Source organism: Rothia sp. CCM 9418 (assembly GCF_048512825.1).
Taxonomy (GTDB): Bacteria; Actinomycetota; Actinomycetes; order Actinomycetales; family Micrococcaceae; genus Rothia.
In genome coordinates, this window is the sequence record NZ_JBLXXX010000001.1 from 518810 (window position 1) to 570371 (window position 51562).

At 44.8% G+C, this 51562-nt stretch carries 52 protein-coding genes, 3 tRNA genes and 2 rRNA genes (1 of these 57 only partly in view); 27 read left to right on the forward strand and 30 right to left on the reverse strand.

Features of this window, described 5'->3' with window-relative positions:
• The 3 genes from ACN083_RS02455 to ACN083_RS02465 all read right to left on the reverse strand — a co-directional run.
• Positions 1 to 376 carry the start of a serine hydrolase gene (locus tag ACN083_RS02455; RefSeq protein ID WP_419101240.1) on the reverse strand. Its footprint begins 527 nt before the window's first position, so the window shows 376 of its 903 coding nt (coding positions 1–376); it begins with the start codon at positions 374 to 376; the stop codon falls past the left edge of the window.
• A gap of 103 nt (positions 377 to 479) precedes the next feature.
• Entirely contained in the window at positions 480 to 1718 is a 1239-nt protein-coding gene (gene bioB, locus ACN083_RS02460; protein WP_419101241.1) for a biotin synthase BioB, read from the reverse strand.
• 115 nt (positions 1719 to 1833) lie between these two features.
• Positions 1834 to 2580 carry a hypothetical protein gene (locus tag ACN083_RS02465; protein ID WP_419101242.1) on the reverse strand — a complete coding sequence of 249 codons (747 nt, stop codon included), beginning with the start codon at positions 2578 to 2580 and terminating at the stop codon, positions 1834 to 1836.
• Between the two features lie 63 nt (positions 2581 to 2643).
• On the opposite strand from ACN083_RS02465, the gene ACN083_RS02470 reads away from it, so the two are divergent.
• Both ACN083_RS02470 and ACN083_RS02475 read left to right on the forward strand, forming a co-directional pair.
• On the forward strand, positions 2644 to 3174 hold the full coding sequence (locus tag ACN083_RS02470) for a TetR/AcrR family transcriptional regulator (protein ID WP_419101243.1): 531 nt from the start codon (positions 2644 to 2646) through the stop codon (positions 3172 to 3174).
• A gap of 178 nt (positions 3175 to 3352) precedes the next feature.
• Positions 3353 to 4726 (forward strand): galactokinase, encoded by a 1374-nt coding sequence (locus ACN083_RS02475; RefSeq protein ID WP_419101244.1) that lies wholly within the window; start codon positions 3353 to 3355, stop codon positions 4724 to 4726.
• Between the two features lie 83 nt (positions 4727 to 4809).
• Here ACN083_RS02475 and ACN083_RS02480 read toward each other — a convergent pair whose 3' ends face one another.
• Complete coding sequence (locus ACN083_RS02480; RefSeq protein WP_419101245.1) at positions 4810 to 6831, reverse strand: amino acid transporter; 2022 nt, start codon at positions 6829 to 6831, stop codon at positions 4810 to 4812.
• A gap of 401 nt (positions 6832 to 7232) precedes the next feature.
• Between ACN083_RS02480 and ACN083_RS02485 the strand changes: the two genes are divergently transcribed.
• The 3 genes from ACN083_RS02485 (at position 7233) to ACN083_RS02495 (ending at position 8251) form a co-directional block, all read left to right on the forward strand.
• Positions 7233 to 7406, forward strand: a complete 174-nt coding sequence (locus ACN083_RS02485) for a ribosome recycling factor (protein ID WP_419101246.1) — start codon at positions 7233 to 7235, stop codon at positions 7404 to 7406.
• 209 nt (positions 7407 to 7615) lie between these two features.
• Positions 7616 to 7810, forward strand: a complete 195-nt coding sequence (locus ACN083_RS02490) for a CsbD family protein (RefSeq protein WP_419101247.1) — start codon at positions 7616 to 7618, stop codon at positions 7808 to 7810.
• A 135-nt stretch (positions 7811 to 7945) separates the two neighbouring features.
• Positions 7946 to 8251 (forward strand): glutaredoxin domain-containing protein, encoded by a 306-nt coding sequence (locus ACN083_RS02495; RefSeq protein ID WP_419101248.1) that lies wholly within the window; start codon positions 7946 to 7948, stop codon positions 8249 to 8251.
• Positions 8252 to 8508: 257 nt separating this feature from the next.
• Here the strand turns inward: ACN083_RS02495 and ACN083_RS02500 are convergent, their stop codons facing one another.
• Together ACN083_RS02500 and ACN083_RS02505 are read right to left on the reverse strand one after the other, a co-directional pair.
• Complete coding sequence (locus ACN083_RS02500) at positions 8509 to 9096, reverse strand: rhomboid family intramembrane serine protease (RefSeq protein ID WP_419101249.1); 588 nt, start codon at positions 9094 to 9096, stop codon at positions 8509 to 8511.
• 295 nt (positions 9097 to 9391) lie between these two features.
• Positions 9392 to 9919 carry a peptidylprolyl isomerase gene (locus ACN083_RS02505; RefSeq protein ID WP_419101250.1) on the reverse strand — a complete coding sequence of 176 codons (528 nt, stop codon included), beginning with the start codon at positions 9917 to 9919 and terminating at the stop codon, positions 9392 to 9394.
• Positions 9920 to 10147: 228 nt separating this feature from the next.
• Here ACN083_RS02505 and ACN083_RS02510 point away from each other — a divergent pair, with 228 nt between their 5' ends.
• Entirely contained in the window at positions 10148 to 10609 is a 462-nt protein-coding gene (locus tag ACN083_RS02510; protein ID WP_419101251.1) for a hypothetical protein, read from the forward strand.
• Positions 10610 to 10870: 261 nt separating this feature from the next.
• Here the strand turns inward: ACN083_RS02510 and rrf (ACN083_RS02515) are convergent.
• The 18 genes from rrf (ACN083_RS02515) to dnaA form a co-directional block, all read right to left on the reverse strand.
• Positions 10871 to 10987 (reverse strand): 5S ribosomal RNA (gene rrf, locus ACN083_RS02515).
• A gap of 3 nt (positions 10988 to 10990) precedes the next feature.
• Positions 10991 to 11063, reverse strand: a tRNA-Ala gene (locus ACN083_RS02520).
• Positions 11064 to 11278: 215 nt separating this feature from the next.
• On the reverse strand, positions 11279 to 11722 hold the full coding sequence (locus tag ACN083_RS02525) for a DUF3349 domain-containing protein (protein WP_419101252.1): 444 nt from the start codon (positions 11720 to 11722) through the stop codon (positions 11279 to 11281).
• Positions 11723 to 11761: 39 nt separating this feature from the next.
• Positions 11762 to 12058: a hypothetical protein gene (locus ACN083_RS02530; protein WP_419101253.1), complete on the reverse strand. Its 297-nt coding sequence runs from the start codon at positions 12056 to 12058 to the stop codon at positions 11762 to 11764.
• Entirely contained in the window at positions 12058 to 13290 is a 1233-nt protein-coding gene (locus ACN083_RS02535; protein WP_419101254.1) for an inorganic phosphate transporter, read from the reverse strand. The genes ACN083_RS02530 and ACN083_RS02535 overlap by 1 nt, the downstream gene beginning before the upstream one ends.
• Before the next feature lie 400 nt (positions 13291 to 13690).
• Positions 13691 to 13807, reverse strand: a 5S ribosomal RNA gene (gene rrf / locus ACN083_RS02540).
• A gap of 3 nt (positions 13808 to 13810) precedes the next feature.
• Positions 13811 to 13883 (reverse strand) — tRNA-Ala (locus tag ACN083_RS02545).
• A 23-nt stretch (positions 13884 to 13906) separates the two neighbouring features.
• The gene (locus ACN083_RS02550; RefSeq protein WP_419101255.1) at positions 13907 to 14023 is read right to left on the reverse strand and encodes a DLW-39 family protein; all 117 of its coding nucleotides are present in this window, start codon (positions 14021 to 14023) and stop codon (positions 13907 to 13909) included.
• A 21-nt stretch (positions 14024 to 14044) separates the two neighbouring features.
• A tRNA-Ile gene (locus tag ACN083_RS02555) sits at positions 14045 to 14118 on the reverse strand.
• A gap of 112 nt (positions 14119 to 14230) precedes the next feature.
• Complete coding sequence (locus tag ACN083_RS02560) at positions 14231 to 14731, reverse strand: DUF3566 domain-containing protein (protein WP_419101256.1); 501 nt, start codon at positions 14729 to 14731, stop codon at positions 14231 to 14233.
• A gap of 2 nt (positions 14732 to 14733) precedes the next feature.
• Entirely contained in the window at positions 14734 to 17379 is a 2646-nt protein-coding gene (gene gyrA / locus ACN083_RS02565) for a DNA gyrase subunit A (protein WP_419101257.1), read from the reverse strand.
• A 78-nt stretch (positions 17380 to 17457) separates the two neighbouring features.
• Positions 17458 to 19485, reverse strand: coding sequence for a DNA topoisomerase (ATP-hydrolyzing) subunit B (gene gyrB, locus ACN083_RS02570; protein WP_419101258.1), 2028 nt, complete (start codon positions 19483 to 19485; stop codon positions 17458 to 17460).
• Positions 19486 to 19789: 304 nt separating this feature from the next.
• Positions 19790 to 20377 carry a DUF721 domain-containing protein gene (locus ACN083_RS02575; RefSeq protein WP_419101259.1) on the reverse strand — a complete coding sequence of 196 codons (588 nt, stop codon included), beginning with the start codon at positions 20375 to 20377 and terminating at the stop codon, positions 19790 to 19792.
• Between the two features lie 32 nt (positions 20378 to 20409).
• Positions 20410 to 21579 (reverse strand): DNA replication/repair protein RecF, encoded by a 1170-nt coding sequence (recF, locus tag ACN083_RS02580; RefSeq protein WP_419101260.1) that lies wholly within the window; start codon positions 21577 to 21579, stop codon positions 20410 to 20412.
• 45 nt (positions 21580 to 21624) lie between these two features.
• Positions 21625 to 22749 (reverse strand): DNA polymerase III subunit beta, encoded by a 1125-nt coding sequence (gene dnaN / locus ACN083_RS02585; protein ID WP_419101261.1) that lies wholly within the window; start codon positions 22747 to 22749, stop codon positions 21625 to 21627.
• A 211-nt stretch (positions 22750 to 22960) separates the two neighbouring features.
• Complete coding sequence (locus tag ACN083_RS02590; RefSeq protein ID WP_419101262.1) at positions 22961 to 23605, reverse strand: hypothetical protein; 645 nt, start codon at positions 23603 to 23605, stop codon at positions 22961 to 22963.
• Between the two features lie 173 nt (positions 23606 to 23778).
• Positions 23779 to 24375, reverse strand: coding sequence for a hypothetical protein (locus ACN083_RS02595; protein ID WP_419101263.1), 597 nt, complete (start codon positions 24373 to 24375; stop codon positions 23779 to 23781).
• Positions 24376 to 24920: 545 nt separating this feature from the next.
• Positions 24921 to 26486, reverse strand: a complete 1566-nt coding sequence (gene dnaA / locus ACN083_RS02600) for a chromosomal replication initiator protein DnaA (protein WP_419101304.1) — start codon at positions 26484 to 26486, stop codon at positions 24921 to 24923.
• A gap of 521 nt (positions 26487 to 27007) precedes the next feature.
• On the opposite strand from dnaA, the gene rpmH reads away from it, so the two are divergent.
• The 9 genes from rpmH to ACN083_RS02645 all read left to right on the forward strand — a co-directional run bounded on the left by rpmH (position 27008) and on the right by ACN083_RS02645 (position 34850).
• Positions 27008 to 27145 carry a 50S ribosomal protein L34 gene (gene rpmH / locus ACN083_RS02605; protein ID WP_419101264.1) on the forward strand — a complete coding sequence of 46 codons (138 nt, stop codon included), beginning with the start codon at positions 27008 to 27010 and terminating at the stop codon, positions 27143 to 27145.
• 64 nt (positions 27146 to 27209) lie between these two features.
• Positions 27210 to 27620, forward strand: coding sequence for a ribonuclease P protein component (gene rnpA, locus ACN083_RS02610; protein WP_419101265.1), 411 nt, complete (start codon positions 27210 to 27212; stop codon positions 27618 to 27620).
• 6 nt (positions 27621 to 27626) lie between these two features.
• Entirely contained in the window at positions 27627 to 28010 is a 384-nt protein-coding gene (gene yidD / locus ACN083_RS02615) for a membrane protein insertion efficiency factor YidD (protein ID WP_419101266.1), read from the forward strand.
• A gap of 52 nt (positions 28011 to 28062) precedes the next feature.
• A complete protein-coding gene (gene yidC / locus ACN083_RS02620) occupies positions 28063 to 29040 on the forward strand; it encodes a membrane protein insertase YidC (RefSeq protein ID WP_419101267.1) in 978 nt (325 codons plus the stop codon).
• A gap of 4 nt (positions 29041 to 29044) precedes the next feature.
• Positions 29045 to 29587: a protein jag gene (locus ACN083_RS02625; RefSeq protein ID WP_419101268.1), complete on the forward strand. Its 543-nt coding sequence runs from the start codon at positions 29045 to 29047 to the stop codon at positions 29585 to 29587.
• On the forward strand, positions 29588 to 30232 hold the full coding sequence (gene rsmG / locus ACN083_RS02630; RefSeq protein ID WP_419101269.1) for a 16S rRNA (guanine(527)-N(7))-methyltransferase RsmG: 645 nt from the start codon (positions 29588 to 29590) through the stop codon (positions 30230 to 30232).
• 452 nt (positions 30233 to 30684) lie between these two features.
• The gene (locus tag ACN083_RS02635; protein ID WP_419101305.1) at positions 30685 to 31548 is read left to right on the forward strand and encodes a ParA family protein; all 864 of its coding nucleotides are present in this window, start codon (positions 30685 to 30687) and stop codon (positions 31546 to 31548) included.
• Positions 31549 to 31736: 188 nt separating this feature from the next.
• On the forward strand, positions 31737 to 32849 hold the full coding sequence (locus ACN083_RS02640; RefSeq protein WP_419101270.1) for a ParB/RepB/Spo0J family partition protein: 1113 nt from the start codon (positions 31737 to 31739) through the stop codon (positions 32847 to 32849).
• Between the two features lie 342 nt (positions 32850 to 33191).
• Complete coding sequence (locus ACN083_RS02645) at positions 33192 to 34850, forward strand: alpha-keto acid decarboxylase family protein (protein WP_419101271.1); 1659 nt, start codon at positions 33192 to 33194, stop codon at positions 34848 to 34850.
• 65 nt (positions 34851 to 34915) lie between these two features.
• Here the strand turns inward: ACN083_RS02645 and trxA are convergent, their stop codons facing one another.
• The 5 genes from trxA to ACN083_RS02670 all read right to left on the reverse strand — a co-directional run bounded on the left by trxA (position 34916) and on the right by ACN083_RS02670 (position 40003).
• Positions 34916 to 35254, reverse strand: a complete 339-nt coding sequence (gene trxA / locus ACN083_RS02650) for a thioredoxin (protein ID WP_419101272.1) — start codon at positions 35252 to 35254, stop codon at positions 34916 to 34918.
• Between the two features lie 27 nt (positions 35255 to 35281).
• Positions 35282 to 36310 carry a thioredoxin-disulfide reductase gene (gene trxB, locus ACN083_RS02655; RefSeq protein WP_419101273.1) on the reverse strand — a complete coding sequence of 343 codons (1029 nt, stop codon included), beginning with the start codon at positions 36308 to 36310 and terminating at the stop codon, positions 35282 to 35284.
• Positions 36311 to 36460: 150 nt separating this feature from the next.
• Positions 36461 to 37705: a serine/threonine protein kinase gene (locus ACN083_RS02660; RefSeq protein ID WP_419101274.1), complete on the reverse strand. Its 1245-nt coding sequence runs from the start codon at positions 37703 to 37705 to the stop codon at positions 36461 to 36463.
• A gap of 97 nt (positions 37706 to 37802) precedes the next feature.
• Positions 37803 to 39464, reverse strand: coding sequence for a murein biosynthesis integral membrane protein MurJ (murJ, locus tag ACN083_RS02665; protein ID WP_419101275.1), 1662 nt, complete (start codon positions 39462 to 39464; stop codon positions 37803 to 37805).
• Between the two features lie 32 nt (positions 39465 to 39496).
• Entirely contained in the window at positions 39497 to 40003 is a 507-nt protein-coding gene (locus tag ACN083_RS02670) for an NUDIX hydrolase (protein ID WP_419101276.1), read from the reverse strand.
• Between the two features lie 91 nt (positions 40004 to 40094).
• Here ACN083_RS02670 and ACN083_RS02675 point away from each other — a divergent pair, with 91 nt between their 5' ends.
• The 12 genes from ACN083_RS02675 to dnaB all read left to right on the forward strand — a co-directional run bounded on the left by ACN083_RS02675 (position 40095) and on the right by dnaB (position 50166).
• A complete protein-coding gene (locus tag ACN083_RS02675; protein ID WP_419101277.1) occupies positions 40095 to 41519 on the forward strand; it encodes a CCA tRNA nucleotidyltransferase in 1425 nt (474 codons plus the stop codon).
• Between the two features lie 221 nt (positions 41520 to 41740).
• Positions 41741 to 42787 carry an ABC transporter ATP-binding protein gene (locus tag ACN083_RS02680; RefSeq protein WP_419101278.1) on the forward strand — a complete coding sequence of 349 codons (1047 nt, stop codon included), beginning with the start codon at positions 41741 to 41743 and terminating at the stop codon, positions 42785 to 42787.
• Positions 42787 to 43602 carry an ABC transporter permease gene (locus ACN083_RS02685; RefSeq protein ID WP_419101279.1) on the forward strand — a complete coding sequence of 272 codons (816 nt, stop codon included), beginning with the start codon at positions 42787 to 42789 and terminating at the stop codon, positions 43600 to 43602. The genes ACN083_RS02680 and ACN083_RS02685 overlap by 1 nt, the downstream gene beginning before the upstream one ends.
• A gap of 13 nt (positions 43603 to 43615) precedes the next feature.
• Positions 43616 to 45016, forward strand: coding sequence for a histidine kinase (locus ACN083_RS02690; protein WP_419101280.1), 1401 nt, complete (start codon positions 43616 to 43618; stop codon positions 45014 to 45016).
• Positions 44997 to 45692 (forward strand): response regulator, encoded by a 696-nt coding sequence (locus ACN083_RS02695; RefSeq protein WP_419101281.1) that lies wholly within the window; start codon positions 44997 to 44999, stop codon positions 45690 to 45692. The genes ACN083_RS02690 and ACN083_RS02695 overlap by 20 nt, the downstream gene beginning before the upstream one ends.
• Positions 45693 to 45823: 131 nt before the next feature.
• Entirely contained in the window at positions 45824 to 46129 is a 306-nt protein-coding gene (locus ACN083_RS02700) for a TM2 domain-containing protein (protein ID WP_419101306.1), read from the forward strand.
• A 223-nt stretch (positions 46130 to 46352) separates the two neighbouring features.
• Positions 46353 to 46658 carry a 30S ribosomal protein S6 gene (gene rpsF, locus ACN083_RS02705; protein WP_419101282.1) on the forward strand — a complete coding sequence of 102 codons (306 nt, stop codon included), beginning with the start codon at positions 46353 to 46355 and terminating at the stop codon, positions 46656 to 46658.
• A gap of 109 nt (positions 46659 to 46767) precedes the next feature.
• Positions 46768 to 47400 carry a single-stranded DNA-binding protein gene (locus ACN083_RS02710; protein WP_419101283.1) on the forward strand — a complete coding sequence of 211 codons (633 nt, stop codon included), beginning with the start codon at positions 46768 to 46770 and terminating at the stop codon, positions 47398 to 47400.
• Positions 47401 to 47482: 82 nt separating this feature from the next.
• Positions 47483 to 47719 carry a 30S ribosomal protein S18 gene (rpsR, locus tag ACN083_RS02715; RefSeq protein ID WP_004005948.1) on the forward strand — a complete coding sequence of 79 codons (237 nt, stop codon included), beginning with the start codon at positions 47483 to 47485 and terminating at the stop codon, positions 47717 to 47719.
• 21 nt (positions 47720 to 47740) lie between these two features.
• Positions 47741 to 48190 (forward strand): 50S ribosomal protein L9, encoded by a 450-nt coding sequence (gene rplI, locus ACN083_RS02720; protein ID WP_419101284.1) that lies wholly within the window; start codon positions 47741 to 47743, stop codon positions 48188 to 48190.
• A gap of 112 nt (positions 48191 to 48302) precedes the next feature.
• Positions 48303 to 48632, forward strand: a complete 330-nt coding sequence (locus tag ACN083_RS02725; RefSeq protein ID WP_419101285.1) for a hypothetical protein — start codon at positions 48303 to 48305, stop codon at positions 48630 to 48632.
• A gap of 172 nt (positions 48633 to 48804) precedes the next feature.
• Positions 48805 to 50166: a replicative DNA helicase gene (gene dnaB, locus ACN083_RS02730; protein ID WP_419101286.1), complete on the forward strand. Its 1362-nt coding sequence runs from the start codon at positions 48805 to 48807 to the stop codon at positions 50164 to 50166.
• On the opposite strand, the gene ACN083_RS02735 is transcribed toward dnaB, so the two are convergent.
• Positions 50163 to 51413: an MFS transporter gene (locus tag ACN083_RS02735; protein WP_419101287.1), complete on the reverse strand. Its 1251-nt coding sequence runs from the start codon at positions 51411 to 51413 to the stop codon at positions 50163 to 50165. The two genes, dnaB and ACN083_RS02735, sit on opposite strands and share 4 nt — an antisense overlap.
• Positions 51414 to 51562: the final 149 nt, after the last annotated feature.

Genomic DNA, 51562 nt, shown 5'->3' on the forward strand with positions numbered 1-51562 from the left:
GACGCCCCAAAGATTTTCCATGCTCATACGCAATACGCATTCGAGCCAAGGCAATAGGAACCTTCACCGTGCTCGCTTCATAACCACGATATGACGGGTTATAGTAAAAAGTTTCTTGCGTATCATAACGGTGCAGAGCCAGAGAAAAATTACGAGGGGAAGAAAACTCTGGTAGCCCACGTAGAGAATCAGCTAATTGACGGTAAGCACCAGAAACTTTAAGCGGATTATTCTGTCGATCAAACAATTCCACGGCAACATGATTCTCATCTTTTTCTTGTTCAGACGAAGAACCACAAGCGTTAAGAGTTAGACCTAGACCACCTAGACTACATAATGTCAGTGCTGAACGTCGAGAAATAATAGCTCTATTCACCCTCTCATGATGTGCTGGTGCATCGTATAAGACGTTATGCCCCAGTCTATGTGAGAAAAGAGCAAAAATACTCTATTTTTCTCACCGTATCATCAGAAAACCATCAGGCATTAGGTGCAATATCCGTACCAACACCACGTTTTCTTGTAATTACAGGAGAAAACTCAACATGGTGTCCAGAATCTTGAACAGTTTCAGCTGAAGCATGCGAGCTTCCACAAGCTCCAGCAGAAGAACAACCACCGCAGGCACTTGCAGAACCACTAGTTCCGCAGGGGGTCGCAGCCGGCATATTCTCTTGAGGTAGAGCATTATGAGCACGTAGATATTCTTCGTGTTCTGCCACAAGATCTCGATCTTCAGCACCAAGAACGACAAACCCCCCATCCCGAATCATTTTTAAGTCATCTAAAGCAGACTGACCCACAGAGGTCAAATAATCACCGAGGAATAAGGAATTAACGACGTGTAATGCTGTAGCTTGAAGCGAGCGCAGGTGCATCTCGCGACCTCCAGCCATACGAAGTTCTTTTTCAGGGTTGACCATGCGAACTGTTGCAAGGATACGCAAACATCTCATGGGCGTGAGTTCCCACGTGCCAGCTAAGGGAGTTCCGTCAAAAGGCATCAGGAAGTTTACGGGGATAGAGTCCCCTTCAAGGTCTTTAAGGGCAAAAATTGCGTCGACAAGTTGTTCGTCGCTTTCTCCCATTCCCACAATGAGACCCGAACAGGCAGATAGTCCAGCCTCCTGAGCTGAGTGCACTGTGTTGACGCGGTCTTCATAAGTGTGGGTTGTACAAATATCTTTATAGTGGTCTTCACTAGTGTTGAGATTGTGGTTGTAAGCGTCAACACCAGCTTGTTGTAGACGTTCTGCTTGTCCTTCTTTGAGAATTCCAAGACAGGCGCATACTTCCACCTCGGGATGTTCCTCTTTCAGGCTTTCTACCATTCCGGCAACTCGTTCAACGTCTCGGTTGGTTGGCCCTTTACCGGAAGCAACCATGCATACACGAGATGCCCCTCCAGCAATACCGTGCCCTGCCTGTTTGACGGCTTCGTCGGGTTTGATCCAGGTGTATTTGAGAATGTCAGCTTCTGAACCTAGTCGCTGAGAGCAATAGGTGCAGTCTTCTGGGCACAGACCAGATTTGAGGTTGACGAGGTAATTGATTTTGACTGTATTAGAAAAATAGTGGCGACGTAATTGACCGGCAGCTTCTACCAGGGTGAAGGTAGAAAAGTCTTCTGCGGTGAGCATGGCTAAGGCTTCTTCGCGGGTAGCAGGTTGCCCACCGTTGAGAATGCGTTGAGAAATCTCTAGAAAGTTGGTCGTCATAAACTCATCTAACTGTTTTTTTGAACGGTGTTCAATTCAAAACGCGCCAATACCCCTGAAGTTCTCCAGAAAATCTCAGGAAGAGTGCATTTAAAGATGCCTGTATCACAGGTTATTAGCCACAACCGCCTGAACCGCACCCACAGTTACCACCGCAACCGCCACTGGTACCGCCGTCCTCCCCCAAAAGAACCTCAGCGTAGGAGCGAGCGTCAGAATCTCCTTGAGACTCAAAGAACGCGATGTGTTCTTCAATGATGTCTCGCCCTTGAATATTAGAGATTTCTAAACGCGCATTACGAATAGAAACGAGGTCTTCAAAAACGCTCAAGGAAGCATTTTCTTGGTCATATTCCATCGCAAGAGTATCTAGCACATGCAAACCTAAAGATTGTAAAGACTGCAGTCGCTGAACTCTCTGTTGTCTCAAGAAAAGACTATGCGAACCGATTAATAGACGAAGAGCAACAAGAACGCCAACAGCTCGCATCGGACTAAGTGTCTGAGCCGCATCGGATACCTTGTGAACTGGTAAAAAGTCGAGAACCAGCTGGCCAGATCGTCCGTGAGTAAGCGACTCTAATTCATCAGCAGCGTTCATAAGCTTCAGCGCTAATGTTTGGTCATCCTCTGCATCTGCGACGGTTACAACCACTTGCGGAATATCAGAAAGAGGTGCTGCACCGAGTAAATTAGCGATCGTTATTTCACGACCAAAAAACTCCGTACGTTGCTGTGCAGCTAATTCGACAAGAGCAAACTTTGCACCTGGGCCAGAGCTCAAAATATCAACAACATCATTAATAGTCAGAGGCTCTTTACGAGAAACACGTGCTTTGAGTTCAGAGAAGTTCAGTGTCATATTTCCATTCAACCCCATTGTTTATCTATTTTTTTGTTCTCTGAACCGTTTTACAATAATGTGGTGGCTCTATCACGTGAAAAAATTTTGGACACTGCATTCTCCGTTCTCAACCAATACGGTTTAGCGGATCTTTCTATGCGTAGATTAGCCACTGAGTTAAACGTCGCACCAGGTTCTTTGTACTATCACATTCGAAATAAACAAGAGCTTCTTGCGTCTTTGGCATCAAGAATGCTCTCTAATATCCGCTGCGTTGGAGACAGTGTAGATACTGCGCTTTCTCATAGCGCTCAAGAACTTTACACACATATTATTTCTATACCCGAAGGTGCTGAAGTCATCCGTTTAGCCTTAGCTCTCCACCCCGAAGACTTGCCTTTTCTCTGCCATCTAGCAGACCTCTTCACACAGCTCAGAGAAGACATATCAGGCATGATTGCCGCAAAATCTTTAGTACATCTTTGTCTCAGCCTCATTGAAGAAGAACAAACAACAGCTGTCCTTGAAGCACGAAAGGCGATGCTGACGCCCCCTTCTTCTTATCAAACAAGTATTCAAGCACTCATTCGCGGGTGGTTAGCAACAGAATAATCACTCCTCTGAAAAGTAGATCATCCCAAAATATATTCTTCTCCATCAAATTCAGAGCATGAGCACAACATAATCAGAGGGAATACACCGTGAGAAAATATCGTTATATTCTCGAATATGCCACCTCACCACATATGAGGTGTAGAGGTTACAACTACAGGAAAGAAGACATATCATTATGAGCAATTTTGCTCAACCACGATGGAAAGATCTTCCTCATCATCAAGAACAAGTACTGCATGTGAAAAATGCGTTCAAAGAAAAATATGGAGTCTATCCTGATGGTGTCTGGTCTGCCCCTGGACGACTTAACCTACTAGGGGAATATATTGATTTCTTGGGTGGCTCATGCTTACCGATGCCTCTTCCCTACCGCACCTATATTGCAGGAAAGCTCAGAACCGACGGCGTGCTTCGTGCAGAATCTCTACAGATGCCCGCTGACGAAAGAACTGTTGTCATTCGAGATATTCAACCAGGCAACCTCAAAGGGTGGTTCACATATGTTGCAGGTGTTGCCTGGTCCATGAATCAGGAAGGGGGCAAAGATATTGTTTTACCTAAAAATTTTGGTGCAGATTTGCTCATTGACTCTCATGTTCCTGTTGGCGGCGGACTCTCATCTTCTGCAGCTTTAGAATGCTCAACAATTTTAGCTCTCCTCGACCTTTCGTGCCCTCTACGTGAAGATTGTGACGAGAGCGAACCGCTGCCTTCTGATCGCGGACCAGGCAATGACGCTTTGCGTTCCCGCCTAGCTCAAGTATGCATCCGCGCAGAAAATGATGTAGCGGGAGCTCGTACGGGAGGTTTAGATCAGACAACCTCATTACGGTCGAAGCCTCATAGGGCTCTAGCTATTGATTTTCGAGATTTCTCCATTGAACCTCTAGAAGCAGATGTTGAGTCAGCAGGGTTAGGTTTCCTCGTCATCAACACCAATACTCCACACGAACTCTCCGGCGGAGAATTCGCAGTCCGTCGAGCAGCAGCAGAAGCCTGCGCACAGGCTCTAGGTTTGGACTATCTTCGCAATGCTCTCCCTGAGGATTTGTCCTGTTCTCAATTAGATGAGCATCAGGCGAAGCTTTGGCGTTTATCTATGGTTGATACAACGACGGTTCGTGCTCTTGACGCTTTTGAGGGAACTGAGCAACCGCCACAATTTCCTCGTGGTTGGGTTAGACATACTTTTCACGACATGTGCCTTGTAGAACGAGCAACATTCCTTCTTCGGAATATGTCAGATGAAACCCCTCATGCATGGAGTGAACTAGGGCATCTTTTCACAGAATCTTTTATTTCCATGAGGGATGAGCTGAGGGTTTCACGACCAGAGATTGACCTTGCAGTAAACGTCTGTCTTGAAAATGGAGCATTAGGCGCTCGCATGGTTGGAGGAGGTTTTGGTGGTGCGGTCATGGCGCTTATTGATCGACAGAAGATTCCTGATGCCGCAAGGAGTGTGGCGCAAGCTTATACTCGCTGTGGTTACGCCTCCCCTGAGTTTTTACCGATGGTTGCAGGATTCCCCGCAGATAAAGATATCTAGAAATTATTGAGATATAGCTATCCCCTAGTAAATATGCCTCAAATGGAATATTTACTAGGGGATAGCTATATCAAGGACACCAACTACGACACATGAACAACAGGTCGTCTCATAATCTGTTTTTCAGCTCGCCGTAATACCTCATGCGTTGTTGAGGCAACTTGACCTTGTCCAAAGAAAATAAACGCCAAGTAGTTCTTCATCGGAGAACCCGCAGCCCAGTCAAGATACACATGCGGAACATTACCGGTCATATCACGGATTTCTAATGTCAAAGCAGCAATGTTATTAGGGATAGAAGCTCCAGAAGCGCAGAGGATACGCTGGTCGCCTACTTCAACACCATGCACCGTTAACTCAGATTTAAACTGGCTAGGATCCATCACTGCAATTTCCATAAAGAGCACATTCTTATCTCTACCGATATGATGCCCCCATTCTTCACGTTCTCGCTTTTCAAGATAATCAGCAAGGTTGAAGTTATCAGGACGGTGAGCAATAAGGTGTATGGGCTCATCTGTTTTTTCGAGAATAAATTCAAGAGCCTTTTTATCAAATTTAACGTGGTCAATACGAAGCTCGTATGAGCGCATCGCACGAGAAATAAGTGACACAACGACTATTGCCACAATGAAAGTGCTAGCAATACGAATACCTTCTGGGCGTTCAATAATGTTAGCAACGGTTGTGTAGACAAAGATGAGAGTGATCAACGAATAGAAAATAACGGAATAAGGTTCTCGATGACGGCGAGCGCTCAGAGTTACCGCAATAGCGGCACTTGTCATGAGCACCAAAACGCCAGTAGCATAAGCTCCACCTTGGGCGTTAACATCTGCCTTATAGATGATGGTGATGATGAATGCTGTAATCGTGAAGACAATAACTAAAGGACGTGAAGCGCGCGCCCATTCTGGGGCCATACCGTATCGAGGCAAATAGCGTGGCACGAGGTTTAATAAACCACTCATTGCTGAAGCCCCTGCAAACCAGAGAATGAGGATGGTGGCAATATCGTAGATTGTTCCAAATCCTTCCCCGTACATTTCATGGGCTAAGTAGGCTAAAGCTCGACCGTTGGCGTGACCGCCTTCTTGAAATTCTGCCTGCGGAATAAGCAATGTTGTGACAAAGCTTGAGGTAATCAATAACGTGCTCATTGTTAACGCTGCAGTGGTGAGTAGCTTGCGAGTCGCAATAACACGGTGTTTAGTTTGTTCGGCAGTATTTTTTCCTTCAGCCTTAATTTGGGGCATAACGACGACCCCTGTTTCAAAACCACTCATACCCAGCGCTATTTTAGGGAAGACAAGAGCGATAAGGGCAAAAGCTAACCATGGGTTTGAATGGTTTCTTAGTAATGCTTCCGACCAGTTATTGAGGTATTCGGGGTGTTCAAAGATACGAATCATTGAACCGGCAATGACTACCACGTTTACAGAGAGAAAGAAGATAACGAGTCCGACTGCGATACCGATAGCTTCTTTGAAGCCGCGGAGGAATACTGCACCGAGTAGGCCGAGGAAGAAAAGGGTAATCAGGATATGTTGTCCGTTGAGAAAAGATGGGACGTAAGGATTAGCTTCGACGTGTTCAGCAGCATCGGCTGCTGATAGTGTCATCGTAATCATGAAGTCTGTAGTCGTAAATCCGAGAAGGATGAGGACAACAATTTTTGCATTCCATCGTGAAAGGAGTCTTTCTAGCATGACGATAGATCCGGCGCCATTTGAAGATTCTGCAGCTACACGGCGGTAGATAGGCAGTGCACCAAAGAGCGTGACAAAGACAAGAAGTATTGTCACGAGAGGGCTTAATAGTCCTGCTGCAAGTGCTGCAATAGCTGGTTGGTATCCCAAGGTCGAAAAGTAGTCAACGCCGGAGAGGCACATGACTTTCCACCAAGAATGGCCTTCATGTTGTGGACGTTTTCTACCGTGTGGGCCTTGGAGGTTGCCTTTGAGTTCTTGCCCATTATCTAAGAGCCATGTACGAGATATATGGCGAACTTTTTGTGTGATAGTTGATGTCGCCTCTGGTTCAGGATCGCTATTGTGTGTTCGTTGAGCGATACTGCGCTGTTTATTTTTGAGCGTAGACCCCATCAGGGGGACCTTTCTAGGAACGCACTATTGTGCGTAATCATGAATAAGACTCTGGCGAGTATACTCCTGTTTTTCGATGCAATGTACTCAGTACCATTATTTTTTAGTTCATGCTGGTCAGAAACGTCATTTTTAGTTATTTTGATACTTGTTTTTACCTATAATGGTGGTTCTTCGGCATGCCAATGTTCTTTTGAGGTTTTGAGCTGGTGGTTCAGCTTGCGGTATCACCTAGATTTAGAGATATGCTGTTGAATCCTTAATCTGTTGATATAGAAAATTTTGATGAAAAGCTTTTATTTATGATTCTGCACCAACTATTCTAGTTATGAGCATTATTCTGATGCTTCGAGTAGATACTCCAAGAGTTCTTCTCGTCTTTGATATGAAAGGATAGTTCCGTGGGTTTCGATCTTGATGGAATGAAAGACAAAATCACCGAAGGCGTCGAAAGCGTCAAAGATGTTGTCAACGAAAAAATTGGTAAAGACGTTGTCAACGAAGATATTGTCAACCAAGCAAAAGAGAAAATCAGCGAAGGCATTGAAGCTGTAACCGAAAAATTTGGCAAGTAAGTTTTTCGCCGGACGCTCCATCTTTTCGATGGGGCGTTTGATTTTTAAGACTATTTTCACGATAGAATGCAGCAGAATTAGTCTTTTTTAGTTTCCCCGAAAAAAAATTTTATTTTCTGCGTGACATTTTTGTGGGTTGTTTCGTCTTACTAGTGAGAGGTTGCAAGTTTGCTTCCTCGAAAGACCTCATATCTATGAAGGAGGCTCTTATGAGCATCGGAGATAAAATTCAGAACGGCGTTGAAGACGCTACCGGTAAGGCAAAAGAAGCTGCTGGCAAAGTAACTGACGATTCTCAGCTAGAAGCAGAGGGTAAAGTTGATCAGCTCAAGTCCACTGTTAAAGACGGTGTAGAGAAGGTCAAGGACGCTGCTGGCGACATTATTGATTCCTTCAAGAAGTAATTTATTCTTTTAGAAGCTGTGGGCGGTACCGATTTTTCGGTATCGTCCACAGTTTTTTGTGTCATCATACTTCCAGTAGCAGGGAGTTTTTCTGTGTTACCTCGTATCAGTATTTTTAGAAGAAAGAAGTTTGCCATGCCAAACCGTCAGCAATCAACGTTTGTTCAGGCCCAGCAGGCTCTTGAGCAGGGTTCTGTTGTTATTTTTTGGAGGCCGGGGTGCCCTTTTTGTGAGCGCCTTGACGCTGGTTTAGGTGACGATGGCGATAGCGCCGTATGGGTCAATATTTGGGAAGATTCTGAGGCTGAAGAATTTGTTAAATCGGTCAATCAGGGAAATGCCGTTGTTCCAACAGTTTCGACAGCTCAAGAGTCTTTTGTTGCTTCGGCATCTGATGCTTCTGAGGTTGTACGTGCTCTCATCAAGAAGGCATCTGTTTAGGAGTCTTCATATTGTGTGATTTTTTGTAATTCCAAAAAATCCACAGATATCAAACCCAGAGTTATCCACAACAGTGGATAACTCTGGGGAAAATAGTTACACCCCTGTAATTACGCGAAAGTAGCTTCTTGGATCCATCACGTTTTCCACAGAATAACATTCTAGGAATTACACACCTGTAGTTATTAACAATGTGGACAAAGTATGTGGATAACTACTCAGTGTGTCTCTTTCACTGGAGTAGATACCCCTTCTTCTCAAATACTTGATTGCCCCTGTTGGGATAATTTTTGCAATACCCATGTCATTGCAGCACCTGTTAGCATTCCTCCAAGATGAGCTTCCCAAGAAATACCGGGAAAGAAGAAACTATAGGCCATGTTGATAACAATCAGGATCAGAATAGGGGAAGAATTTTCGCCCCGAAGACGAGTCATCACCCAAAATGCGCCGAAGAGACCAAAAACTCCCCCAGAAGCACCGATAGTCGTTACAGACGGATCAGAACTCAACATACTAGCTATAGACACCGCAATAGATCCGCCAATAATAGAACATAGGTAAAGAGCTATAAATTTTATTTTTCCCAAGCGAATTTCTAGTTCGCGGCCAAAAAGCCATAGAGAAAACATATTGAGCGCCAGATGAGAGATATTCCCTTGGCTATGCAAAAAACCACTTGTGAGAAAACGCCACCATTGATGTGTTTCAAGAACATAGTTCCAGTTAAAAGCAAAAGCATTAAACACAAAATACCCGGGGATTAATAGCTGAGCGCCATAAACCAGTGTTGTTAGCACTATTAACAGGTAGGTAATCACAGGAGAATCTTGTTGTGTTAACATTCTCCTCATCTTGCGAGAAGCTGTCCCATCAGGATGACAAGAACGACATAAGATACCGACTTCTACGGGAATCTGACAATCACCACATGTAGGTTTTTGGCATTGTTTGCACCGTGCATATGCCATCTTGTCAGAGTGTTGAGAGCAGGTCGGAAATGAAGGAGTCGATGATTCTCCGTGTAGAGGTGGTTGATAGTTCATCTGGCGTACTTTTCTCTGAGTTATGCTGTGGTGATGCAATAAGAGCCCGACCGGGGTATGTACCGGACGGGCTCTTACCTAATATTAATCAGGTTTAGAGTTCTTCAATATCGATAGAAGAAATAACAACGTCTTCGACGGGACGATCCATATTTCCGGTTTTAACGCCTTCAATAGCGTCTACAACCTTCTGAGATGCTTCGTCTGCGACTTCACCAAAAATGGTGTGACGGCCGTTGAGCCAAGGGGTCTCTACAGTCGTGATGAAGAACTGTGAACCATTGGTGCCGGGGCCAGCATTTGCCATAGCGAGAAGATATGGCTTATTGAAGGAAAGTTCAGGATGAATCTCATCTTTGAACTGGTAGCCAGGACCGCCAATTCCTTGACCGAGGGGGTCTCCACCTTGAATCATGAAATCACGAATAATACGGTGGAAGATGACGTCTTTGTAGAGGGGACCTTCTTGTGGTTCACCGGTGTGAGGGTGTGTCCACTGTTGGGTGCCATCGGAAAGACCAATGAAGTTTTTGACAGTGATAGGTGCATGGTTGCCGAAGAGATTGACGACAATATCACCGTGGTTGGTATGAATAGTTGCTTTAGCAGTTGCGTTAGTCATAGTCTCTATTTTCGCATGTTCTGTCATAGTCCGCTAGCCTCTAGGACACTTATGCACTTAGCGAAAGTCTTTGAGATATGTTGATAGAACTTTAGCGAGAAGTGAAACATGGGGGTTTTTGCGAGCTAAACCTCTGTTTTAAGAAAATAGTACGTAAGCTAGGTATTAATCATAATTTTCCGTAGGGCACTTGGTTCTATGGTGTAACGATAAAGAAAGGCAGACCTCATGGTGTGTGCACGCAAAGTATCGAAAGCTCAGAAACTTGCAGAAAAGACTTTTGCTAAGGCTCAGAAAGCAACGGGCAAAAAGGCTGAGAAGCTCACTCAGCTTGCTGAAGCTCAGGCAGCTAAGGCTAGCGAAATCGCTCAGAAGTATGCAGAAAAGACTCGTGCAAAGAGTGGCGAGGTTGCTGCTGTTGCCGCAGATAAGCTAAGTTCTTTCGATATTCCAGAACAAGCAGAAAACCTTGTTGAGAAAGCAACTGGAAATAAAAAAGCTCTCAAGAATGCTCAGAAGCAAGCTGTTAAGGCTGCGAAGGCTTATGCCAAAGAGCAGAAAAAAGCTACTAAGGGCGGAAATAAGTCTTTGGTATTCCTTGGCTTGGTAGTTGCTGGTGCAGTTGCCGGTTATGCTGCATATAAAGCATCTCAGCCAGTAGAGGATCCTTGGAAGACCCCTCAAAGCTAGTTATTGGTCAATCTTGGATATAAGAATTTTTCTATAAAGTTTCTTCTCAGTACCCTTGATGAACGGGCGTAGTAACTGTTCGTCAAGGGTACTTTTATGAGGATTTTGGGGAATCTGAAGAGCTGTTTAGAGGAGAATAGTGTTACTTCGACATTGTAGAGCGGTATCGGGTTTTATGGCATTATGAGTGGATAATGGGTCGATATAAAAAATGACTCCAAACCTCTATAAGGCTTGGAGTCATTCTCAACCATAAAAATAGCTCGGCGACGACCTACTCTCCCACACCGTCCCCAGTGCAGTACCATCGGCGCAAAGAGTCTTAGCTTCCGGGTTCGGGATGGATCCGGGCGTTTCCCTCTTGCTATAATCACCGAAACGTGGAGGCGAGGGGACTCGAACCCCTAACCCCCTGCTTGCAAAGCAGGTGCGCTACCAATTGCGCCACGCCCCCGTGGTGTTACAGATAAAATCCTACAACACTTACCGAAATCTAAGCAAATCAAGAAGTTATGACTTACAGCACTTTATATCTTAAATAAAGTGAGGAGCACCCCGCTACAAGGTGCTCCTCACGTGCATTTCGCTACGGACTACTGATGCGATTGCACCTCTCTTATTTCTAAGAAAGATTAGATACGACATCCGTGCCTCAACGAATGCCGACAGTTATTGTTCCCCAGTGATTCCATCCAATCGAACACGAGAAGCGGCTAACTCAGCAATACGCTTTTCTTCTTCACTAGGGTTGGTGTATTCGACGTACCCATCAGTGTCAGTCTCTTCAACAGAGTCCTCGGCACTGAAATGATTCTCTGAAATGTGCAGACCATGAGCGCCGAGGATTCGAGCCACACGGTCAATCTCTTCAGGAGTAGGAACGTCATCGGTTACTTTTCTGATGTACTCGTTAATACGTTGGTCAGAAACATAATCTTCACCGCGAGCAGCACGAGAGAGCATTAACTTACGAATTACTTCTTCAAGTTGCGCGTCAGTCAATCGACGACGCAACACAGCCATCACTGCTGCTCGATCCTGTACCGGGACGTCTTCGGGGTAACCGACACTCAACCAGTCAATAACACGAGAGACGATATTTCTCTGAGGCATCCCGCTACTCCTTTGCTAGGGATTCAAAAGCGAGACATCCTATCCCGCCACACCAAATAGGTTAAACCCTGTGGAATGATAAATAAAATCTTTAGCAATCCATAAGATTCCCATAATAATAACAAGGACAATCACTGCAAAGATACTATAAGCGATGACTTTACGGAACGAAGATGGTGGTTCAACCTCAATCAAACGACCGTCTGCGGTATATTCAGTGGTTCCGGCAAGCATCCTCAGCCCGATGGCGTAGAAAGCTGGAATACCAGCACCAAACACTAAACCGGTCAGAATGACGGGAACAACTCGTTGAGCAATCTCAAAAAGACTTATCATTAGGCACCCACCTTATGGGCTGTATTTTTGGAGACACCAGAGTTTAGTGTCTGAACTGATTCTTTAGACTGTTTATCGGCGCCTGATTCGCCCCATTCAGCGTTGACGTTTGAAGCGTCCACAGGAGCTTTCTTGGAATGTAGGTACATCCACGCACAGAAACCAATGAGAATAAGGAATACCGCGAGTTCACCCAAGAATCCACTGCCTGTGACAGCGTTGAGGTAGTGACCAATCATCCAAGTAATAGCACCGATACTTCCAGCCGCAGGCAAGGTAATAATCCAAGCGATAACCATACGCCCGGCAACACCCCAGCGTACTTCAGCGCCACGTCGCCCAAGACCGGTACCAAGAATAGAGCCTGTTGCTACGTGCGTTGTAGATAGCGCCATGCCGAAGTGAGAAGATGTCAAAATAATTGCGGCAGATGATCCTTCAGCTGCCATACCTTGAGGTGTATCAATTTCCACGAGGCCTTTACCCAAGGTTCGAATGATGCGCCAACCGCCCCAGTAAGTACCAAGAGCAATAGCGAGAGCACAGGTAAATTTAACCCAGAACGGAATATCTGCATCAGGCGTAATTTCTCCAGATGCAACAAGCGCTAGGAAGATAACACCCATAGTTTTTTGGGCATCGTTTGTACCGTGTGCTAGAGAAACCAAGGATGCGGTACCAACTTGTCCCCAACGGAATCCCTCATATTTCTTTTTATCAGAGACTGGTCGGGAAATTTTATAAATAAGCCAAGTTCCTACCGTTGCAACCATACCTGCCACGAATGGTGCCATCACAGCGGGAATGACGATTTTTGCGGCAACTCCGCTCCATTGAACACCAGAGAATCCGAAAGCTGCGATCGCTGATCCAATCAACCCTCCAAATAGAGCGTGAGAGGAGCTAGAAGGTAATCCTAGAAGCCATGTGAGAACATTCCATAAGATACCGCCAACAAGCCCGGTAAAGACAATCAGAAGCAGTCCTGAGTTATCACCAGCAACAGCATCAAGATTAACAATGCCTTTACCTACAGTTCGAGCAACTTCGACGGAGAGGAATGCACCGATGAGGTTAAGGACAGCAGAAAGAGTTACAGCAGTTTTAGGTTTGAGAGCACCGGTGGCAATAGAAGTTGCCATAGCGTTTCCGGTGTCGTGAAATCCATTCGTGAAGTCAAAGGCTAAAGCCGTAAGAACCACGATAGCTAAGATAATAAGTTCAGTAGTCACTCTTTGATTATGAACATAGTTATTCGAGATAGAAAGCTAGGTGAACACGGTAAAAACACTCACCAAAAAACAACATTAACCAACATGAACAGACACTAAAACCACTTTAATATTTACGGAGAAAATAATAGAAGGTTAAAAACCCTTAAACTCTCCCTAAATAACAGGTTTTCATTCAAGTAAATACAGGGTTGTTTCATAACAAACATATGTTGTTTTATGTTGTTTTTAAAAGCGTTCACCTAAGATATCAACGAGTTAAACCCTATCTTTAGGTAGTGTTTACCAACTGTTCACCTTAAAAACAGTAGGACGCTCATCACAAATATCCTCTATTCCGAGCATAAAAAATGACTCCAAACCTCTATAAGGCTTGGAGTCATTCTCAACCATAAAAATAGCTCGGCGACGACCTACTCTCCCACACCGTCCCCAGTGCAGTACCATCGGCGCAAAGAGTCTTAGCTTCCGGGTTCGGGATGGATCCGGGCGTTTCCCTCTTGCTATAATCACCGAAACGTGGAGGCGAGGGGACTCGAACCCCTAACCCCCTGCTTGCAAAGCAGGTGCGCTACCAATTGCGCCACGCCCCCTCGGCTACAACCTCTATGAGATTTTACAAAGAATCCGTAGATTCTTTCCAAGATGCTTTGACATCCTGATTTTCCTGAACCTTCTTTGTCAAAAATATTCCAAGAACCGCAGTTGAAACAACTAGAAGTACCTTTTTCATTTTTGCCTTTCGGTAAGGAAGTGGGCGTACCAGGAATTGAACCTGGGACCTCTTCGTTATCAGCGAAGCGCTCTAACCGTCTGAGCTATACGCCCTTACCTGTCCCTTAGGACGAAATAAAACTTTACACGACCTTCACGACTTTTCCAAATCGATATAGGGTATTTTAGGTCACATTAAGATTATCCTAAGGAAACAGAGAGATTTCTAATCATCAGTCAAGGTCAACCCAACACCTCCGACAAGCTTTGCAGCAATGTTATATAGCATTGCAGCAATAACACCAAGCAGTGTAAAGAGAATAACGTTCACCACAGAAATCATCGTGGTGTACAACGCAACCTGCCCCAACGATAAGAAATTAGAAATATCAATATGGTTACCTGTTGTGCCAAGCATCGTCAGAAGATCATTAATGCCATCAAACAGCCCCGTAGCCTGCATCGCAAGCCACAAAACCACTGAAGACACAACAAAGACAATACCCACAGCAACAGAAAGCAAGAAAACCAGCTTAGCCACAGACCAAGTATCGACTTTAGCAACAACAAGACGAGCGCGACGAACTTTAGAACGAGGTGCAGGACGCACCAAAGGCTTATTACGGTGAGCAGCAGAACGTGTACTGTTGCTGCGTGCCCCCGCACGCTGTTTATTCGCAGTAGCTCGTGCACCTTGTTTACGGGTGCTAGTACCGGTAGTGCTCACTCTTAGTTACCTCCGTGTGCATTCTCTTCAGAACTCTGAGCTACTACTTGCTCAGACTCAAGCTGATGATTCTCTAACGGTACTGTATTATCGACCGCTTCGGTGCTTTCGCCATCATTTTCTTCTTCAAGCTGTCGGTCTTGATTACGAGCAACACCAACAATATGGTCATTTTTACCAGGTTTAGCAAAAATAACACCCATGGTGTCGCGTCCTTTAGCAGGAACTTCAGCAACAGAAGTACGAACAACTTTACCTGATTGCATAACGACTAAGACTTCGTCATCTTCTTCAACAATCAATCCACCCACAAGGTCACCACGATCTTCAGCCAATTTAGCAACCTTGATACCAAGACCACCACGACCTTGAATACGATACTCTCCAACCTTCGTGCGTTTTGCATAACCGCCTTCAGTCACGACAAAAACATACGAATCATCAGAAACAACGTTCATACTCAACAGCTCATCACCATCACGGAATTTCATACCCGTAACACCAGAGGTTGCACGACCCATCGGACGCAATGCCTCATCAGTTGCGGTGAAACGCAGTGACTGACCCTTACGAGAGATCAACATCAAATCGTCTTCTGCGGAAGCAAGACCAGCAGAAACAAGTTCATCGCCATCACGTAGGTTAATAGCGATAACACCAGCAGTACGATTAGTGTCATAGTCACTTAGTTTGGTTTTCTTCACCAAACCACCTTTAGTAGCGAGCACTAGATATGGGGCATCTTCATAAGATTTCAGCTCCATCACTTTGGCGATAGTCTCTCCAGGTTGGAACGCCAAGAGATTAGCGACATGCTGGCCTTTAGCATCACGACCGGCTTCCATCAGCTCATAAGCCTTTGTGCGGTAAACACGACCTAGGTTCGTGAAGAAAAGAATCCAGTTATGCGTTGTGGTCACAAAGAACTGTTCGACAACATCATCGCCACGTAATGCAGCACCCTTAATACCTTTACCGCCACGGTGTTGGCTTCGATATTGGTCAGAACGAGTGCGCTTGACATAACCACCACGAGTAATAGTTACAACCATTTCCTCTTCAGGAATCAAGTCCTCCATCGACATGTCGCCGTCATATCCCATCAGAATCTTGGTGCGACGATCATCGCCATAGCGATTGACAATATCAGCAAGCTCTTCAGAAATAATCTCACGCTGAAGAGTATCAGAAGCAATAATCTCGTTATATTCTGCAATCAAACGCATCAATTCATCATGACGAGTTTGAATCTTCTGACGTTCCAAAGCTGCCAGACGACGCAATTGCATGTTAAGAATTGCTTGAGCCTGAGCTTCATCAATATCAAGTAACGTCATTAACCCGCTACGAGCATCATCTGCTGTTGCAGAACGACGAATCAGAGCAATTACCTCGTCTAGAGCATCAAGAGCTTTAAGCAGTCCGCGGAGAATATGCGCTTCTTCTTCAGCTTGACGCAAACGATAACGAGTTCGTCGAACGATAACCTCAATCTGGTGGTTTACCCAATGACGAATAAACGCGTCCAAAGAAAGTGTACGAGGCACACCATCAACGACAGCAAGCATGTTAGCAGAGAAGTTTTCTTGTAACTGAGTGTGCTTATAAAGGTTATTTAGAACAACCTTAGGCACAGCATCACGCTTAAGAACGACAACTAGACGCTGTCCGGTACGACCAGAAGTTTCATCCCGTAAATCAGCAATACCGGTAATCTTATGCTCTTTGACGAGGTCAGCAATTTTAATAGCAAGATTATCGGGGTTTGTTTGATAGGGGAGTTCGGTAATAACCAGGCAGGTGCGACCGTGAATCTCTTCGACGTTGACTACCGCGCGCATCGTAATAGATCCGCGTCCTGTACGGTAAGCATCTTCGATGCCCTTATGCCCAAGAATGGTAGCGCCAGTAGGAAAGTCTGGGCCTTTAATGCGCTCTAATAGAGCATCAAGAAGCTCTTCGTTCGTTGCATCAGGATTTTTAAGGAACCATTCCACGCCTTCTGCTACTTCACGTAAGTTATGAGGGGGAATGTTGGTTGCCATACCCACCGCAATACCTGAGGAGCCATTGACTAATAGGTTAGGAATACGAGATGGAAGAACAGTCGGTTCTTGGTTCTTACCATCGTAGTTATCTTGATAGTCCACGGTATCTTCGTGGATATCACGAACCATTTCTAATGCGATAGGCGCCATTTTTGTCTCAGTGTAACGAGACGCCGCAGCTCCATCGTTACCGGGAGAGCCAAAGTTTCCCTGCCCTAGCGCGAGGGGATAACGCATGGTCCAATGCTGGATGAGACGTACCAAGGTGTCATAGATAGCGCTATCACCGTGGGGATGGTACTGACCCATCACATCGCCAACCACGCGAGCGCATTTATTAAAAGCTCGTTCAGGTCGATATCCGCCATCGTACATTGCATAGATGACGCGACGGTGTACAGGTTTTAGCCCATCACGCACGTCCGGTAAAGCACGTCCAATAATGACGGCCATCGCGTAATCCAGGTATGAACGTTCCATTTCTGAGCGGAGGTCTACTTTATTCACTCGTCCGTGAACGGTAGTTGCTGCCGCTAAGGAACTTCCTACAACTTCGCCTTCAATAGGTTCTGTGGAATCATTCTGAGTTTCATCGCTCATGTGAAGTTTTCCGTTTCTTTTCGTCCTTGATTTATATTCCTTGAGCGTTATATAACGCTTGTGCTATACACATATTCCCTAGACATCAAGGAATCGAATATCTTTTGCGTTCTGTTGAATAAAGTCACGTCGAGCCTCAACATCTTCACCCATCAGAACAGAGAAAACCTGATCAGCTGCAGCAGCATCTTCTACAGTCACCTGCAAGAGAGTGCGCTTTTGAGGATCCATCGTTGTTTCCCAAAGCTCGGTATAATCCATCTCCCCAAGACCTTTATAACGCTGAATACCATTATCTTTAGGAAGACGCTGATTATTAGCGAGACCTCGAGCAACAACCTCATCACGCTCAGCATCAGAATAAACATAATCGTGCGGAGCGTTAGACCATTTAATGCGATACAGCGGAGGTTGAGCCAAATACACATACCCAGCTTCAATCAAAGGTCTCATAAAGCGGAAGAGCAAAGTCAACAACAACGTCGTAATATGCTGACCATCAACATCTGCGTCCGCCATCAAAACAACCTTATGATAGCGGGCTTTTTCGATGTTAAATTCTTCTCCGATGCCGGACCCAAAAGCGGTAATCATCGACTGAATCTCAGCATTGCCCAAAGCGCGGTCAAGACGAGCACGTTCTACGTTGAGAATCTTTCCACGTAAAGGAAGAATCGCCTGAGTATTTGGGTCACGTCCCTGAACCGCAGAACCACCTGCAGAGTCACCCTCCACCAAATAAATTTCAGAAATCGATGGATCCTTCGACGAACAGTCTTTAAGCTTTCCAGGCATCGAACCCGTCTCCAACAAGCCTTTACGGCGAGTTGTCTCGCGAGCGCGACGAGCAGCTAAACGAGCATTAGACGCAGTAATCGCACGGCGCACAATGTCTTTAGCGATCTGAGGATTACGCTCGAACCAGTCACCTAAATGATCTGACATCTCACGCTGAACAAAGGACTTCGCCTCAGAGTTGCCCAGCTTCGTCTTCGTCTGACCTTCAAATTGAGGCTCAGAAATTTTTACAGAGACAACAGCCGTTAGGCCTTCACGAACGTCTTCACCGGTGAGGTTATCGTCTTTATCTCTCAACAATTTATTATCGCGAGCATAACGGTTCACCAAAGACGTCAGTGCTGCACGGAAGCCTTCTTCGTGAGTGCCTCCTTCATGCGTATTAATGGTATTAGCATACGTATGGACAGACTCTTTATAGTCGGTAGTCCATTGCATCGCCACTTCCAAGCTCATAATACGCTCGGTATCTTCTGCTTCAAAAGCGATGATTTCGTCGTTAATAGTCTCTAGTTTTTTAGAGCTGTTAAGGAACTTAACATAATCTAAAAGACCATTTTCATAGAGGTAGGTGACGCTCTTATATCCGTGCGCATTTGCACCAACTCGATTGAGTTGTTCACCTTTTTTCTTATCATCCCCAGCAATTTCGTCTTGGGGGAGAACCTCTCGTTGATCCGTCAAAGAAATGGTGAGACCCTTATTCAAGAACGCCATTTGCTGAAAACGCGCCCTCAACGTTTCAAAATCAAAAACAGTTGTTTCAAAAATTTCGGGATCTGGCCAGAACGTCTGAGTAGTTCCAGTTTGTTCTGTTGCTTCGCCACGAGTCAGCGGGTTCTTCGTAACACCACCATTTTCAAAGGAGATGTTCCACGCATACCCTTGACGTCGCACCTGCGTTTCCACGCGAGTAGATAGCGCATTCACAACAGAAATACCCACACCGTGCAGACCACCAGAAACAGCGTAACCGCCACCGCCAAATTTACCGCCAGCGTGCAAAATCGTCATCACGACTTCTACAGTAGGTTTATGTTCGGTGGGATGCTCATCAACCGGAATGCCACGTCCGTTATCGCTAACACGCACCGCTCCGTCTTCGAGGATTGTCACCTCAATATGATCGGCATAGCCAGCCAAAGCTTCGTCAACAGAGTTATCGACAACTTCATAGACAAGATGATGCAGACCGCGTTCATTAGTTGAACCGATATACATACCAGGACGTTTACGAACAGCTTCTAGCCCCTCGAGAACCGTAATATCGGCTGCACCATATTCATGAGGTGTTTCTTCAGTTGCCACAGGTATAAGGCTCCTTGAGTAAGATTTAGCGCATCTTTGTCAAACCTTCACAACCTTATTTATTGCTATACATTAAGGCTGCACGAATTACTCATTCAATGAGTGACATAGAGTTAAAAATGCGCAGTACATTTATGCTCAATTCTACCGGAAAATAGGGAAATATCGCCCTCTTTATTGCCTTTTGTAAGGGTTATTCTTAGCGGCTACCCGCTAGAACGCCTAAAATCGGCGTTTCAAGCGCATCAGGGTATTGCACAATAGGTTCCCCGTGGTTATAAGTTTCTCTTCTTAGATAAGAAAACTACCCATAGGTATCTCGTGGTCCACGTCCACCAGGAGCAACCAATTTACCGTGTTTCCACTGTCGTGTATGGGGGCCCAAAATAATAATATCTGTCACGATACCAGCACCAAGCTCCCGCTCAAACATCTTCAACACTTCACTTTTCATCAACTTCAGATTAGTAGCCCAGGAGGTCGAAGAACATCGAATCGTAACTTTAGTATCTTGATATTTTTCGGGCGTTGTATGTTCAGCAACATGCTCACCCATCAATTCTTTCCACCGAGCAAGCACAGAAGAAACAGCAACAGGATCTTTCCAGCCTCGACTACGGATTAATTTATCGATAGCATAACTCAGCGGTTGCGGGTCACGATAATCTTCACCAGCCCCTGTATATCCACCCATTTGAGCAATATTTTGCCGTTGGTAATACGGTTGAGGTTTTTTCTTCCCCGGTTGCTGACTCATTGAGGCACTAAAATCTTTGAGAATTTTTCGAGCAGCATACCCCTCAAGAGGTGCCTCTCCTCGCTCAGAAGCAGCATAACGCATTCTTTGCAACATAATTGCTGGAGCTTCAGCGTATCGCTCGTCAAAATTCATGAGAAGACAATTCTTTCACTACCGTATGCCATCTAAGATTCTGCACCAAATGCCACCTGCCCCGGGCTCACCCTCACCATGGTAATATCGTCCCCCAGTTCCTGAGGGATATCTTCTTCGATAGCACATGTGACTAACACTTGTTCAGCGTCAGAGACAATTGAACCGAGGCGTTTTCGCCGTGCAGTATCTAATTCAGCAAAAACATCGTCAAGGATAAGAATCGGACAAGATCCCACACCTTGATGTTCTTTTCTATGAACATACCAAGAACCTAATTTGAGAGCTAGCGCTAAGGACCAGCTCTCCCCATGAGATGCAAAACCTTTAGCCGGTATATCACCAATTTTCCATATCATCTCATCACGGTGAGCGCCCACTAAACTTACTCCACGCTCAATTTCTTCTTGCTGTTTGTCTTCTATCGCGCGCATCCATTCCTGAGCAATATCAGCAACGCTCAGCTGCGCTGCGTGGGGGAGCGTAGCATCTGTAATATCAGGAAAAATAGTCGATTCGTAGGTGACACCAATCGCTTTAGAACCGTCAGTGAGCCGCTGATACGCATATTGAATTTCTGGCATTAGCCGAGCCAAAACATTCCATCGAGAATGAACAAGTAACGCTCCAGCTTGAGCGATTTGCTCATTCCAAATGGTCAAAGTATGGCGATGCTCTTCAGTGATTCGCCCACCTCTCATCGTTTTTAGAAGAGAGTTTCGTTGTCTGAGAATCCGTTCATAGTCACTTCGATAAGAAGCAACAACAGGGCGCAAAGAAACAGCCATATCGTCAACAAAACGTCTTCGACATTGAGGCTCTCCTTTAACTAGTTGTAAATCTTCGGGAGAGAAAAACACTGTCGTAGTAATTCCCAACGCTTCGCGAGCACGCACGGGAGCTGCCCTATTAATGCGAACACGATTACTATGCCCTGGCGCAATTTCAAATTCAGTGATGGTCTGCCATTTTCCACGCACAACACGAGTACGTATATACGCTCGTTGAGCACCCACCTGAACTAATGGGCCATCATGAGACACGCGATGTGAAGAAAGCTCGGCAGTGTAGTTAATGGCTTCAACAATGTTGGTTTTACCGACACCATTAGCACCCAAAAACACGGTGACGCCAGTAGACAACGGCAAATTCAACAGCGAGTAAGTGCGGTAGTTCATCAACGAAATATGGTCGATGTACACACAAACCTTCCGTTCTTCACAAGTTCTTAGTTTTAAAAGACTTTGTTAGTTAGGTAGACGAACAGGCATGAGCAAATATCGGTAGTCACTTTCATCTTTGCCCATCAGTTCTTTCTGCCCTGAGATAGAGGCAGGTTTCGCAGGGTCAGTGAAAGAGAATCGAACAAATTCTGTCCCGAAACTATTTAGACCTTCCGATAAGTAGGATGGGTTGAACGCAACAGTAATGTTATCTTCACCTTCAAGATGAGCGCTCAGCGTTTCCGTTGCTTGCGCGTCTTCGCCTGTTCCAGCATCTAAGCTCACTTGACCTTCAGCGAAGACAAGACGCACAGGAGTATTACGTTCTGCAACAAGCGAGACACGACGTACCGCTTCGAGCAAATCAGAAGTTCTGACAATCGCATGAATAGGTGTGGAGTCAGGGAAGAGAGAGCGAATCTTGGGGTATTCTCCATCGACAAGCAAGCTTGTCGTGCGACGTCCGCCTGATTCAAAACCGATCAGTTCATGGGAATCGGAAAGCGCTATGTTGAGATCACCTGCTCCACCTAGAGTTTTAGCTACCTCTGACATTGTTTTCGCTTTGACCAATACTGAAGTTTTAATATTTTTTGAGGCTGGTTCCCATGTCAGTTCACGCATTGCTAGACGATAACGGTCAGTTGCAAATAACGTCATCTTTTTCCCCTCAATTTCTACCAAAATAGCAGTGAGTAGGGGGATGGTGTCGTCTTTAGAAGCTGCAACAACAACTTGTGAAACAGATTTTGCGAACGAATTTCCGTCGATAGTTCCAGAAATAGTGGGAAGCGCAGGAAGCTCGGGATAGTCAGCTACTGGCATAGTGCTGAGGTTAAAACTTGCGGTACGGCATTGAATATGCATTTTTGACTCGTGAACGCTAACGTTCACGGCTGAGTTCGGTAAAGCACGGCAAATTTCCGCAAGTAGCCTTCCTGAAACCAGAGCTGTACCTTCTTCTTCAATAACGGCACTGACTTTTAGTTTTGCGGAGGTCTCGTAATCAAAACTAGCGATAGAGACTTCTCCGTCAGCTGCAGTAATTAGCAGTCCTGAAAGGACAGGCACAGGTGGACGAGGTGAAAGTGATCGAGCGGTCCAGCCGACTGCTTCTGTGAGGACATCACGTTCGATAGTAAATTTCACCAGTACCCCTTGTACGTTGAATCAAAGATAAAGTTTCTGAGCTCGTCGAAGATGTGAGCACATTTTGTGTTCAGTCTACCGGATATTTTCAAGTGTTCCGTTGTAAAGACCAGAAGATGGGGGGTGTTTTTAGTTGTTATCACCCTTAAAGACACCACTAGCGTATATACCATTTAGGGTATATACGCTAGTGGTAATCTTTTTTGACTCTTTAGCAGCCTAATTTCTTAAACTCGATAGTCGCTTTAGCGGTGTATGTATTGCCTGTGCCAGTGGAGCTATTGCGTCCAAGAACGGCTTCCTCTCCACCCTTTGGATCTGCAGAGAACGTAAAGACTGCTCCTGCACCCTTCGGAATAGGCCCAGCGAAGATAATAGACAGGTAAGTTCCACGATCTTCGATGAGAGCAGGTGGGAAACTCTCCGAATAAAGTTCTGGGCGGTGAGCATCAAGACGCAAGAAAAGTTCGAGTCCGCCTTGGCTAATAGCTGAGGGGTTTGACCATGAGGGGTCAACAGGAATTGTAATCATTGCACCGTTAGCAGCACCTTCAGGAAGACCGATATGTAGACGCCACATCAGCTTTTTACTATTGGCGTCGTACCAGTGTTGCATTTCTGCTTCACCGTATTCTTGAGACTTGTCTTTTTCGCTAAGACCTTTGCCGTAAAGAACTTTTTTGATGTAATTGTTGTTTGAATAGTCTGGGTCCGTTGCAACAATTTGAGATTCAACTTCCCAGACTCGCATATCGCATGAAGCAGCATAGACCGGAACGACAGATGTTGCGAGGACAACGGGCGCAGCCCAAGCGGCACCTTTAACAAGATGACGGCGGTTCACTGTGTGAGACATTATTCCCCTAATAAGAAAAAATTTTTAAATTAAAACTTCACTTTGTAGTGTACCGACAAGATACCCAAAAGACGTTTTATTAACTAACCACTCTATTGGCGGGGTATGTCAGCTGTTTAGCTGACATACCCCGCCAGATTCGTACTACGACGTATCTAAAAAGTATCGAGATTTTAAGAGCACTGTAGAGGTTTGAAAGTTATATAAGCTTCAGCCGTATATGGAGTACCGGCCAATACAGCGTCTTCTCCACCAACAGGAAGTGTTGTAAAGATAAAACCTCCAGCAGCTCCTACTGGGATTTCTTGAGAGAAAGAAATTGTTATGTGGTCAGATCCTATAGCTATCTCAACTGGAGGGAGTTCGTGAGTAAAAAGCTCAGGATGGGCTGATCCAAACGCTTTAAATTTAGCAAGAGGATAAGGAGACGGACGCGAAGGGGAAGTCCAAGAGCTATCGAAGGGGATAGTAACAAGCGTTCCAGCTTCTGCTCCTTCTGGAAAGCCTAAAGGAATACGCCACCATAATTTTCCTCTGAAATACCAATGTTGCATGGAACTTTCACCCGGAGGAGTTGTTTGGTCGGTAACAACATTGTCAAAGTTAACGTTTGAAGGATCCGATTCTGTTTGAATCAGACGTGACTTGATATACCACACGCTTTCAGAACAAGGGGAGGAAGCGTAGCTGGGTACTAGTGACGAACTAAGAACTACAGGTACAGACCAAGCAGTTCCACTAACAAGATGACGACGAGATATCGAATTCATGGTTCCTCTATATAAGAAGGGGAGAACTCATGAAAATATGTACATTTCAGTGTTGTTCTCAATGGTTCATTGCGAGAATATTTCTTAAAAATACTGTTATTCAAAAGAAGATCATCTGATAGTCAAACTACATCCTTTTAATTTTCAAAACAACACAACATCTCAGAAAACACCAATTTTCTGTAATTACATCAAGAACTAGGACACCAATAGCAGGCAAGAAAAGTTGTAATTACAGAGGTCTAGATGTTCGAGAGAGACACAGAAAATGTTATTTGGAGGTTTTTCTCTTTAAGGTAGTAGTGTTAATAACGGATGTGGATTATGTGGATAACTATCAAATACCGCGAGAATCCAAGGTTTTAGATGTTGATAAAATGTGTTTTAATAAAGCTCATTAAGTGAACCCAGTGTGAATGAATAATTATGCTGTATAAGCAATCCACTTAAAACGTATAACTATGCACTTAACGTCCACATTTTAAGACCTTAAGTCACACAAGTTATCCACAGTCCAGATTTTTTGTTATTTAAGCTTGTCAGAACTACTTCTGAGCCCTTTGAGCTTGTTTTATCTTGTTGGTTAACTCATTTACTTGATTGAAAATCTGATGTCGTTCTGCCATCAAACTCCTAATTTTTCGGTCAGCATGAATGACCGTAGTATGGTCACGGCCACCCAATTCTTGACCAATTTTAGGAAGAGACATATCTGTCAGCTCCCGCAACAGATACATCGCAATCTGGCGCGCTGTCACAAGAGTACGTGTTCGAGACTTTGACTGTAATTCTTCAATCGACACATCAAAATAGCTCGCAGTCGCCACAAGAATTTGAGAAGCGGTAATCTCTTGAGCACCGTCGCTGGTAATAAAATCTTTGAGGACACGTTCTGCCACTGACAAATCAATAGGTTGCTTATTTAACGATGCAAACGCTGCCACACGAATAAGAGAACCTTCTAGCTCACGAATATTAGTCGCGATGTTCGAGGCAATATACTCCATCACATCATCAGGCACCTCGATAGATTCATTCTGAGCTTTCTTCCTCAAAATGGCAATGCGAGTTTCTAATTCCGGTGGTTGCACGTCAGTAATAAGCCCCCACTCAAAACGAGAACGCATACGTTCTACGAAGCCAGTGAGCATTTTAGGAGGCAAATCAGAAGTGATGACTACTTGCTTCTGATGATTATGCAAAGTGTTAAAAGTATGGAAGAACTCCTCTTGAGTGTGTTCCTTACCAGCTAAAAACTGAATGTCATCAATCAGCAACATATCAACATTGCGATAAATCTGCTTAAATGAAGAGCCTTCATCATCTCGAATGGAATTAATAAATTCGTTCGTAAACTCTTCGGAATTGACATAACGTACTCGAAGTTCTGGATAAAGTCGTTTCGCATAATGTCCGATTGCGTGGAGCAAATGAGTTTTCCCTAACCCCGAATCGCCATAGATAAAGAGGGGATTGTATGCAGATGCTGGAGTTTCTGAAACAGCAAAAGCTGCCGCATGAGCAAAACGATTAGACTGTCCAATTACAAAAGTGTCGAAAGTGTATTTATCATTGAGGCGGGCAGAGCTTTCCCACACAGACGATGCTGTTGACGTCTCGGTGTTTTGCTTTGGCTTGGGTATCTCAACATCTTGAACAAGAGAAACTGATTCTTCCTGAACAGAATGACTACTTTGTGTAAAGGATGGGCTTGCCAGACGCCCCTCCGTCTCTATCTGTTGAACTGTCGGAACAGACTCAACAACCTGAATCTCATCATTATTTTGGGGTATGTTAGCGGTTTTAGCCGGTGACGAGATCTCTTGTTGAGGATTCTTTGGCTGAACGAAAGCAGCAGAGGAGACTTCCTCAAGACTGGTATCAATGACGATAGCTTCGGTAGTTCCTTCTCCGAAAGCGTTTTCTAATGCAACCTTGAATTCGTGATTGATTTTTTGTTGAATGACTTCTCTTGCATACTCGCTAGGAACCGCAATAAGTAATACTGAACCCATATGTGCTTGAGGCAACGCTTGTGAAATGAATCCCATCCACCGCGGACTGACTTTAGTTCGAAGCATCTCCTTGAGATGAGCCCAACGAAGCATCATGGTGTCATGTGATTGCTCGCTCAAGGTGGAACTCCTTTTATATTGGGTAATGTTGAGATTAAATTTTAGCGCTTAAAAACCAAAATCCACAGTTTTCCACAGGTGTTATACACAGAGTGGAAAACTTGTTATTTACACAGTGTATTTCATGTGGGCACTTCGAGACAGTTTATCGAAGAAGTCGTGAATTACAAGAAAAGTAACTGTTGATGAGTTATGAGTGGTTATTCTGTGGAAAACATGAAATTTAGTGCCTCAAAAGGAATAAATCCACAGGTGTTGATAATAGATTATGCACATGCTGTGATTAAAAACTTAGCTGTGCCTTGCTTGACCACAGGCAATTAACCTCATAGAGTTTTTTAGTCATATGTGTACGCTCCGTACGCTCTGTTTAGGCAGGGCAATAGTGTGAAAAAACGCTTAGGATGTGTGCTCATCATCAGAAATAAGCGTCAACCTGTTTCTAAACAAATTGGTGAAGGGTTGCGCGCCCCTACCAAACGCTTTGGAGTAACAAAATGAGCAAGCGGACTTTTCAGCCGAATAACCGCCGTCGTGCCAAGAAGCACGGTTTCCGTCTTCGCATGCGCACCCGTGCAGGTCGTGCCATCTTGGCAAACCGTCGCAGCAAGGGTCGCACCGCTCTTTCGGCATAAATTAAACTCCTTCCCTCCTCGACCTCTGGGGGAATCCTAGGAGTCGAAACCGAAAGGAGAACATGTGCTGGCTCAACAGCACCGGATGCGGACAAAAGTCCAATTCACAGAAACTACACGTTCCGGTGTCCGTTCTGGGCGCCGGAACTTAGTTCTATATGCAACTTCCTATGGGCAATCTCCTACCATTATCGGATTTATTGTCTCTAAAACTGTTGGGAACGCTGTTACCCGAAACCTCGTCAAAAGAAGATTACGCGCACTCACAGCACCCACACTCAAAGAACTTCCGCAGGGATACCAACTAGTTATTCGCGCTCTTCCGGCATCCTCTCATGCCACATGGGAGCAACTAGCACAAGATTATGAAAGTGCTCTAACTAGCATCCTTGCTAAAATAGCATCACAACAATGTCTGCAAGCAGTAGCACAAAGCCCTGAAACTGCCTCATTATCCCGCCGAGAGGAATGCTGAAAATCTATGACGAAGCACTCTTCTTGTACGTTGGAATCAGACCTTTTAGAACAAGCGCCACACGAATTTGTTCGTCCACAATCCATACAGCATGCTCTCTGGACATTGCCACAGAATTTTCTTATCGCGGTATTGAAAGTCTATCGAGCAGTCATTTCACCACTTTATGGAAATGTTTGTAAATACTATCCAAGCTGTTCGGCTTACGCCCTAGAATCATGCCTTCAACACGGGGCAACTAAGGGGCTGTCGCTTACTGTCCGCAGGCTTCTGCGTTGTCATCCTTGGGCGACTGGTGGACTTGATGAAGTGCCGGCAGGAAAACAAAAATTTCCTGCCGGAAAAGAACCTAAAATTATTCTCTTGAACCACCCTCAAGACTATCTATAAACCATCATGCAACAGACCAAACTAATAGGCTCAACGAGCCAAGGAGAACTCGATGTTTGACGCCATTCTCTGGCCCTTTAAATGGATTGTTTCCTTTATCCTCTGGGTATTCCATTCACTCTTTACTACACTCGGATTAGACCCTACCTCGGGTCTGACATGGGTACTTGCTATTGTCGGGCTGACGCTGGTGATGCGTACTCTGACTATTCCTCTGTTCCTTAAACAGATTAAATCTATGCGAGGAATGCAAGAACTTCAGCCAGAACTCACAAAACTGAAGAAAAAATATCAAGGTAAAACAGACCAGCTTTCACGTCAAGCTATGGCGCAAGAACAGATGGCTCTGTATAAAGAACGTGGAGCTAACCCACTTTCTTCTTGCTTCCCTATTCTGGCTCAAATGCCAATTTTCTTTGGACTGTTCGAAGTACTTAGAGGAATTCCCCACGCAGCAGAAAAACATGAAGGCATTTTGATGCTTTCTAGTGATCTGGTCAAACAGTTCAACGATTCCTATATTTTTGGACAAGTCCCGCTCTTCTCAACGATGTTGAACCCGGGGAACGGAAACCACGCAAGCACGATTATTGTCGCTGGCGCTCTCGTCGTCTTGATGTCTGTATCCATGTTTGTATCCCAGAAACAGTTGGGTGCTAAAAACATGTCTGACGCAGCTAAAGAGTCACCCATGTACCGCCAACAGCAGATGATGATTTATATCTTCCCCGTCATCTTCTTGATTTCTGGTATTAACTTCCCTATCGGTGTTCTTGTGTATTGGACTGTCTCAAATATCTGGTCTGTAGGGCAGCAATGGTGGGTTATTCGTAATAACCCAACGCCCGGTTCTCAGGCAGAACGAGAACTCAACGCTCGTCGCGCAGAAAAAGGTCTGCCACCGGTCGGTAAGACTAAAGAACAATACGAAGAAGAATTGCAAAAAGCACGTGAACGTGCAGCTCAAGGGCAACGCCAACAGCCTGTCAGCAAAAAACGTCAGCGTCAACAACAGAAAAAGAAGAATTAGTTTGATGGAGCATCTTGTGGAAGAAACACCTATGTCTGAAGAACACGAAAACTGCGAGGAAAAAGATCAGCTCAAATACCTCGAAGATGAAGGCGACATTGCCGCAGACTATCTTGAGGAACTCCTTGATATCGCTGATATTGATGGAGATATCGACATTGAGATTCGTAATAACCGCACATATCTTTCTGTTATTAATGAAGATGGTGAGAACGAACAGCTTAAAGCTCTTATCGGTAAACGAGGAAATACTCTTGCTGCTTTGCAAGAACTAGTGCGCTTATCGGTACTTGCTGCTACGGGAAATCATTCCCGTTTGGTTCTTGATATCGGTGAATATCGCGCAAAACGTATTAAACGAGCTACTTCTATGGCACTAGAAGCTATTGCGCAGGTCAAAGAAACTGGAGAAGACTACCACTTGGAGCCTTTGAGTGCTTACGAACGCAAACTTGTTCATGATCTTGTCGCTGAAAATGGTCTTTATTCAGAGTCTGAAGGAGAAGGGGCAGGGCGTCACATCGTTATCTCTGTTCCGGAGGCATAAATGACTCAGGATATTCTTCCGGAGCTAACCGGCGTTGAAAGAATCGCTGCAGAAAAGATTTTTGGTCAGAGGCTTTCGCTCACTCAACGCTATGTTGAGCATCTTGCCACTAGCGGTATTGAGAGAGGTCTTATCGGGCCTCGAGAAGTTCCTCGTTTGTGGGGGCGTCACGTGTTGAACTGTGCTGTGGTACAGGAATATATCAAGAAAGACGCTTCAATCGCTGACGTGGGCTCCGGTGCCGGCCTTCCAGGGCTTTGTTTGGCTATTGCTCGTCCAGACCTCGATATTACGCTGATAGAGCCTCTGGAGCGTCGTGTGATATGGCTTGATGAAGTTGTTGAAGATTTGGGACTGGGGAACGTGACAATTTTGCGTTCTCGTGCCGAGCAAGCTATCGGCATGGTAGACGTTGAATATGTGACGGCTCGTGCTGTATCGGCGTTGGTGGGACTTGTTGATATTACTCTTCCCATTCTTCGTGGTACTGGTGAGTTGCTTGCGATTAAAGGACGTTCTGCTGGAGAAGAAATTGCTAAGGCGCAAAAGAAGCTCAATAAATATGGTGCTCGTACTGTAGAGGTGCTTAGTGCTGGTGAAGAGCTTCTTGATGAACCGACGACTATTGTGAGAGTTTCTCTTTAGAAGCTTTTATCTGTAAATCGATTCTACTTTTTGGTGGTATCAATACTGCAAGGTATTGATACCACCATTTTTTATATTTGTTAAGTTTGTTGTGCCTGGTATGTGATGGGGTGAATCTTGCCTGTGCGATTTTTAATATTTGGGAGTTTATCTTTAAGAACAACCTTTTAAGGTTTTTATTTGTAAATATTGTCGATATGTCACTGATAAACAGGTAATCTAAGTAGCACCCTCATGTCGTAGTGCCGAATTTTCTATATTGCTCTTGAGGGGAGAAAGTTAGGATTGACTGGAACCTCATGAACCAAAAAATAGCAATTAATGTTCCTGATTTTGGAATGCCGCCGGATCCACCAGAAAGCGCAGGCACTCCTCGGCTGGATCGCGGTTATGTTTCACGTGAAACGCGTCAGAAAATAGAGAAACAGGTGCGGAGCAAAGGGCTCGATAGCATGGTTTCTGCAGAGGTTTTAAGTGAGAAAAAGAAACTTAAGGAACTGGAACAAATCGTTTTGAATCGACCAGAAAAAACCCGCGTATTTGCTATCTCGAATCAAAAAGGCGGCGTCGGGAAAACAAGCACCGCGGTCAACTTAGCGGCCGCTCTTGCCACTAAAGGAATGAACGTTCTTGTCATTGATAGCGACCCTCAAGGCAACGCGTCAACAGCTTTAGGTATTCAACACGGAAGCGATGTGCGTAGCGTCTACGACGTACTCATTGACGAAGTTCCTTTATCTGATGTTATTGAACCGTGTCCAGACGTCGAAAAGCTTTGGTGTGCGCCTGCAAATATTGATCTTGCTGGAGCTGAGATTGAACTTGTCTCAATGGTTGCTCGTGAAAACCGACTGCGAGGAGCAATTCAAGAATATGAGCAATGGCGTCAAGATAAAGGGCTAGAACGCCTTGATTATATTTTTATTGACTGCCCACCAAGCCTTGGTCTGCTGACCGTTAATGCTTTTGTTGCGGCTCAAGAAGTTCTTATCCCTATTCAATGTGAATACTACGCGTTGGAAGGGTTGAGTCAACTACTCAAAAACATCCAGATGATTCAGAAACATCTTAATGCTGATCTTGTGTTGAGTACTATTCTTTTGACAATGTATGACGGAAGAACAAATCTAGCTTCTCAGGTAGCTGATGAAGTAAGAGCTCACTTCCCGAATGAAGTTCTTGATGCTGTTATTCCCCGTTCTGTTCGTATCTCAGAAGCGCCAAGCTATCAGCAGACTGTAATTAGTTATGATGTCTTATCGACTGGTTCTAGAGCTTATATAGAAGCTGCTATAGAAATAGCAAAAAGAAAATAATTATTATAAATCTAAATAGGTTGTTTTATGTGAAGAAAAGGAAGCAACTGCTTTTTATTCATGAAGAACAACTTTTTAAAAGAGCGTACAATTTAAGAGTTTCACGTGAAACATCGCATCTTTCTCCCTATGTTTCTTGTGAAACAGTTAGACTTAGACGGTCTACTGAATAAGAGGAGAATCTTACTATGGCAGAAAAGAAGCGTGGGCTAGGTCGAGGCATTGGCGCTCTCATTCCTACTGAAAACTACACAGAGAAGAACGTTCACATATCTCAAACTGCAGATCGCTTATCTCAAAATGCTCCTCAACACAATGGTGACTCAAAGAATGTTTCACGTGGAACATCTCAAACCCAGCAGAAGGATTCGAAGAAAAAACGTGCAGACATGGGAGCAGCTCTTCGTGGTTCAACTTCTAATAGGCGACCTGTCGATTTCTTCTTTGGCGGAGAAAGTCAGTCTGACAGTGGGCTAATCCCTGTTCCCGGCGCTCAATTTACCATTCTTAATGTTCACGATATTCACCCCAATAGAAAACAGCCTCGTACTGAATTCAATGAGCAAGATATGGAAGAACTTGTTCATTCTGTTAAAGAAATAGGTGTTTTACAACCTATTGTGGTAAGAAAAAGCCGTGAAAATGGTCAGGAAAAATACGAATTAGTCATGGGGGAGCGTCGTTGGCGCGCAACGCAACGAGCTGGTCTCGATACGATTCCTGCTATTGTTCGAGAAACTCATGATGTTGATTTGCTACGTGATGCATTATTAGAAAACCTTCATCGTAGCCAGCTTAATCCTATTGAAGAAGCTGCAGCGTATCAGCAACTTCTTGAGGAGTTTGGAACTACTCAAGAACAATTAGCCCAAAAAATTGGGCGTTCTCGCTCGTTGATTGCGAATACTATTCGCCTTCTAAAGCTTCCTGCTCTCGTGCAGCGCCGAGTCGCTGTTGGTGTATTGTCTTCGGGGCATGCTCGGGCGTTATTGTCGTTGAAAACTCATGCTGAAATGGAAAAGGTTGCCCAAAAAATTGTTAATGAAGGTTTATCTGTTCGCGCTGTAGAAGAACTAGTATCACATTTTTCGGAACAGCCTAAAAAAGAACCTAAAACAATTCGACCTCAAAAGCATCATGAACGCTTGGATTATATTGCAGACGCATTCGCTGATAGGCTTGATACAAATGTTAAAATTCAATTAGGTGCCCGTAAAGGAAAAATGACTATTGAATTTGCTTCTGTGGAAGACCTTAATAGAATTATTTCTGTTCTCGATCCAAATATAGATAAAAAATAGATAATTATATTTATTAATAATGCGTGAAATAAATATATTTATTTCACGCATTATTTATTTTAAGTGTAAGGTTTTCTTGCTGTCTTCTAATGAAATGTTTCACGTGAAACGAGGTTTTATGAAGGATATAAACCTTTTGTGGTTAAATATACTGCATGAATACCTCTTTTAAGGAGGGTTTCATGTGGAACAAGAGGGACTCTCTCTAGCGAGATGCTGGAAAATTTCCCTTTTGTGTTTCACCTGTCTTGCAACTTTTCCTCCTTTGTGTGATTCTGAAAACAGCTAAGAATATTTTGCAATATTTTTTTATTGCATTGATAAAAAAGAGATGAGGACTATATGAGCTATACAGTGAGTGATTACCTGTTGGACAGGCTTGCAGAGCAGGGGATTACTGAAATATTTGGAGTCCCCGGAGACTTTAATCTTCAATTTCTAGATCACATCGTAGAACATAAAAATATATCTTGGGTTGGTAGCGCAAACGAACTTAACGCTGGTTATAGTGCTGACGGTTATTCTCGAGTTCGTGGACTAGGTGCCCTTGTTACCACCTATGGGGTCGGAGAACTCTCTGCGATCAATGCTTTAGCTGGCTCTTATGCTGAGCATGTTCCTGTCGTGCATATTGTTGGTGCTCCAAGTAAAGAAAATCAAGCAAACCACCTGAAAATGCATCACACGTTAGGTGATGGTGATTTCTCGCATTTTATGAGAATGGCGCGGGAAGTTTCCTGTGCAGTAGCAGACCTTGACCATGCTACAGCAACGGCTGAAATCGATCGCGTGATTCGTGAAGTAGTAATCCGTCGTCGACCAGGTTACCTCTTGTTGTCGACCGATGTTGCAAGAGTGGAGACTACACCGCCTCGAGAGCCTCTTCAAACTGATGTTGCATTATCCTCTGAAGGTGCTCAAAAAGCCTTTAGAAAGGCTTTGAGCGAGGTTCTTGCAGGGAAAGAAGTGAGCGTTCTCGCTGATTTATTGGTGCATCGTATGGGAGCACGTGAACAGCTTAAGACACTCCTCAAAGAAACGGGATTCCCTCACGCTACATTAATGTGGGGCAAAACTCTTGTCGACGAGAGTGACTCTCAATTTGCCGGAGTATATGCAGGGGTGGTCTCTGATGAGCGAACTAAAGACGCTATTGAGAATGCAGAGGTTCTTATTAGTGCTGGTGTGGAATTTACTGATTCTACTACTGCGGGATTCTCTCAGAAACTTCCCGAGAATACGGTTCATATTCGTCCACAATCTTCACGCCTCGGGCATGAAGTTTTCACTCCATTGACCATTAAAACAGCCTTAGAGATTGTTGTAGAGGTTGCTCGAGAATATGATGCCAAGCCATACCCTCTCCAAAAAGAAGTCAAAGAACAAACTCAAAAGATTGATATGAACGCTTCTTTGACACAAGATACCTTGTGGGATTTGCTTTCTGGAGAGTTGACTCCTGGAAATATTGTTGTTGCTGACCAAGGAACTTCTTTCTTCGGGATGGCGAATAGGAAATTTCCAGAATCCTCAATGTTTATTGGGCAACCACTGTGGGGGTCTATCGGATATAGCTTGCCAGCGATGCTCGGAGCGTCAATAGCAGATAGGTCGTCACGAGGTGTTCTACTTATTGGAGACGGGTCAGCGCAGCTAACTATCCAAGAAATTGGAACAATGCTGCGTGAGAAAATTAATCCGGTCATTATTCTTATTAATAATGACGGATACACCGTTGAACGAGCTATTCATGGGCCGCAACAGCCTTATAACGATATTCACCGTTATCAATGGAACCTTATACCTGCTGCATTTGGTGCAGGTGAAGATGACGTCCTCTTATTTAAAGTCCGAACTGCCCAAGAATTATTAGATGCTTGCCGTATCACTAATAAAACTCGTGATCGCATGGTGTTTATGGAAATTATTATGGATAAAGATGATGTCCCTCAACTACTCAATGACGTTGCGAAGGCTTTAGCACGCGCGAACTCTCAATAAAAAATAGGGTGTTGGTTGTGTTTCACGTGAAACACAACCAACACCCTAATGAGGGCCTTTAGGTGTTAGAGGCCAAGGAAAGGAGCAAACTCTTTCAGAAGAGCTGCCTTAGGCTTTGCTCCAACACTTTGATGAGCGACTTCACCATCTTTGAAAACATAAACTGCTGGAATAGATGTGATGCCATATTTCATTGCTGTTTCAGGATTATTTTCTACATCAAGTTTGAGAACTTTAACCTGTTCGGAATATTCTTCAGCAATTTCATCGATAACAGGTCCAAGCATACGACAAGGACCGCACCATTCCGCCCAAAAATCAACAATGACAGGTTTCTCAGAGCGAAGAACCTCGTCAGCAAAAGTTGCATCAGTTACTTGATTAGCCATAATTATTTCCTTCATATAGTGGTGGATGAAAACTATCTCTATCTAAGAAAGAGATTCAAGATAATGCTGGGCATCTAGCGCCGCAACACAGCCAGAACCTGCAGCTGTAATCGCCTGGCGATACGTCGAATCAATCACATCTCCAGCAGCGAAAACACCAGGGATTGAGGTACGTGAAGAACGCCCATCAACGGCAATAGTTCCAGCCTCAGTCAGTTCTAATATGTCGCGAACGAGGGCTGTGCGTGGATCAGAGCCAATAGCAACGAATACCCCATCTACTACGAGCTCAGATTCTTCTGAAGTCTTAGTGTTAGTCAACGTTATAGAAGAAACTTTATCCTCCCCATTGATTGACTGAACAGCAGAATCCCAAACCATTTCAATTTTAGGATTGTCAAAAGCGCGCTTTTGCATAATCTCTGATGCTCGCAACGTATCACGACGATGAACCAAATATACTTTTGCCGCATGATTTGTTAGGTAGAGAGCTTCCTCAACGGCGGAATCTCCTCCACCTATCACCGCAAGAGTCTTACCTTTGAAGAAAAAACCATCACAAGTGGCACACCACGAAACGCCATGACCAGAAAGTCGCTGCTCACCATCAACATCCAACTTACGATATTCAGAACCTGTTGAAATAATGACAGTCCTGGTCAAAAAAGTAGATCCATCACTGAGGATGACTTTCTTGACCTCACCCTCAAGCTCAAGCGACTCAACATCTTCGTAACGGATATCAGTACCAAAACGTTCAGCTTGCGCCCCAATAGTTGTCATCAATTCAGGGCCCTGAATACCGTCAACGAAACCAGGGAAATTCTCTACTTCAGTTGTTGTCATCAAATCGCCACCAGGGGAAACAGAGGACGCAAAAAGAAGAGGACGTAAATTAGCTCGAGCAGCATAAATCGCTGCAGTGTACCCTGCCGGGCCAGAACCAACAATGATGACGTCATGAATCTGACTGTCCCCAGCCTCTGCAGTGGGTGCAGTCTCTACGGCTGCAGTGTCCACTTTGACGCCAGTAGGAGCAGAGAAAAGACTGCCCAAAGACTCGTTTGGCAAAGTATCCTTCTTTCATAGAAATAGTGTTCATCAAATAGAACCATGATGTAGCTCTGATTATTCCAAACTCTTGAGCCTATGTGAACAACTGCCGCCTGAGGTAGAAAAAGAATACATCAGGCGGCAGTCGAGAAAACGCGTCAAAGAACTTTACCGGGCTGTTACTTCAGCAATGCGCACACCATAGTTATAACCAGCAATAGGCTGACCCAATAGAGGAGCTTCTGTGAACTTCACCAGAACATACTGAATGCCTTCACCCTGCTTCTTCTGGTCAAGTTTGACGTTGACTTTTGGCGCATTGAAAGAGCCTGAACTAACTTCCGTTGCACCATCCAAAGACGCCGTATTGTTGGTATATACCGTAAATGCGCCACCTGAGCCATTGATCTGTTCAATCGTAAGTTCAGAAACAACGGTACGTTCTTGAAGTTGGAATACCAAAGCGAAGGAATCGGTCGCGCCACCAAAATTAGGAGTTGCGAAACCGTAGCTAATCCATGTACTTGCTGGGTTACCATCGAGCATTTGGGGGAGAGTCGTATCCTGATCTGCCATAAAATCTGGAGAAGACGGCACAAGACGAGATGCGCTTATAATCTTTGGCGGAACATGAGAAACGCTTGGAGAAGGTGTTTCTGAAGGCTCTGAGGACTTATTCTGTGAAGGCTTGGCCGTAGCAGAAGTACTGGCGGCAGCTACGTTTTCATTCTCACTTTTCTTCGAAACCATGCCATTGATGGAAGAAAAAACAATAGCTACGCCCAAAACAAGAAGAATAATAGCTGCAATAGCTACAATCCATACTCCACCAGAACGCTGATCATCTTCATCATCAAATTCTGGTTCATCAGGATAATCGTATTCATCATATTCTTCGTCATAAGAGGAATCTTCGACGGTAGATGGAGCTAAAGTCTCGTGATCCTCAACAGCTCGTACCGCAGAAATTGCGGTATCTTCTGGTGTTGGTTCTGATACCTCAGCATAAGGAGTCTTTCCCGTTGCTACCTCATCCCCAAAAATTTCCTGGCCAAGAGCTTCTTGCGTTTCGGAGGAAGCTGCTACTGCCGATGAATCTGCCAAAAGATTCTCTAAAAGCGCTTCGGGGCGTGAATAGGAAGTGACAAGATACGTTCGTCCTTCGCTATTGCCCAAATCAAGCACCTGAATGGGGGAGCGCGATGTCGTGGCAACAAGGCGCGCATTAGCAATCAAACGATCATTATGAGTAGGGGAAGCTACGACAATCGACACGCGTCTATTCAGAACCTGGTCTTTACCTTCCAAAACTGCGTCGCCGTGTTCTGTTTGCGTAATAGCAGCGGTGACACGATAACGCTCACCTAGAACAGTGTTGATAGCAATGGGATGGGAGGAATGTGAATGAGACAAGGTAGCCCTCCAAGGCTCTAAATATTTAAGACGGTGATTCTCTTCTGAATCTTACCCGTTATAACGACGTGTTGGGTTCTGTCTGTTGAAAATAAATCTATATTTTGTGTCGAGATTGGTGACGTTGTGGCATAAGTTTTCGCGCAATGGGGGAGATAAGAGCATCGAGCTCTTGTACTTTAAAGATTTGCAAAGCGATGTAATAGGCCAAAGACATAATAGTTCCGCCTACAGCAATTGTGATGAGAGCCGGAGTTGTTCCTGACCATGCAAACCCATCAAATGAATAGCCGCCAAGTATCCAGAGAACTAGTGAACCGAAAATACCGGCAACGAAGGATGCAAGGCCAACGCGAGCATGAGTCGAAAGAATATTAATCCCGTCGTAGTCCCCAAGATACCTTTTGAGGAAAATATGGCTTAGGGCCACAGAAAGAACATTCTGTAAGGCATAGGCTGCTGCTAAACCAAAGACAATATAGTGCGGGTTAAGTCGGGACGCGAAGAATCCCATCCCAACGATAACTACTGCAGAGATGAGCTGAATAATAAATGGAGTTTTTGCGTCTTCTCTTGCGTAGAGAACTCTTCCCATCATAAAAGAAATAGTGAGGAAAGGTCCGCCTAAAGCAATAATGCAAATTGTTTGAGCAATGAGGGCAGCAGAAATATTATTTCCGTTACCAAATAATACTCCTACCGGTCCTGAAAAAACAATAAGAGCTACAGATAAGAAAATAGTTGCAATAGAAGAAACTCTTAGACCAGAAGATAAAGCATGTATTACATTTTGATGATTATTCTCTTGTGATGCATGGGACATTTTATTGAAAAGGTATGTTGCAATAGAAAGTCCAATAACACCATGAGGTAATGAATACAGCATAGACGAGTAATTGAGCGCCTGAATCCCAGGAACAATTTTTCCATCTTGTGAAATAACGTTTGAAGCAATTTGTATGAGATAAAAGAATGAAAGGTTAGAAACAATTCCAGTAGCTAATGTCCACACTGCTAATTTAACGGACGCACCAAGACCAATACCCCTCCACCCAAACTTTGGGCGAATACGAATACCAATACGACGCAGAGGAATAAGAAGTACTAACGCTTGAGTTACAACACCTAACGTTGCTGATCCTGCAAGAACGACCGTCTGAGCAGTGCTCCACGTGTTCACAGTGTGTAACGGCGGAACAGTGTTAGTTTGTTGACCAAAAACATTGATAAAGAGGATAAGGGCAATAATCGCTACCACATTGTTGATTACTGGAGACCACATAAACCAGCCGAAAGCACCCCGAGCGTTTAGAACTTGTCCGATGATGGTATAGAAACCGTAGAAGAAAATTTGCGGAAGACACCACAACGCAAAAATCAGCCCTAAGGTGCGTTGTTCTTCCGTCCAAGTTCGTCCCATGATGGAGATAATAGGCACAGAACAAGCTACGACAACGACGGTTACAGCGGCGATACCAACAGTTGCTAGGGTAACTAACCGTGAAATAAAGTCTGAGCCGCCGTCATCGTGTTTTGCTGCTTTAATAATTTGTGGGACAAGGACGGCGTTAAAAATACCTCCGGCAACAAGAACATAAATCAAGTTAGGTAGGGTGTTTGCCGTTTCAAAAATAGTTCCCATTGCGGTTCCGGTGCCGATAGCAACGGTAATGAGAATGGTTTTAACGAACCCAAGAATACGGGAAACCATCGTCCCCGATGCCATAATTGCGCTAGATACTGCACCTGTACGTGCCACGTTGTGCCCTTAATCTTTGCTGAGAGAGCTTCTCACGAGGAGAGCTGGTGAATAATGTATTCGCGCGCAATCTCAGCAATTCGTCGTTCGTTCGAAAATGAGAGTTTACGCCCTAAATCGTCAATGTTAACCCAATCGACGGCAATTGCCTCATGATCTGGATCTTTTTCTGTGGTGAGATATCCTCCCGTGGCAGCTAAAAGGTAATGATGAACTGTTTTATGTACTCTTCGTCCGCCGACAGTGAACCAGTAGTCAATGCTTCCTAAAGGAGAAAGAACCTGTCCAGAAATTCCTGTTTCTTCTTCGATTTCGCGTGTTGCCGCTTGAGCGTTATTTTCTGATCCTTCAGGGTGTCCCTTCGGTAAACACCACTCTAAACGCCCTCCGCGGTTCATTCTGGCAATAATAGCTACAGGAAAATTAGGCTTGTCAAGGTCGACGATAACCCCTCCTGCAGAGACTTCTTCTACCGTCGGCAAGAGAGAAATAGGGGTTATTGCCCGCTTCTTGGGAGCCCGAGGTATAGGAAAAGTCATGTCTCTACCTTAACCGATGAAATGAGTCTATGCCTGATTATTGTGTGGGATACGGGTATAACGGTCATTTATCTGGCACGATGGTATGACTATGGCGCATCTTTTTGACTCTTCTATTATTGACCCCATCGCTCTATCCCTTGGCGAGCTTTTCGCGCAGTCTGGGTATGAACTTTCTCTGGTGGGTGGTCCTGTTCGAGATCTTTTCCTTGCTCAAAAAGCAACAGATTTAGACTTCACAACCAACGCTACCCCCGATCAGATTCTAGAAATTGTTGATGACTGGGCTGATACGACGTGGGAAATTGGTAAAGAATACGGAACTATTGGTTTAAGAAAGGGCGATGAAACTGTCGAAATTACTACCTATCGGGCAGAAATTTATCGTCACGATTCGCGTAAACCTGTTGTTTCTTTTGGTGATTCTCTAGAAGACGACCTTTTTCGGCGTGACTTTACAATCAACTCCATGGCGTTGCGTCTACCCTCTTTAGAGCTTGTGGATCCTTACGGGGGTTTTAGAGACTTACGTGCTGGTGTCATTCGAACTCCTGGACGAGCTGAAGATTCTTTCTTAGACGATCCTCTGAGAATGATGAGAGCTGCTCGATTCGCTGCGCGTTTTGATATTGATGTGGCTCCTGAAGTCTTTGATGCTATGACGAAGATGGCTCAACGTATTGACATGATTTCTGCTGAGCGTGTACGTGATGAGCTCATTAAACTCATCACAGCAGCTGCTCCTCGTCGTGGCATCGATCTTCTTGTCGATTCTGGTCTTGCGAATTATGTTTTGCCTGAGATACCGGCGCTTAAATTAGAAATTGATGAGCATCATCGTCATAAAGATGTGTATCAACATTCTCTGACGGTTCTTGAACAGGCAGCCGCTCAAGAAACTGACGAGCAGGGGGCAGTGCCTTCTCCCGATTTCATTCTTCGTTTTGCGGCGTTGATGCACGATATTGGCAAGCCTGCTACTCGCAAGTTTGAGAAGAATGGTTCTGTAAGTTTTTTGCATCATGATGTTGTTGGCGCGAAGTTGGTTAAAAAGCGTATGCGTGCTTTGCGTTTTGATAATGACACAACCAAAGCTGTTGCTCGTTTGGTAGAGCTTCATATGCGTTTCTACGGTTATGGTGATGCTGGGTGGAGTGATTCTGCTGTGCGTCGTTATGTGCGTGATGCAGGGGCATATCTGGAGCGGTTGCACCGTTTGACGCGTGCTGATGTGACAACGCGTAATAAGCGTAAGGCTCAGCGTATTTCCCGTGCCTATGATGATTTAGAACGTCGTATCACGGCTCTCGCTGAGCAAGAGGAGTTGGATGCTATTCGTCCAGATTTAGACGGTGAACAGATTATGCAGATTCTGGGTATTTCTCCTGGTCCTGTTGTGGGTCGGGCTTATAAGTTCTTGCTTAATGTGCGTTTGGATGAAGGTGTCTTATCTGAAGAAGATGCTCGTGAACGTTTATTATCGTGGGCTAAAGAAGAAGGTATTCTAGAGCAATAAGGTCACCTCTATCCCCTAGTGGTTTACATATTCCCTATACAGAATATGTAAACCACTAGGGGATATGTTATTAACTAGATATTTTTATCACCGACTCTTACGCATCTTTAAAGGAAAATTCAAGGTTCGTCCTTAGGGATGAGGTGCTCTTATGGTGAACTTCGTAGAATGAAGAACATAAACCACCTCATACCCTACGCTCAGGATAAGGAGCGATCTTTATGTTAGAAGTTCACCAGCTTACGAAGCGCTACGGCTCAAAAACAGCCGTAGATAACATCAGTTTTACTGTTCCTGATGGGAAAGTTACAGGATTCCTTGGCCCTAACGGCGCCGGAAAATCAACCACAATGCGCATGATCGTTGGTTTAGAAAAACCAACCTCTGGCAAAGCTCTTGTCGAAGGAAAAACTTATAAAACACTCAGCTCACCGATGCTATCCGTTGGTGCTCTTTTAGACGCTAAAGCAATGCATCCGGGACGCTCAGCTATCCAACACCTGCGCTCGCTTGCTTTGACCCATGGAATCTCAAAAAAACGAGTCAATGAAGTCATTGAACTCACAGGTCTTGGCGCTGTAGCTCATAAAAAAGTTCGCGGTTTCTCTCTCGGCATGGGGCAGCGTCTAGGTATCGCTGTTGCTCTCTTGGGGGATCCTCATAACCTCATTTTTGATGAGCCTGTTAACGGTCTTGACCCCGAAGGTGTTATTTGGGTTCGCAACCTTGCTCGACATCTTGCGTCTGAGGGACGTTGTGTCCTCATTTCTTCACATCTAATGAGCGAGATGTCTCAGACTGCTGATGAGCTTATTGTTATCGGTCGCGGTAAGATTCTGGCTCATTCTTCTATTAAAGATTTTCTTGCCCGTTCTGCTGACAACCCCGTTTTGGTGCGAACTGATCATCGTGAACAGTTCGATACACTCTTGCGTGAACGTCAACTCGTTACTAAGGCACACGAAATAGATGGCCTCATGGTCTCTGGTGCTAGCTCCCGCGAAGTTGCTCAGATTGCTCAAGAACACGGTGTTCTTCTGTATGAATTAACACCTCAAATTAGCACCTTAGAAGATGTTTATATGGAACTCACTAAAGACTCCGTTGAATATTCTTCTCACGGAATAGAAGCTTCTCAAGCTGAAGAAACGTTATCTTCTGGTGAAGTTTCTCAATCTATTCCTCAAGCAACAAAAGCAACGATGTTTGAAACAAACTCCCCATCGGATGCACCTTGGTCAAAAGGTTCTACAAAGGAGACAAAATAATGAGCCAGCATACAGCACTTCACACATCATCTGATCAACGTTTACGTTTTGGTGGCATTGTTCGCTCTGAATTTCTAAAATTTAGAACTGTCATCTCTCACCTCGTTATGGGCATTGCCGTATTAGCAATGATGGCAGGCTTTGGCTTCATCGGGGCATTGTCTATCAACTACAGCGAAACTCTTGGGACATCTCTTGATATGCTTCGCAATTCTGCTCAAGGCATTGGTGGAGCGGGTATGTCCTTCACTAGCATGCTTTTTGCATCATGGGCGGTGATTTTTATTGGATCCGAATACTCCACCCGTTCAATCTATACATCGCTAACGATTGTTCCTCGCCGTTCTGCTTTGTACATAGCAAAGTTCATTGTTGTGAGCTTTATCGGATTCTTCTGGGGCTTTATCTGTGCCGCCATTTCCTTCGGTATTGGCTCTTTGGCCATTATCCCAGAGCTATCTCCTCAACTGAATTCAGGGGTTCTTTTGAACTGGGTAGCAGTTGGTCTCTACTGCATGTTTGTATCGTGGATGGGCCTTGGCTTTGGCTCCTTGCTGCGTAACAATGCTGGCGGTATTATTCTGTCTGTTATTACCATTTTGGTAACGTACATTGTTTTCTTATTGTTCCTTCCATGGGACTGGGCTAAAGATTTCACGAACTATCTTCCACTTCCAGTAGGTAGTGAATTGATTTCTTATGGTAAAGCAGACGACGCGAAAATTAGCTATACGATGGCAGCCTCTATCCTTGCTCTATGGGGAGCTGTTCCTGCCTTCTTCGGCTATCTGCGATTCCGTTTTACCGATAGCTAAGAGCTAAAAACTCATGAATCATCGAGGTTCATCGGAATCACTAGACGCCGTCGCTACTGAAGGACGGCGTCTAGTGTTGCAACGCCGTGGAATTATTCGTCGTTGGATTCACGAAAATACTTTTTGGGTTAATCTCTTCTGGGCTGTCAATAATTTACTTTTTGTTTTTCTAGAACTCTTATTCTCCTCAGATTCAGAGATATTTGACCACGATAAAAATGTTACTATTTATTTTTGTGTAGCATTCTTCTTTGCTGCAGGAATATTTTGGAGGGAAAAATTTCCCGTACTATTGATATGCCTATCAATATGTATAGATTTTTTGCAACTACAAATTCTTCAGACAATTTTTACATCTCCAACTGGAATTACCTTCTATATATTTCTTTATTCTGCAGTAGTTAAATACCCTTTTAAAAAATCCCTTCCTATTTTTATTGCCACTAGTATCTTTCTCGTCGTCTTAGGTTTTATCTATTACCCATACATATATGCTGGGATTAGTAGAGGCGGACCTTCTGACGGAAGCTACGATTCGCGATATGTCATCATCAGTTATTCAGTTCTTGGCTTCCTGACGCTTTCGTCTCTTTTGATGAACCTCGTCGTATTTCTTGTCGCTCGACAAGTACATAAGAATCGACTCTTTGACCAAGAAATTATTCGCAGCTTCGATAAGACACAGAAATTAGCTGCCATCGAGGAGCGTCATCGTATCGCACGAGAGATGCACGATGTTGTAGCTCATTCTTTGACGGTCATGATTGCTTTAGCGGATGGTGCTCAAGCCATTAGCGCTAAAGACCCTCAACGCACGTCACATATTCTCAAAGAGCTGTCTGATACGGGACGCAGTGCGCTTGCTGACATGCGAGAGACGCTAGGAGTTCTCCGTGATGAGTCCCCACAACAGCTTTTATCGCCAGTAGAAAGAAATAAGACTCTGGGCATCGATAACCTCAAAGCGCTAGTCGATTCTTTTGGTTCGACGGGTCTTCCTGTTTCTTTTTCTCAGCAAGGTCAAAAATTGCCTGAAGATAGTCAGCTGCATATGACGCTTTATCGTATTATTCAAGAGTCTTTGACTAACGCTTTAAGGTATGCCCAAGACGCACATATTATTGAGGTCCTCATTAAGGTCAATCTGCCCGATATTGTGGTAATTATTGCCAATGATGGCACAAGTGGAATAGAACGTAGAGGTATCTCTCGCAGACAAAATAGCATTGGAAGCGGCAAGGGCCTTATCGGTATTCAAGAGAGGGTTGCTGCTTATCATGGATCGCTTCGTGCTGGAGCGAATGACCGTGGGGGCTGGACTGTTCGTGCTCATTTATTGTGGGAATCAACGAGTCAAACTAAAGACCGTTCCAAAACATCCGAGGTAGAAAATAATGCAAGAGCAACAAAATAGTCCTTTGCGTGTGCTGCTAGTAGACGATCAATCATTGTTGAGGATGGGGTTTCGTCTCGTTCTTGAAAATGCAGGTATTGAGGTTGTTGGCGAAGCATCGCATGGGCAAGAAGCGATTGAGATGGTGCAAAAGCACCATCCTGATGTTGTATTGATGGATATTCGGATGCCCGTTATGGACGGTATTACCGCGACTCAGAAAATTACGAGTATGAGTGATTCAAAAGTCATTATTCTGACAACTTTTGACCTCGACGAATACGCTTTCTCTGGTTTAAGAGCTGGAGCCAGCGCCTTCGTGCTCAAAGATATCCGCCCTGAAGACTTAATTGCTGCTATTCATACAGTCAATGCTGGAGAATCTATGGTGACTCCTACTCTTACTGCTCGGCTCGTGAAAGAGTATGCTGAAGATTCTTCGTTAGGTCGGGCCGCTATTCACGGGTACCAGTATTTGATTGATTCTTTAACTGCTCGCGAAAAAGATATGGTGGGTGCTATTGCTGAGGGGCTTTCTAACGCTGAGATTGCTCAACAGTTTTTCCTCTCCGAGACGACTGTTAAAACACATGTACGGTCGATTTTGTCAAAGCTTAATCTTCGTGATCGTGTTCAGGTTGTTGTTTTCGCGTATGAATCTGGAATGGTTCGTCCACATAGAACTTCTGGTCAGTAGCGTTCGAATCGTGTTTCTGAGGAATAAAACAGCTACGTGAACGGTTGTACTAATAGAGAAATTCTTCCCCGACGATATTTCTAAGAAAGGGGATATTGATGTCAAATAGAGAACATTACACACCGGAATACATGAATCATGGAGGCCGAAACTCCTATCAGGGTTCCCCTTCTACTGTGTATATCGTGAAGCAAAAATCGTTGCTGATTGCGTATATATTGTGGTTTTTCCTTGGGGTATGGGGTATTCATAAGTTGTATTTGAGGCAGCCTATGATGTTTGTTCTGTATCTTCTTTTGCTGGGGATTGGCTGGCTGACGACTCCTATTCTGATTGGATGGGTGTTTCTCTTCCTCCTCGGTGTTTTGATGGTTATTGATCTCTTTACGATGCCAATACGTGTGGGTATTTTGAATTCTCGAGCCTATCGTTATTAATCATGCGATATGCATTGACCTGAGATTCAGTTTTAGATGACATTGGTGTAATTCATGTGACCTTGTGCTGAAATTGGTAAATTTCTGCACTTTATACTGCTCTTACTGTAGAGTAGGTGAAGTCTGTGTACTTTATGGGTAAATCTCCGGCGGTGCACTGACTGTTATACATCTCCTGCTATGGAAATCCCATAGCCGTTTAGCCCAAAGGAGGGGTTTAATCATGCGTGCATACGAGCTAATGGTTATCCTCAATCCCGAGGTAGAAGACAAGGCTGTAGAGCCAACTCTTTCTAAGTTCCTCGAAATCGTTACCAAAGACAACGGCACTATCGACAACATGGATATTTGGGGTCGTCGTCGCTTGGCATACGAAATCCAGAAGAAGACTGAAGGTATTTATGCCGTCGTTAACTTCACTTCCACTCCGGAAACTGCTGCAGAGCTTGACCGCGTTCTTAGCTTGAACGAGTCTGTAATGCGCACCAAGATTATCCGTCCGGAAGACCAGAAAATCTCTTCTAAATAATATTCATTCATGATTTTGATGTGGTTATCAACAAGATTATTTTTACTCTTGATATAACTGCTCTCAGAATGAATTGTTATTTGAAAAACTCTATGAATGGAGGCCTCAAATGGCTGGAGATACCGTCATTACCGTGATTGGTAATCTTACTGGTGATCCTGAGCTTCGTTTCACTCCTAACGGTGCAGCGGTAGCAAACTTTACGATTGCTTCAACTCCGCGTAGCTTTGACCGAGCAAGTGGCGAATGGAAAGATGGTGAAACCCTCTTTTTGCGAGCATCCATCTGGCGTGAGGCAGCAGAAAATGTTGCAGAAACCCTACATAAGGGAATGCGCGTTATCGCTCAGGGGCGTTTGAAATCCCGTTCATATGAGACTAAGGAAGGCGAACGTCGCACTGCGATGGAGCTTGAGGTCGAAGAAATTGGCCCATCCCTTCGTTTTGCTTCTGCGTCTGTTAACCGTAATCAACAGCGCTCCGGAGGTAACTTCGGTGGTGCTCAAGATGCGCAAGGCTACGCCGGCGGTGGCAATAACTTTGCCGCTCCTACCCAGAACAATGGGTATAACGGTTCAGCTTCTGGCGGTTTCGGCGGGGGTAACGGCTATAACGGTGGTGGCTTTGGTGGAGGAAATCCTGCACCACAGGCAGCGCCTGCTCCTTCTGCAGATCCTTGGGGCTCTCAATCTGGTGGAAACTATGATTGGGGCGCTGGTGCAGAAGACGAACCTCCGTTCTAAAGATAACCTTCCTCATTAATCCAAATATCCAACCCATCCCGCGGTATTTTCCGCGGGCTCCCAAAGAAAAAGGAGCACCACGATGGCTAAGGCTGAAATTCGTAAGCCCAAACCAAAGCAGAACCCACTCAAGGCTGCTGACGTAACTGTTATTGATTACAAGGACGTTGCACTTCTTCGTAAGTTCATCTCCGATCGCGGTAAGATCCGTGCACGTCGCGTTACCGGCGTCACCGTCCAGGAACAGCGCAAAATCGCTCAGGCAATTAAGAATGCCCGCGAAGTTGCATTGCTACCTTACTCCGGCGCTGGCCGCTAAAGAGAAGGAGATTAGAAGAACATGGCTAAGATTATTCTGACTCAGGAAGTATCCGGTCTCGGAACTGCTGGCGATGTCGTAACCGTTAAGAACGGCTACGCACGCAACTACCTGCTACCTCGCGGTTTTGCAGTGACCTGGACTAAAGGTGGCGAACGTCAGGTTGAGTCCATTCGCGCAGCTCGTGTAGCTCGCGCTAAGGCTTCTCTTGAAGACGCACAGGCACAGGCAGCTAAGCTTGCTGCAGCTACTGTTACCGTAGCTCATAAAGCTGGCGCTGAAGGTCGACTTTTCGGTACCGTTCGTGCGGAAGCAATTGCAGAAGCAATTGAAGCTGCCGGTCTAGGTTCCGTTGATAAGCGTGCTATCCACCTTGGATCCGCTATCAAGTCCACCGGTGCTTACAAAGTTTCTGTGCGTTTGCACGAAGACGTTGTTGCACAGGTTGCATTAGATGTCGTTGCTGCATAAGTAATGGCTTATTGCATATAGAAGAAGTGTCCTTTCCTGTTGTTTCAACGGGGGAGGGCACTTCTTCTATGTCATCATCATGTTCATTGCTTGAAGAATAGGTCAAGGGATCATGTTTTCATTGGTTTCGTCGGAGAAGGATTCTGCTCCGAAGCTGCGTCCAAGTTTGCAGATGTTTCTGATTGCCTTGGTTGCTGAGCTGATTTCGTTATTGCTGATATCTTTGGGATTTTGGAATAACGTGGGAACGCCTTCTGATAGTTTGACGATTTTTCTCATCTGTGTGGTTCTTGCCGTTATCATGTCGTTACTGTCGAGCATTTTGGCGGTTGTTGGTTTAGCTCGTTACCGACGTTTTAAAGTGCATAATGCACTCCTTTTGCTGGTTTCCTTACTGGCAAATCCTGCAACATTCTTTCTTGCTATCTCTGTTGTGGGATAGTTCTCTACAGAATGAAGTGCTAACGCTTCCATTGGGATAAGTTTTTCTCATAGTATGTTTCACGTGGAACAGCTATTTTGCCACGTGTTTTTATAATGGTTTTCACTAGGTGAATATAGTGAATAATCTTCGGGGTTCTTTGTAAAAATATCTCGACAATTTAAGGTTGATTGTGTCTCAAAATTCTTCTGATTACGGTGTTCGTACTCTTCCTCACGATGATGATGCAGAGCGGTCTGTCCTTGGTGGAATGTTGCTCTCTAAAGATGCTATTGCAGACGTTGTTGAGGTGCTTCGTGGCGAGGATTTTTATAAGCCTGCACACGAGAGTATCTATGACGCAATCATTACTTTGTACGGGCAAGGCGAGCCAGCAGATGCTATTACCGTAACCGATGAACTGACAAAACGCGGCGAGCTATCTCGTATTGGTGGAGCACCTTATCTGCATTCTTTGACGACGTCTGTGCCCACTGCGGCGAACGCGGGATTTTACGCTGAAATTGTTTCTGAACGCGCTATTTTGCGTCGTCTCGTTGAGGCTGGTACGAAGATTGCTCAACTCGGTTATTCTCAAGATGGCGAAGTTGAGGCTCTCGTCAATCAGGCTCAGGGTGAAATTTATCAGATTAGTGATCGTCGCGCGTCAGAGGATTATGTGCCGCTTAAAGAGGCTATGGATCAGACCATTGATGATATCGAGGCTCAGGTTGCTCGAGGTAGCGGTATTAGTGGTGTACCAACGGGATTCTTTGAGTTTGATGAATTAACCGATGGCTTTCAGCCTGGCCAGATGATTGTTATTGCTGCTCGTCCTGGTATTGGTAAATCTACCTTTGCTCTGGATATTGCTCGCCATGCTGCTATTAAGAAGGATATGGCGACGGTATTTTTCTCGTTGGAGATGAGCCGTAACGAAATTGCAACAAAAATTCTTTCAGCTGAAGCTAGGATTAACCTTTCTCGTCTACGTCAGGGAAAACTTGATGAAGAACAGTGGTCTACTCTTGCAGCTGCTGTGGGAAAGATGGATAGCGCTCCTTTGTATATTGACGATTCTCCCAATATGACGTTGATGGAGATCCGGGCGAAGGCACGTCGTCTTAAACAACGCAATAATCTTAAGCTGATTGTTCTGGACTATTTGCAGTTGATGACTTCTGGTAAAAAGGTAGAGTCTCGTCAACAAGAAGTTTCTGAATTTTCTCGTTCCTTGAAGTTGATGGCGAAAGAGTTGGAAATTCCTGTTATTGCGTTGTCTCAGCTGAACCGTGGTTCTACTCAACGTGCAGATAATCGTCCGATGATTTCGGATTTGCGTGAGTCTGGCTCTATTGAGCAGGACGCAGATATGGTTATTTTGCTTCATCGTGATGATGCTCAGAATAAAGAGTCATCACGTGCTGGAGAAGCGGACGTTATTGTCGCTAAACATCGTAATGGTCCTACTAAGACCATTGCTGTTGGATTCCAGGGACATTATTCTCGCTTTGCGAATATGGTCAACGATACGCCACCTAGTATTGAATCTTAGGCTACTGGTGCGTCGTTATGAGGTTTATCGTTTCGTGTTAAAACCATGACGCATAGTGATACGAGTAGTGCTGTGAAAATGATGCAAAACCAGGCTGTGCTGTACCATCCGCTGGTGTTGTAGATTAATCCGCTACCCCAACCAATAACTGCTGAACCTGCATAGTAGGCGAGATTATAGAGTGCTGTTGCTTGCGCTTTTCCTGTTGTGGCTCGTAGTCCTGTCCATCCTGAGGCGATGGAATGCCCGCAGAAGAACCCGAAGGTCAAGAGCAGGACTCCGATAATAATGGCGGTGACGTTTGTGATCATCGTGAGAGCTATGCCAAGGATAAGGAGGGCAGTTGATCCTATCATGACGTTGAGGTTTCCCCATCGTGTGCTGAATCGGGCAGATATTGATGAGGATATTGTGCCTAGTAGGTAGGAGAGGAAGAGCGCTGAGAGAGCTATTTCGGAGAAGAGATAGGGTGGTGCTTTGAGGAGGAACCCTACGTAGTTATAGATGGTTACGAAGGTTCCCATCATGGTGAATGCGTAGAGGTATAGTGCAAGCATTGCTGGGTTTTTGAGGTGTTTTTTGGCTTGTTTGAGGGTATTGCTGAAAGATCCTTTGCGTGGGATGGGCGTGAATCGTCGGGCTTTGGGCAGGCTGATGATAAAGATGAGTGCGGTGATGGCTCCTAGTAGTGAGACTGCTGTGATGGCGATGCGCCAGTCTCCGGTCCATTGGGTGAGGGGGCCTGCGAAGAGTCGTCCGGCGAGTCCTCCTAAGGTGTTTCCTGCGATATATAGTCCGCTTGCTGTTGCTGCGTGGAGTGGGTTTGTTTCTTCGGTGATGAAGGCGATTGCTACTCCTGCTATTCCTGCTAGTGCTGCTCCTTCTGCAAATCTGAGGGTGAGGAGTATGGTGAAGTCGTGAACCCATGGGCTGATTAGTCCGAGTACTGTGGCGATACTGATTGCGATGAACATGGCTTTGCTTTTGCCGTGGATGTCGGCGATGTAGGCCCAGACCATGGCAAAAAGGGCTAGTCCAAGTGTTGCTGCTGAGATTGTTAGTGCTGCACTAGATGGGGTGATGTTTAGGTCGGTTGCGATGGAGGGGAGGATTGCTTGTGGTGCGTAGAGTTGGGCGAAGGTGGCGATGCCTGCGCAGAACATGGCAATGAGCATGTAGATGTATTCGCGTGAGCCTTTTGAATATCCGTTCCAGGGTTCAGGGCTGTGTGGGTGTGTGTTGTTCATGTAGTGGTGTATTTTTCTTCGGATGATGATGCTATTTAGTGGTAATGGTAGTTGCCGTTTTGGGTGCTGGGTACTGTTGTTGGGCTTTATGGGGTGCTCTGGCAGGTTTTTTTGAGCTTTTTTAAATCTTTTTTGTGTGTTGTTTTGTG

Coding starts and splice junctions, on each gene's coding strand:
- bioB (WP_419101241.1), bottom strand. CDS start 1,718: ATGACGACCAACTTTCTAGAGATTTCTCAACGCATTCTCAACGGTGGG.
- ACN083_RS02465 (WP_419101242.1), bottom strand. CDS start 2,580: ATGACACTGAACTTCTCTGAACTCAAAGCACGTGTTTCTCGTAAAGAG.
- ACN083_RS02475 (WP_419101244.1), top strand. CDS start 3,353: ATGAGCAATTTTGCTCAACCACGATGGAAAGATCTTCCTCATCATCAA.
- ACN083_RS02480 (WP_419101245.1), bottom strand. CDS start 6,831: ATGGGGTCTACGCTCAAAAATAAACAGCGCAGTATCGCTCAACGAACA.
- ACN083_RS02490 (WP_419101247.1), top strand. CDS start 7,616: ATGAGCATCGGAGATAAAATTCAGAACGGCGTTGAAGACGCTACCGGT.
- ACN083_RS02495 (WP_419101248.1), top strand. CDS start 7,946: ATGCCAAACCGTCAGCAATCAACGTTTGTTCAGGCCCAGCAGGCTCTT.
- ACN083_RS02500 (WP_419101249.1), bottom strand. CDS start 9,096: ATGTTAACACAACAAGATTCTCCTGTGATTACCTACCTGTTAATAGTG.
- ACN083_RS02505 (WP_419101250.1), bottom strand. CDS start 9,919: ATGACTAACGCAACTGCTAAAGCAACTATTCATACCAACCACGGTGAT.
- ACN083_RS02510 (WP_419101251.1), top strand. CDS start 10,148: ATGGTGTGTGCACGCAAAGTATCGAAAGCTCAGAAACTTGCAGAAAAG.
- ACN083_RS02525 (WP_419101252.1), bottom strand. CDS start 11,722: ATGCCTCAGAGAAATATCGTCTCTCGTGTTATTGACTGGTTGAGTGTC.
- ACN083_RS02530 (WP_419101253.1), bottom strand. CDS start 12,058: ATGATAAGTCTTTTTGAGATTGCTCAACGAGTTGTTCCCGTCATTCTG.
- ACN083_RS02550 (WP_419101255.1), bottom strand. CDS start 14,023: ATGAAAAAGGTACTTCTAGTTGTTTCAACTGCGGTTCTTGGAATATTT.
- gyrA (WP_419101257.1), bottom strand. CDS start 17,379: ATGAGCGATGAAACTCAGAATGATTCCACAGAACCTATTGAAGGCGAA.
- ACN083_RS02575 (WP_419101259.1), bottom strand. CDS start 20,377: ATGAATTTTGACGAGCGATACGCTGAAGCTCCAGCAATTATGTTGCAA.
- ACN083_RS02590 (WP_419101262.1), bottom strand. CDS start 23,605: ATGTCTCACACAGTGAACCGCCGTCATCTTGTTAAAGGTGCCGCTTGG.
- ACN083_RS02595 (WP_419101263.1), bottom strand. CDS start 24,375: ATGAATTCGATATCTCGTCGTCATCTTGTTAGTGGAACTGCTTGGTCT.
- dnaA (WP_419101304.1), bottom strand. CDS start 26,486: ATGATGCTTCGTTGGGCTCATCTCAAGGAGATGCTTCGAACTAAAGTC.
- rpmH (WP_419101264.1), top strand. CDS start 27,008: ATGAGCAAGCGGACTTTTCAGCCGAATAACCGCCGTCGTGCCAAGAAG.
- yidD (WP_419101266.1), top strand. CDS start 27,627: ATGACGAAGCACTCTTCTTGTACGTTGGAATCAGACCTTTTAGAACAA.
- yidC (WP_419101267.1), top strand. CDS start 28,063: ATGTTTGACGCCATTCTCTGGCCCTTTAAATGGATTGTTTCCTTTATC.
- ACN083_RS02625 (WP_419101268.1), top strand. CDS start 29,045: ATGGAGCATCTTGTGGAAGAAACACCTATGTCTGAAGAACACGAAAAC.
- rsmG (WP_419101269.1), top strand. CDS start 29,588: ATGACTCAGGATATTCTTCCGGAGCTAACCGGCGTTGAAAGAATCGCT.
- ACN083_RS02635 (WP_419101305.1), top strand. CDS start 30,685: ATGGTTTCTGCAGAGGTTTTAAGTGAGAAAAAGAAACTTAAGGAACTG.
- ACN083_RS02640 (WP_419101270.1), top strand. CDS start 31,737: ATGGCAGAAAAGAAGCGTGGGCTAGGTCGAGGCATTGGCGCTCTCATT.
- ACN083_RS02645 (WP_419101271.1), top strand. CDS start 33,192: ATGAGCTATACAGTGAGTGATTACCTGTTGGACAGGCTTGCAGAGCAG.
- trxA (WP_419101272.1), bottom strand. CDS start 35,254: ATGAAGGAAATAATTATGGCTAATCAAGTAACTGATGCAACTTTTGCT.
- ACN083_RS02670 (WP_419101276.1), bottom strand. CDS start 40,003: ATGACTTTTCCTATACCTCGGGCTCCCAAGAAGCGGGCAATAACCCCT.
- ACN083_RS02675 (WP_419101277.1), top strand. CDS start 40,095: ATGGCGCATCTTTTTGACTCTTCTATTATTGACCCCATCGCTCTATCC.
- ACN083_RS02680 (WP_419101278.1), top strand. CDS start 41,741: ATGTTAGAAGTTCACCAGCTTACGAAGCGCTACGGCTCAAAAACAGCC.
- ACN083_RS02685 (WP_419101279.1), top strand. CDS start 42,787: ATGAGCCAGCATACAGCACTTCACACATCATCTGATCAACGTTTACGT.
- ACN083_RS02690 (WP_419101280.1), top strand. CDS start 43,616: ATGAATCATCGAGGTTCATCGGAATCACTAGACGCCGTCGCTACTGAA.
- ACN083_RS02695 (WP_419101281.1), top strand. CDS start 44,997: ATGCAAGAGCAACAAAATAGTCCTTTGCGTGTGCTGCTAGTAGACGAT.
- ACN083_RS02700 (WP_419101306.1), top strand. CDS start 45,824: ATGAATCATGGAGGCCGAAACTCCTATCAGGGTTCCCCTTCTACTGTG.
- rpsF (WP_419101282.1), top strand. CDS start 46,353: ATGCGTGCATACGAGCTAATGGTTATCCTCAATCCCGAGGTAGAAGAC.
- ACN083_RS02710 (WP_419101283.1), top strand. CDS start 46,768: ATGGCTGGAGATACCGTCATTACCGTGATTGGTAATCTTACTGGTGAT.
- rpsR (WP_004005948.1), top strand. CDS start 47,483: ATGGCTAAGGCTGAAATTCGTAAGCCCAAACCAAAGCAGAACCCACTC.
- rplI (WP_419101284.1), top strand. CDS start 47,741: ATGGCTAAGATTATTCTGACTCAGGAAGTATCCGGTCTCGGAACTGCT.
- ACN083_RS02725 (WP_419101285.1), top strand. CDS start 48,303: ATGTTTTCATTGGTTTCGTCGGAGAAGGATTCTGCTCCGAAGCTGCGT.
- ACN083_RS02735 (WP_419101287.1), bottom strand. CDS start 51,413: ATGAACAACACACACCCACACAGCCCTGAACCCTGGAACGGATATTCA.